Here is a 55,818-nt window from a genome sequence, read left to right as displayed (position 1 = left end):
CGCAAACGGATCAGTGGGATTGCGGCCCTGCACCACATCTTCCATACGCACCTGCACCGAGCCCAGCGCCTGCGGATGGCTGTAAATATAGAACTGGCCTGTGCCGATGGCATCAAACACCTTCTGCGCCACCTCGGTCGCCGTGATCTTGCCTGAGCCCACCGCCTTGTCCGTCATCGCCTGACCAATCTTCTGGCTGGCCGTCAGCGGCTGGGATTCCAGCGTTTGCGGGCGATTGCGCTCGCTATGGCCTATGCCGGTGGCCACAAAAAACGGGCACAGCAGGCTTGCGCTGATCTGATCGGACACCAGAGCCAAGTCCTGATACAGCGTCTCGGTCAGCGACACCACCGCATGCTTGCTGACGTTGTAGATGCCCATATTAGGCGGCGCCAGCAGGCCCGCCATGCTGGCCGTGTTGACGATATGGCCCTCGAAGCTGGGATCGGCCTTGGCGGCTTCCAGCATCATGGGAGTGAACAGGCGTACGCCATGAATCACGCCCCAGACGTTGACGCCCAGCACCCATTGCCAGTCAGCCACGGAGTTTTCCCAGACCAGACCGCCCGCGCCCACACCTGCGTTGTTGAACACAAAGTTCGGGGCACCAAACGTGGCTTTCACTTCAGCGGCCAGCGCCTCCATCTGCGCTGCATCCGAGACATCGACCTTGCGCGCCAGCACCTTGGCACCCGCAGCCTTGAGCTCGGCCTCGGCCTTGTCCAGCGCTTCTTGCTGCACATCGACCAGAACCAGATTCATGCCCTTGCTGGCGCCAATACGCGCGCACTCCAGCCCGAAACCCGAGCCAGCCCCGGTCAAAACCGCCGTCTTTCCCGCGAAATTCGTGATCATTCTTGTCTCCGAATATTTTTTATATGGGGGTAGCGCCTGCAACTGGCGCACTCTAGATCAGAGATGCCAAGCAAGAGCCGCCTCGCGGCGAAGGCATCGTCCCCCTCCCGCGAAGCGAGAGAGGGGGAAGGCGCCAAGCGCCTCAGGGGGTAATCTTTTCCAGCCTCAGGGGGTTAAACCAACTTCACCAGCTGCTTGCCAAAGTTCTTGCCCTTGAGCAGGCCCAGAAATGCGGCGGGTGCAGCTGCCAGACCCTGGGCAATCGTCTCGCGCGGCTTGAGCTTGCCGGCGGCAACCAGACCACCCAGCTCGGTCAGCGCTTCGGCCCAGACTTCCATGTGCTCGCTGACGATAAAGCCTTCAAGCTTGATGCGGTTCACCAGCAGCAGTGCAGGATTGGCCATGGGCAAAGGCTGGCCGTCGTAGCCCGCAATCATTCCGCACAGGGCCACGCGCGCAAAGGCATTGGTGCGCAGCAGCACGGCATCGAAGATGTAGCCGCCCACGTTTTCAAAATAGCCGTCGATACCGTTCGGGCAGGCGTCCTTCAATGCCTTGGCCATGGTCTTGGTGTCAGGGTGCTCGCGGTAATCGATGCAGGCGTCAAAGCCCAGCTCTTCCACGGCATAGCGGCATTTCTCAGCCCCGCCCGCAATACCCACCACGCGGCAGCCACGCGCCTTGGCCAGCGCTGCAAAGGCACTGCCCACGGCACCAGTGGCGGCGCTGACGACAACGGTTTCACCGGCCTTGGGATTGATGATCTTGACCAGACCATACCAAGCCGTCACGCCGGGCATGCCCACAGCGCCCAGGTAGTAGGACAGCGGCACATGGGTGGTATCGACCTTGCGCAGCGCACCGGGCACGCTGGGGTTGACCACCGAATACTCCTGCCAGCCGCCCATGCCCACCACCTTGTCGCCCACCTGAAACTTGGGGTGGCGGCTTTCCACAATCTCGCCCACCGTGCCGCCCTGCATGACTTCACCCAGCGGCTGGGGCTGGGCATAGCTCTTGGAGTCATTCATGCGGCCACGCATATAGGGGTCCAGGCTCAGATAGTGGTGGCGCACCAGCACCTCACCCTCGCCTACTGTGGGCAGCGGCGATTGCACCAGCTTGAAATTGCTCTCCACCGCTTCGCCCTGAGGGCGGTTATCCAGAAGGATTTGCTGATTGACCGTCATGACCTGTCTCCTGTGTGAACTTACGTTGAAATTCAATTTTGATAGCTGCCAGCGCCTGATTCATAAGGCACTTACAGCTCAATTCATATCAAGCCCATATAGAGACAGCGCTACCAGCTCCTGAAACAGGAGCGATATACCTGCACTCAATCCGTGGCCAGCGGACGCAATTCGCCATTCACATCGCCATCCACCTTGGGCTTGCGCTTCATGTATTTGAAGGTGCCCGTGGCATGCACGCAAAGTCGGCCTTGCGCGTCGTAAATACGGCCTTCGGTAAAAGCCATGGTGCCCGTGCGGTGCAGCATCACGCCCTTGCCTACCAGCGGGCCGTTAGCGGCCTGCATGAAGGAAGTCTTCATCTCGATGGTGACAATGCCCTGCTCAAAATCCACGCTGCGCGCGGCCACGGCCATGGTCACATCCAGCAGAGTCATCGACGCGCCGCCATGCGTGACGCCGAAGGAGTTCAGATGCTCGGGGCGCGGTGTGTACTGCAGCTCAGACTCGCCGTTTTCCGCCTTGATAAGGACAAAACCCAGCTCATGCACAAAAGGAATATCAGGACCAAATGACAACACCGCAAGACCTTTCAGGAAAGTGAAGCACCGCAAGCACTACAGCAGGCGGCAGCAAAGCCGTGAATGTAAGCGCGCCAGACTTGGGTAAAAGGCAACGCGGCGCAAAAATACGGCTTCACCTTTCCTCAATCTCAGCCGCCTACCAGCGCGCTCACGCCGCCATCCACCGCCATCCACTGACCGGTGATGTGCTTGCCCGCGTCACTGGCGTACAGCAGGGTCAGGCCCTTCAGATCTTCGTCGTCGCCCAGACGGCGCAGTGGGGCATGGGACTTCATCTCGTCCTCGCCCAACGTCTCAATCAAGATGGCTGCCATCTTGGTCTTGAAGAAACCGGGGCAGATCGCGTTCACGGTGATGCCATGCTCGCCCCACTCGCCCGCCAGCGCACGCGTGAAATTGATCACCGCCCCCTTGGAGGTGTTGTAGGCAATCGTCTTCATGCCCGTGGGGTTGCCGCCCAGCCCGGCTATCGACGCCAGATTGATGATACGGCCGCTCTTGCGCTCCAGCATGGACAGGCGGGCAATCCGCTGGCTCAGCAAAAAGTAGCCGCGCACGTTCAGGTTCATCACCTTGTCCCAGGCCGCTGTCGGGTGGTCTTCCGCAGGCGAGCCCCAGCTGGCACCCGCGTTGTTAATCAGAATGTCTACATGACCCAGGCGCTGCACTGCCTCTTTGGCCAGTCGATCAATATCGGCCTCGTCGGCGCAGTCGGCGGCAATCCAGTCCGCCTCGATGCCTGCGGCCTTGAGTTCGGCAGCGGCCTCCTGCAAGTCATTCGCCTTGCGCGAAGTCAGCAGGACCTTGGCCCCCGCCTCACCCAGCGCATGCGCCATCTGCAAACCCAGCCCGCGCGAGCCACCGGTCACCAGAGCGGTCTTGCCCGAGAGGTCAAAAAGTTGCTGCACCGTACGTGTCATTGCCATGTCTCCTGCTTGTTATCAAGAATCAAAAACTAAGACCAATGCGCTCTATGGCTGCATGGGTGGCTGAATGGATTGTGCGGGCGGCAAAAGCGCGCACTTGTCACCTGCGTGTCGGTGCTGTCCCGCAGGTGGCAACACGCTGCTCAATCCGCAAACAAGGACAGCGTGCCGCCCCAGGCACCGCCTTCAATCTCCAGCATGCGCAGCTTGGTCAAGGCCCCCTGCCCGCCTGAAAAGCCTCCGGGCTTGCCACCCGCCGCCAGCACGCGATGGCAGGGAACAATCGGCGCAAACGGATTGGCCCCCAGCGCCTGCCCCACGGCCCGCGCAGCGCCAGGAGCGCCCAAAGCCGTGGCCACCTCACCATAAGTGGCGGTCTGCCCCGGCTTAAGCGCACGCGTAAAGGCATAGACCCGCGAATGAAACTCAGGCACTGCGAATTCATCAAGCGCAATCTGCTCCAGTGCAGGCAAGGCCGTGAGGCCATTGGCCTGAGCCAGATCTGCCGCGCAAGGCTGGTACACATCGCGCATATCACCCAAGACACCCACAGAGGCATCTTCAGCGGACACATCAACCCAGTCCCTCTCAAGCACGGCGTTTGTTCCTGCCAGCAAGCGCTGCACACCCGACATGGCCTGCAACGCAAACATCGGCACCTCTGATGGGGATGTGAGCGCGCCATAAGACGCTGGCCCGCGCTCAGGCTGCAGCGCATGGCGTTTGTGCAGGCCCAGCAGCATGCGCTCGCGTGTTTCGGCGCAGCTCGCTTCCGGCAATTGCACTGCCGTAATAGCGTGAGCATTCCAGGCCATACCGCACACGCCAATACGCGTGACAAACAAGGCATGGGCAAAGAAAGGCAAGGGAGCGACTTGATCCATGCAGACCAGTCTACGCGGTGCGCATTGACCATCACCCACTGGCAGCAGTGCAAAAATTTTATAGTCACTGGATACAAAAACAGTTGTTTGCTGTATATTTAAACAGCCTAAACACTGTGGATATATGGACATGCAAGAAGCCCACTTCACCGTCTCCCTCTGCGACTACCCAGAACTGCCCGAAGACAAGCGCCAACAAGCCGAAGCTCGCTACGCCCGCGTACTGACACGCCAGCTCGGGGGGGAAGATCAGGTCAACGAGGCGCTTTCTCTGGTTCAAGGGCTGGAGGACACACCACCCGATGAAATCAGCGAAGAAGCCAAACTTATGTTTGGCCGCTGGATGAAAGCCGCCCGTGCCGCCGCAGAAGCCGGTCTGCAAGGTATTGGTGGCACTGAAAGCTGCTTTTTTGATGTGCGGCGTGTTTATCACTGAGCCTGCTTGAGCCGCTCTCTCATCACCCGGCGGTTGAACTTGCCTGCCGCCGTCTTGGCCACTTCCTGCACATAAACCACACGCTGAGGCTTTTTGCAGGAAGCCAGTGGGGCAGTTCCATGCGCGAGCAACTCGCCTTCAAGAAGGGACTCGATGGGCAGTTGCCTGGTAACGCTGCGGCGTACTTCCAACGTCATTGAGCTTTGGCGAGTCTGGATTGAGCAACAGGAATGACTCAGCAACACGCCCAGGCGCGCTGAACTGCATACACTGGCGCCCTTTAGTGATCAATACGCCAAGTCTTATTCCATGCAAGCCCTGCTAGCCGCCATTGCCCAGATGCCCTATTGCACCGATGCCCAGCGCATCTTTCACGGTCGGGGCGGGCTTTATCCGGGCTGCGAACAAATCTCTCTGGATGCGTTCCCGCCCGTCATAGTGCTGACCAGCTTTGCACCCATGGATGAGGCACAACTGGCCGTCATTGGTCAGGCACTTGAGCAGCGCTGGCAGCAAATTGCCCCTGCAGACCAGCCGCTGATCTGGGCCTTCCAGACCCGCGAAAGCGGCGGCAGGGTCGAAACACGTGTCATGAGCGGCGAGCTGCCCGAGCCACATGTGGTGACCGAAAACGGCGCCAAATACCTCATCCATATCTCGCGCGGACAAAACCACGGCCTGTTCCTCGACATGGCCGCTGGCCGCGAATGGGTGCGCCAGCAGGTGCTGGCCCACACCCAGCCAGAGCGCATGAAGGTGCTTAACCTGTTTGCCTACACCTGCGCTTTCTCCGTCGTCGCCAAACTGGCCGGTGCCGGTCAGGTGCTCAATATGGACATGAGCAAGACCGCGCTGGCCACCGGCCAGCACAACCACCAGATCAACGGCGTCAAGGCTGGAGCCAGCTTTGCGGCGCATGACATCTTCAGCAGTTGGGGCAAGATCACCCGTGGCGGCCTGTATGACCTGATTGTGGTGGACCCACCCAGCTACCAAAAAGGCAGCTTTATCGCCACCAAGGACTACGCCCGCCTGATGCGCCGCCTGCCCGATCTGCTGGCACCCGAAGGGCATGTGCTGTTGTGCCTGAACGCCCCCGAGCTAGGAACCGCCTTCCTGCGCGAGCAGATGACCGAAATCGCGCCCGAGCTGAAGTTTGTGGAGCGTCTGGCAAACCCGCCCGTGTTTGCCGACGTGAACGAAGAGTGCAGCCTGAAGGTGTTGGTGTACCGCGCACCAGCACTGGAAACCTCAAGCTAAATTCCCTTGCTGCGATTTTCTGGCATGCGCAGCCAGCTATCCATTTAAAAGACTCTGCAAAAAAGCCACCGCAAGCGATGGCCAAAGGAAGAGAGATGGACGCAGCGAATCAAAACGCTGCGGGCCGCCACTTGAGCAGGCGTTTTTCAAGCCGGGTCAGCAAGAAGTCGGCTGCCAGGGCCACGACTGCCAGCACGATCATGGCGGCGAACACGCCGCTGGCGTTGAATGCGCCCTGTGCCGTGGAAATCAGCAGGCCAATGCCCTCTTTGGCGCCCAGAAACTCGCCCACCACGGCACCAACCAGCGCAAAGCCAAAGCTCACATGCAGACTGGCCAGAATCCAGGACATGGCCGAAGGAATCACCACCGACATCGTCACCTGGCGTGGCGAGGCTCCCAAAATCTGGGCATTGGCAATCATGTATTTGTCGGCTTCCCGCACGCCCTGGAAGGCGTTGGCAAACACCACAAAGAACACCATGACCACGGCCAGCGCCACCTTGGATGCCATGCCCAGACCCAGCGCAATCACGAACACCGAACCCAGCACCACGCGGGGAATGGAGTTGGCGATCTGGATATAGATGCTGAACACATCAGACAGCAGCTTGTTGCGGCCCAGTACGATGCCGCAGATCACGCCGGCCACGGCACCGATCAAGAAGCCGATCACCGTTTCTTCGAGCGTGACCAGCACCTGCTGCCACAGCGGGCCCTGGGAGGTTCCGTCGCGCAGCCACTCCACAATCTGGTTCCAGATCATGCTGGGCATGGAATAGAAAAACGGGTCAATCCACTTCATGCGCGCCGACAGCTCCCAACCGCCCAGCACGATGACCAGCACTGCCAGCCGCAGGGCAATGATCAGGGACTTGCGCCGCTTGAGCGCGGCCTGGGCCACGGTGGATTCCTGGGCCAATGCGGCATCGCTGACCGCGTTGGGCACGGCCAGGGCGGCGTCCAGTGCCGGAGACTTTTCCGGCGTGGTGTTCAAAACCATTGCAGACATGGTGTTCTCCTGAATATCGAATGACGCGCGGTGCTGACTAGGGCGCCGTTACTGAATCACAACCTCTTCGCGCAAGTCATCCCATATGCGCTTGGACAGGTCGATAAAGTGCGGGTCATAGCGCACCTGGCTCATCACCCGGGGGCGCGGCAGGTCGATGTCGTAGACACGCTTGAGTGTGGCCGGCCGGGCCGTGAGCACGAACACGCGGTCGGCCAGGGCAATGGCTTCTTCCAGGTCGTGGGTCACAAACACCACCGAGCCACCGGTGCCCGACCATAGGCGCAGCAGCTCGTCCTGCATCAGCGTGCGGGTCTGCATGTCCAGAGCCGAGAACGGCTCGTCCATGAGCAAAATTTCGGGCTTGTTGATGAAGGTCTGGGCCAGAGCCACCCGTTTGCGCATACCACCCGAGAGCTGGTGCGGGTAGTGGTTGCCAAAGTTGGCCAGGCCTACGCGGTGAATCCATTCATCGGCCAGCGTCATTGCCTGGGCCTTGGGTGTACCACGAAAGATGGGGCCGGCGGCCACATTGTCGCGCACCGATTTCCAGGGAAAGACTGCATCGGCCTGGAACACAAAGCCGATGCGCGGATCAATGCCGTCCACGGGCTTTCCCATCACTCGCACCTGGCCCACGGTGGCTTGCAGCAGGCCGGTGACCAGATTCAGCGTGGTCGATTTGCCACTGCCTGTAGGGCCAACGATGGCAATGAACTCGCCCCTAGCCACGCTCATGGAAAAGTTACGCAGCGCCAGCGTCGCCGTGCCGTCTGGCGAGATAAAGCGCAGCGAGACATCATCAAACTCAATAGCAGCTTGCGCTGATGCAGCATTCGCCAAAGCCTGATTTGGCATGAATTTCTGCTCAATGCCTGCGGTGTTCACGGATAAAGACATGGATGCACTCCTTGCACCCGGTCCGCATATGCGGCGGCCCAGGCATGATTGGGGTCAGAATTCATTTGCCCGTCAGGTAGGCATTGCTATAGGTCTTGCCCAGGTCGATGTGTGCGCTCTTGACCTGGGGCTTATAGGCAGAGAGCACCTTGAGCACGGTCTCCGGTCCGCCAGCAGGCATGGCACCGTCCTTGGTGAACATGGGCAGCGAGGCCTTGAGCGCTTCCACATACAAGGGCTTGTCGGCACCGTAGTAATCCTTGGGCACTAGCTCGGCAATCTGCTCGGCGCTATGGGTCTGGATATAGGCCATGGTCTTGGCAAAGGCGTGGGCCAATTTGGTGGCCTGATCCTTGTGCGAAGCCGCCCATTCATTGCGCACATAGAGGCTGGCAGCGGGGTAGAGACCGCCCAGCGCAGCGCGCGTGCCTTCTTCCGCCCGCAAGTCCACCAGCACCTTGGCTTCGCCGGTCTTGAGCATCTGCGAGACTGTGGGCTCGGTCGTCATGCCAGCCTGAATGCGGTCTTGCTTCATGCCCGCGATAAAGGAGCTGCCCGCTCCCACAGGCAACAGCGAGTAGTCTTTGGAAGCCACACCGGCCCGGTCGGCCAGATAGCGGGTCAGAAACTCGGTGGATGAACCCAGACCCGTCACGCCCAGAGTCTTGCCCTTGGCGTCGGCCATGGTCTTGAAGGTCGGAGCGGCCTTGGCCGAGACCAGCTCCACCTCGCCGGGCACTTTGCCAAATACGGCAATGGCTTCGATCTCCTTGCCCTTGGCTTGCAGATCGATGGTGTGGTCATAAAAGCCCACTACGCCTTGCACGGCACCGGCGATCAGTTGATTCTCCGCGTCCACGCCGGCGGGCTGGGACTGCAGCTCCACCTTCAGGCCTTCGTCCTTGAAGTAGCCCAGGGCCTCGGTCAGCTTGGCCGGCAAGTAAATGATCTTGTTGATGCCGCCCACCATGATGGTGACCGTGTCACTGTCGGCGGCATGGGCAGCGGGCAAGCCGGCGCACAGGGAAAGCGCGGCGGCCGATACCGCCGAGGCCAATATGCTGCGGCGGGAGCAAGCATTCAAAGTCATGGTTCTGTCTCCTGAAAGTGGTGGCATCTGATCGACGAGGTGACAGGCACCGCTTGCGCAGGGCCTTCTCGTCTTCGATGCGTCCACTGTAAAAAACATGCGCTTTCGGTCCGCTTTCGCTGCACTGCAATATTTTTAGGGGTTATCCCGAGGACGCTTTTCCACCATGGCGCCGCGCTGTGCCCAGGCTTTACGCTGGGGGCTTATGAAGATTCTTTTGGTCGAAGACAACCATGAGCTGGCCCAGTCCCTGGCCGAATTGCTGCGTGCCCACAGTTTTGTGGTGGACCTGGCCGAGCGTGGCGACGCTGCCGATCAGTTGCTGCAGCAGTCGCACTATGACCTGCTGCTGCTGGATTTGAATCTGCCCCAGCTCAGCGGCAAGGCACTGCTACGGCGCCTGCGTGAGCGTGGCGACGCCCTGCCCGTCATCGTGCTCACGGCCTCGGATTCGCTGGACCAGAAGGTGATCTGCCTGGAAATCGGCGCCGACGACTACCTCGTCAAACCCGTGGAAGTGCGCGAGCTGCTGGCGCGCATGCAGGCCATTGCACGGCGCCAGAGGCCCGGGCGCGAGAACCTGGTGCGCTGCGGCAATCTGCAACTGGATTTGCGCACGCGCTTGTTTGCCGTGCAGGGCGAAGAGCTGGCCCTGCCCCCGCGCGAGCGCGGCGTTCTGGAAGCGCTGATGCTGGCGCATGGTAGCGCGGTCTCCAAAACCAAGCTGCTGGATGCCGTCTACGGCATGGACGAGGACGCCAGCGAAGACGCGCTGGAGCTGTATGTGCACCGCCTGCGCAAAAAATTGGAGCCCAGCGACGCGACCATCATGACGCTGCGCGGCGTGGGCTATCTGCTCAAGCAAAAGCTGGCGACGAGCGAAGGCGATATATCGTCCACGCACCCAACCTCCTGAATCTTCTCCCATGCTCAACAGTCTGCGTGCCCGCCTTGCTCTGTGGCTGCTGCTGCCCCTGGCCGCACTGGTGGCCGTGTGCGCGTATTTCAGCCATGAACATGCCGAAGAGGTGGCCGACTATGTGCAAGACCATGACCTGCTATCGTCGGCCAAGAACCTGGCAGACCGCCTGATCTGGGAAGGCAGCGATATCCATGCCAGCGTGCCGCCCTCTGCGCTGTCGCTGTTCATGTCACCCCAGCACGACCAAATCTACCTGAGCGTCACCGACGACCAGGGCCAATTGCTGGCCGGCCAGCCGGACTTCCCGCAACCCACGCCATTGAGCCTGGAGGGCAGCGATGCCGCCCAGTGGTATGACGCCAGCTGGCAGGGGCAGGCTATCCGCGCCGTCATCACGCGCCGCGCCATGTTTGATGTGGCGGGCGCTCGCCCCATTACCATCATCGTCGGCAAAACCACGCACAGCCGAGACGCCATGCTGCAAAGCCTGTGGCTGCCTACGCTGGAGTATTTGCTGTGGGCACTGGCCCTGGCCGTACTGGTCAGCGCCACGGCGCTGACGCTGGAGCTGCGCCCCCTGCTGGCCATGACTCAGCAGTTGGCCCAGCGGCAAAACCAGCCCCAAGCCCTGCAAGACCTGGACTTTCACCTCGACGCCCGCCCTCTGCAACAAGAGCTGCGCCCGCTGGCCGAGACCGTCAATCAGTTCGCCCGTACCATCCGCGCCCAGGTGGCTCGCCAGCGCCAGTTCATTTCGGACGCGGCCCACCAGCTGCGCACACCGCTGGCCATTCAGGCCAACACGCTAACACCCGATGCCGCGCAGCTCAGCCAGTTGCCATCGCAGCAGCAAGCCGCCCTGTGGCAACGGCTGCAGCGCAGCAACCAGCAGTTGGTCAATATCACCCACCAGTTGCTGCTGCTGGCCCAGGCCGAACAGGCAGTCGCCTCGCAGCAAGCTGTGAGCGTAGATTTACAGTCCCTATGCCTGCAGGCGCTGGAAAATTTTGCCCCGGCGGCCGAGCATAAATCCATCGACCTGGGCTGGGAGGCGCGACACAGCAGCGATGCTGGTACGGCGCCCTATACCATTACCGCAGCCACCCATTTGCTGCCAGAACTGATAGCCAATCTGCTGGACAACGCGATTCGCTACACGCCCGACCAAGGCCGGGTCACGCTGGGGCTGCGGGCATCGGAGGCGAACGTGGCTTTGTTTGTGGAAGACAATGGCCCTGGCATCCCTGCACAAAGCCGGGACCAAGTGTTCGAGCGTTTTTACCGCATTGCCACCGATACCCAAGGAACGGGCCTTGGCCTCGCCATCGTGCAGGAAGTGGCGCGCAGCTGCCAGGCGACCATTTCGCTGGAGTCTGGCCAGCCAATGCCCAGCGAGGAAGGCCGGCCGGGGCTGCGCATTACAGTGGCCTTTCACACGCGCCCCGCAGCAACTTGAGCAACGCATCGGTACCTTCCGAGGACTCCAGCCCAATACCGAAGAACCCCTAGACACGCACCCAATGTGCTGCTCAGCACAAATGAGCTTTGTGCCCGGCATGCGCTTGTAAACCCCATCACAGGTGTATTCTGAAGAACACCTGATCGAATTACCCTATGACATTCAAATGCACTCCTTCGCGGCATTTGGAGTTCTCTTTCCATTGCAATGACATCTCACATAGACCTCATGCGTCAAGCCGTTGACCTGGCGCATGAAAATCGCTTGAACGGTGGCCGTCCCTTCGGCGCCATCCTTGCCAAAGACGGGCAGATCATTGCCCAGGGCGTCAACAACATCGTTGCCAGCAATGATCCCAGCACCCATGCGGAGATGGAAGCCATTCGCGCGGGCACGCAAAAGCGCGCCAATCCCAGCCTCGCAGGCCTCTCCATCTACGCCAGTGGTCACCCCTGCCCCATGTGCTTGGCGGCGCTGGTCATGAATGGTGCCGAGCAGGTGTTTTATGCCTTCGACAACAACGATGCAGCGCCTTACGGCGTGTCCAGCGAAGGCACTTATCAGCGCCTGCGCCTGTCGCTGACACCACCGCCCTTGCCCATCATCCGTATTGACACAGGAATCAGCCCAGAGCAGCTGTACGGCGATGCCGCCTGGCCCTGCGCCTGAAACAGGCTGATGCCCCGCAGCGGGCAAGACATGGATGCACTGCGCAGCGGCTACAAGCACGCAGTGCCTCGGCATACAAACGAATACAACAAGCCAGCAAGCCCTTTGATCGCAGCCTTGTCACTTCACAAGCGCAGCGGCCGGGCCGGAATTTTCATGACTGCATCGTCCTCATATCCTCAACGCGTCTCGCCACTGCTGTGGCTGACCGTGGTGGTGCTCATCACCATCAATCTGCGTCCATTTCTCTCGGCTCCCGGCCCGCTGGGCCCAGTCATACAGAACGCCACAGGCATGGATTTGCGTGCCTTCTCCTGGCTCACGCTGCTGCCCATGGTGCTGATGGGGCTGGGCGGCTGGCTTGCGCCCACGGCCCTGCAGCGGCTGGGGGCGCGCCAAGCCATCGTCAGCGCGCTGGTGCTGATTGCTCTGGGCTGCGCGCTACGTATCGCCGGCGCCAGCAGCATGGTGCTGATTGCCACAGCAGGCCTGTGTGGCGCGGGCGTGGCATTGGTGCAAAGCATTTTGCCGGGTCTGATCAAGCGTCAGTCGCCGCATAACGTGCCCTTCATGATGGGCCTGTACTCCGCAGCACTGATGGGCGGCGGTGCCTTTGGAGCGCAGCTCTCGCCGCTGGCCATTCAATGGGGCATGAGCTGGCAAGCCTCACTGGCCATGTGGGCCGTTCCCGTGGTCATCGCCCTGCCGCTGGCCTTTTATGCGCTGGGCCGCATCGGCTTGCCCCTGCCTGCGACGGCTGCAAAACATAGCCAACCCGTCTCCAACGACACCGCATGGCTTATGCGTCGCCGCCGCACCTGGCTGCTGGTGCTGAGCTTTGGCCTGATGAATGGCGGCTATGCCTCCACCGTTGCGTGGCTGGCACCCTTTTATCAAACCCATGGCTGGACGGCTACGCAAAGCGGCTCACTGGTGGCTATTCTTTCAGTGGCTCAGGCCGCATCCGCCCTGACCATGCCCGCGCTGGCGGCGCGCAGCGCAGACCGCCGCCTCTGGATCATCGTGGCCCTGCTGCTGCAAGCCGTCGGCTTTACGCTGATGGCGTTGTGGCCTACGGCAGCCCCCACGCTCAGCATTGTGATTCTGGGCATTGGTCTGGGCGGCTGCTTCTCGCTCTACATGCTGGTGGCGCTGGACCATCTGCCATCTCCCACCCAGGCAGGCGCTCTCAATGCGCTGATGCAGGGCGGCGGCTTTATTCTGGCGGCACTTGCCCCATGGATCGTGGCGCAACTGCAGCAGCTCAGCGGCAGCTGGACGGTGGGCTGGCTTTATCACGCCGGCATTGCCGCCCTGGTGTGCCTGATGGTGGCGCAGTTCAACCCCAAGCACTATGCGCGGGAGATGCGCCAGCCTTGATGGCGGCTGCAGCGGCGACTCACTTAGTCTTCAGCAAAAAAGCATTAAGCCGAGTAGCTGCTTGCGCTCAAAGCCCCGTCTTTACGGGGTTTTTTGCTATTCAATCTAAGTAAAGAGTGCACCGTGGTTTTAGCAAATACGTAACAATGAGCCCAGCAGTCGGTGTACTGCCTATGGTCTTTCATTCGCCACAAGCAAGGCTTGGGCCTATTAAACCGCCGTGTAACCGGACGGCGGTGGCTTTTTGAACGGAACACTTCAATGACGCAATCTTTCGCTCGCCGCAGGGCGCTGCGCGGCTTGGCCGTGGCAGCTATGGCCGCTTCTTCTCTGGCAACTTTCAGCGCCCACGCCGACACCCCCGCCGTGCTCCGCGTCTCGGCCATCCCCGATGAAGCCCCCACCGAGCTGCAGCGCAAGTTCAAGCCCCTGGGCGAGTACCTCTCGCAAGCCACCGGCATGAAGGTGGTGTTCACCCCCGTCTCCGACTACGCCGCCGTGGTCGAATCTCTGGCCACCAAGAAGCTGGATCTGGCATGGCTGGGCGGCTTCACCTATGTGCAGGCCAAGATCCGCACCAACGGCACGGCCATCCCTATCGTGCAGCGTGCGGAAGATGCGGTCTTCACCAGCAAGTTCATCACGGCAGACCCTGCCATCAAGACCTTAGCTGACCTCAAGGGCAAGACCTTCGCCTTTGGCGCACCATCTTCCACCTCGGGCAGCCTGATGCCCCGCTTCTTCCTGCAGCAAGACGGCCTGAACCCTGAAAAAGACTTCAAGACCGTGGCCTACTCCGGCGCGCACGATGCGACCGTAGCCTTCGTGGCCGCAGGCAAGGCCGATGCCGGCGTGCTGAACACCTCCGTGTGGGACAAGCTGGTCGAGTCCAAAAAGGTCGACACCAGCAAGGTCCGCGTGTTTGCCACCACCCCCACCTACTTTGACTACAACTGGACGGTGCGCGGTGATCTGGACCCCGCCATCATCAAGAAGCTGAAAGACGCCTTCCTGGCGCTGGACCCTTCCAAGCCCGAGCACAAGGCCATCATGGACCTGCAGCGCGCATCCAAGTTCGTGGCGACCGAGTCCAAGAACTACGACGGTATTGAAGCCGCCGGCAAGTCGGCAGGTCTGCTGAAGTAAAAAACTTCAGGCCTTTTTGACTGCCAGCGCTTATAAATAAAGCGCTGGCAGCTACTATTTTTAGAGTATTCGTCTCATGAGCTTCATGCTGGACGACGTGGGCCTGACCCACGGCAACGGCTTTGTTGCCCTGTCCCATATTCATTTGTCTGCCACGCAGGGCGAAAGCATTGCGCTCATCGGCCCCTCGGGCGCGGGCAAAACATCGCTGCTCAACACCCTTGGCACCAGCCACCTGCCCACAGCAGGCCGCATGCAGGTGCTGGGCCATGTCGCGTCCGCCCATTCATCGGTCAGCGCCCTGAAAGCGCTGCGCAGCCGCATCGGCACCGTGCACCAAAGCGCGCCCATCCCCATGCGCCAGCGCGTGGTGACCGCCGTGCTGGCAGGCAAGCTGGGGCAATGGCCGCTGTGGAAGGCGCTGGCATCGCTTGCCTACCCGCAAGACCTGCCCGGCGCACGCGATGCGCTAGCCCGCGTGCAGCTGGAAGACAAACTCTTTGCCCGCTGCGACCAGCTCTCCGGCGGGCAGCTGCAGCGCGTGGGCATTGCCCGCGTGCTCTACCAGCAGGCCGAGCTGATTCTGGCGGACGAACCGGTCTCCGCCCTCGACCCCGCCTTGTCCCAGGCCACCGTGCAACTGCTGGTGCAAGAAGCCGCCGCTCGCAATGCCACGCTGGTGGCCAGCCTTCACGCCGTCGATCTGGCACTGGGCCACTTTGCTCGCATCGTCGGCATACGCGATGGGCGTGTGGCCTTTGACCTGCCCGCCGCCCAGGTCACCGACACGCTGCTGCAAGCCCTGTACGCCAATGCCGATGGCAGTGCTGTGGCCCTGCCCACACTGCACAATCTGCCGGCGGCCCCCAGCATTGAACCGGGCGCCGCTACTCCCGTTCAGGTGATCGCATGCCGGTAAGCGCTGTGCCGACTCGGGTTGCACAGACTTCGATGCGCGACCCCGCTGCACGTGGCCGCCTGACTTGGCTGGTCGTCGCGCTGATCGTGCTGTGGCCCATGCTGCAGACCTCGGGCTTTTCGCTGGAACCCTTTTTTGACGCCAACAATCTCAAGGTGATTGGCGGCTTTCTCGCAGGCTTTCTGCCACCCGAAACAGGCAGCGAGTTCCTCGGCTATCTGGGCCAGGCCACGCTGGAGACCCTGGCCATTGCCACGGCAGGCATGGTGTTGGCCTTTGTCATTGCCGTGCCCATGTCCTATCTATCGAGTGGCGCAGCGCGTGAGCGGGTCACACTCAACCCCATTGCCCGTGGCGTGCTCACCATCTTGCGGGGCATACCGGAGCTGGTCTGGGCGCTGGTCTTTGTGCGCGTGTTTGGCCTCGGCCCCGCTGCTGGCGTGCTGGCGCTAGGACTGACCTATGGCGGCATGCTGGCCAAGGTTTATGCCGAAATTCTGGAATCCACCGACCCCGCCCCTGCCCGCGCCCTGCGTGCCAGCGGCACAGGGCGCTTGCAAGCCCTGCTCTATGGCTTGCTGCCGCAGGCGGCCAAAGAATTAACGTCCTACACCGTGTACCGCTGGGAATGCGCGATTCGCGCCTCGGTGGTCATGGGCTTTGTGGGCGCAGGCGGTCTGGGCCAGCTCATGGACCAGGCCATGAAGATGCTCAACGGCGGCGAGGCGGCCAGCATCCTGCTGGCCTTCATGGTGCTGGTAGCCGCTGCCGATCTGCTGTCGTGGTGGCTGCGCCGTGCGCTGGATACGGCACCTGCCGCCCGCGCCCTGCCCTTTGGCTGGCGCACTTCAGCATTTTTGATAGCAGCTTTCGCAGGCCTGCTGAGCAGTCTGCGCCTGCTGGATATGGATTTACCGGCCTTGTTCACGCAAGACGCCGCCAACAGCATGGGCGAGTTTGTGCGCGGCTTCTTCCCGCCGGACCTGAGCCAGCCCTGGCTGCTGAAAGTGCTGAAAGGCGTGTGGGAGACGCTAGCGATTTCCATCATCGGCACGCTGCTGGCCGCCGTGGCCGGCCTGCTGCTGTCCCTGCCGCGCTGGCGTGCGCCATGGAATGCGGTGCTGAACGTGCTGCGCTCCGTGCCTGAACTGGTCTGGGCCACCATCACCGCGCTGGCCGTGGGTCTGGGGCCGTTTGCCGGTGCGCTGGCCCTCGCCCTGCACACCACCGGCGTGCTGGGACGGCTATATGCAGAGTCGCTGCAAAATGCCCCCGCAGCGCCCGCCCATGCGCTGCGCCTGTCCGGCAGCAGCCGCTTGCTGGCGTTTTGCTACGGCACTTTCCCCGGCGCGGCACCGCAGTTGCTGGCCTACACGCTATACCGCTGGGAGATGAATATCCGCATGGCCGCCATTCTGGGCTTTGTGGGTGCTGGAGGGCTAGGTCAGTTGCTGTACTTTGAGCTGTCTTTATTCCACTACGCGCAAGCCAGCACAGTGATTATTGCTATGCTTTTATTGAGCATTGCCGTGGACTGGAGCAGCGCAGCACTGCGCCGGGCCATGCGCTAAGACGCACCAGCACGAGCCTTGATACTACGAAAAATACTCTGAGCACCTTGGGTGTGCTCAGTACTTCAGTCAGACACCCAAGGGCAGATCAGCACGCTTCAGCGTACGCAGCACAAAGCTGGACTGGCTATGGCGTATGCCTTTGATCTTGTAGAGCTTCTCGCGCAGCAGGCGCTCGTAGTCTCGCGTGTCTTTAACGACAATGCGCAGCAGATAGTCGTAATCACCCGAGACCAAGTGCGCCTCCACTACTTCGGGAATGGTGGCCAGCACCTCGCCAAATTTCTCCAGCGTGTTGTCGGAGTGGCTGTCGAGCGTGACCATGACCAGCACCGAATCAGCCAGCCCCAGCGCCTGCGGGTTCAACCGCACCGTGTAGCCCTCGATCACGCCAGCCTCTTCCATCTTTTTAATGCGTGTCCAGCAAGGTGATGCGCTCAGGCCCACCGCCGCCCCAATTTCTTGCAAACTGGCGCGTGCGTTGGCTTGCAGCTCAGCAAGAATCTTTTTATCCAACGTATCCATAACCTTGAATTTACTGCCAATCAGTATTTAGCAGAAGAATTTTTTGTAGCAAAGCCATATTTGCAGAAATTGAAGCAACCTTTTCTGCAGTGCAACATGCAAACTGGAACCCATGGAAGCACGTTGATCGACGCAGCAAACCCATTCAACATACCGCGCTGTCTACCATCAGCCCCCGGTTGGTTGATCTGCTAACCGCATACACAACAGGCCGCCCCACTTAAGCACAGTGGCGCGGCCTGTTGATTTTTCAGAGACTTACTTGCGAATGACCTGACTCGCTTCACACCAGCGGTGATGCCCACGCTTTTGCCACTGTCCGAAGCCCGCTTTTCATAGTGTGCATAGGCCAGCCATCCAAAAAACGAGCTCCCTTGACCTTTAAACTGCTCACATGAATCGACGAAGTTTGGTGCTATCCGCCCTGGCCCTAGGGTTTGCTCAAGGAGCAATAGCTGGTCCGCAGTTTCAAGAAATGACCGAATGGTCTCGGTTTTTTACAGATGCCGATGCACAAGGAAGCATCGTCGTTCTCGATGCCCGAGGTAAATCTGAAACGACCCACGTCTACAACGTATCTCGTGCGCATCAACGTTACTCGCCAGCCTCTACCTTCAAGATTCCGCACAGTCTATTCGCGCTTGATGCAGGGCTGCTGCGTGACGAATTTCAGCTCATTCCGTGGGATGGCGTGAAGCGATCTGCTGCGGCGTGGAACGCGGACCAAAATCTGCGCTCCGCGATGAGGAATTCCACGGTCTGGGTATATGAACGCTTCGCCAAGGAACTCGGCGATGAACGTGAGACCGCCTATATGCACAAGATCGGATATGGCAATGCGGTCGCCACGGGCGACAAGCCATTCTGGGTTGAAGGCGACCTCGCCATCTCATCCTTCGAGCAGATTGCTTTCCTGCAGCGGCTTTACCGCAATCAACTACCTTTTCAGGTTGAACACCAGAGGCTTGTGAAGGACGTGATGGTCAATGAAGCGGGCCCTGACTGGATACTCCGTGCCAAAACGGGCTGGACCGGGAAAATCGGCTGGTGGGTTGGCTGGGTCGAGTGGCCCAGCGGCCCCGTCTTCTTCGCCTTGAACATCGACACTCCGAACAGGCTCGACGACCTTGCCAAGCGTCAGAGCATCACACGCGGCGTTCTGCGCTCCATTAACGCGCTATCTACTGCGCCATAAAGCGATTGGCATCTCTTGTAAATAGTCCGCTCCTAGCTGAGAGCCACCAGTAGCTTCCACTGGTTCAGGTTGCTGGAATCGCTGAGTAAATTCAACGGGATACGAACATATCGGCGAGAGGCCTCAACAAAAGCGCGGCTGCTCAGTTTGGACTTGACCCCAGCACTCACAGCGCTCGCCCATGATCTTTTCCTCTGTTTAAGGAGTTCATTGGCGCAAAATTGGCACCGAGTCACAAAGTGACCCGCCAACCATGCATCAATGAGATGGGCCATGAAATGCAAAAAACAAAAACCCTCTTAGATCAATGATCCAAGAGGGTTGCATGTTTGGTGGGTGATACAAGGTTCGAACTTGTGACCCCTGCCGTGTGAAGGCAGTGCTCTACCGCTGAGCTAATCACCCGAGAGCGTTATTCTCTCACGCTTCGGCGCTCACATTTTCAAAGCTGCGCCAAGTTGTCTTGCCGCCGCTGGATTTGTCCAGTTGCTTGAGCACATCGTCGTGCGCCTGCTGCTCCTGTTCATTGGCGCGCAGCACGGGTAGTTTGAAAGTGCTGAGGTCCACCATAGGCATGACGATAGCGCCTGCAGCGGGGGAATCAGCTGGCTCATCACTCATCAGCAGGGCTTCTTGCCCACGCGTGAGGTTGATATAGACATCCGCCAGTAACTCCGAGTCCAGCAAGGCGCCGTGCAACGTGCGGTTGGAGTTGTCAACGCCCAGCCGGTCGCACAAGGAGTCCAGCGAGTTGCGCTTGCCTGGATACATCTCCTTGGCCATGACCAAGGTGTCGATGACACTGCCGATGCATTGCTTGATGGGAGGGCGCTTGGCGAGCTTGAGTTCGTTGTTCAGAAACCCCAAGTCAAACGGCGCATTGTGAATGATGACTTCGGCCCCTTGCAGGTAGTCCCAGATTTCATCAATCTTGTCGGCAAAACGCGGCTTGTCTTTCAGGAACTCTGTCGTGATGCCGTGCACACGCAAGGCATCAGGATGGCTGTCGCGGCCGGCATTGAAGTACAAGTGCAGATTGTTGCCGGTGAGCTTGCGGTTGACCATTTCCACACAGCCAAGCTCAATCAGGCGGTCGCCGTCGATGGCAGACAGACCCGTGGTTTCCGTATCCAGAAAAATTTGGCGCGACATTCGTTTTCTCTCTGTTACCTGCGACCCGCGACGCTGACATCGCCTTCATTGCCAAACAACTGGCACCGTCCCAACTCAGAGCTGCCGAGCAAGGGCCGCCCCGCAGCGATGGCAGCATCCCCCCGCCCGCGAAGCGAGAGAGGGGGAAGGCGCAAAGCGCCTCAGGGGGGTTAATGGTTCTCTTTGGCGTGATTGATGGAGTATTTAGGAATCTCCACCGTCACACCCTCACGCGACAAAATGGCCTGGCAAGACAGGCGCGACTGAGGCTGCAGACCCCAGGCACGATCCAGCAAGTCTTCCTCTTCTTCTTCCGCTTCATTCAGCGAGTTGAAGCCTTCCTTGATGATGACGTGACAGGTCGTGCAGGCGCAGCTCATATCACAGGCGTGCTCGATATTGACGCCGTTGTCCAGCATGGCTTCGCAGATCGATGTGCCAACGGGTGCGTCGATTTCTTTGCCTTCGGGGCAGTACTCGGCATGGGGAAGAATTTTGATGATGGGCATATTGTTCTGCTTATGAATTAAATAGAGTTCAAATCTTTGCCTGCCAGCGCCTTCTGGATGCTGCGGTTCATGCGCTCAGCGGCAAACGCCTCTGTGCCCTTGGCCAAGGCCTGTGTCGCAGCTTCCACCACCGCAGGGTCTTCGCTGGAGACGGCGGCATGCAAGGCAGCCATCAGCGCATCAATATGCTCGCGCTCTGCGCTGCTGAGCACATCGCCATCGGCAGCCAGTGCACTGTTGGTTGCCAGAATCATGCGATCGGCATCCACACGGGCTTCCACCAGTGCGCGGGCCTTCATGTCTTGCTGGGCGGTGGCGAAACCATCTTGCAGCATCTGGGCAATCTGATCGTCAGACAGACCATAGGATGGCTTGACGTTGATGTGCGCCTCCACGCCGCTGAGTTGCTCTTTGGCGCTAACGGCAAGCAGACCATCGGCATCGACCGTAAAGGTCACGCGAATGCGCGCTGCACCGGCGGCCATGGGGGGAATGCCGCGCAGCTCAAAGCGCGCCAGGCTACGGCAGTCTGCCACCAGGTCACGCTCGCCCTGCACTACGTGGATAGCCAGAGCGGTCTGGCCGTCTTTGTACGTGGTGAAGTCCTGCGCACGTGCGCTGGGAATGGTTTCGTTGCGTGTGATGATGCGCTCGACCAGGCCGCCCATGGTCTCCACACCCAGCGAGAGCGGAATCACATCCAGCAGCAGCAAATCACCCGCAGTGCTGTTGCCCGCCAGCTGGTTGGCCTGAATGGCAGCACCCAGCGCCACTACTTCATCGGGGTTGAGGTTAGTCAGTGGCTCGCTGCCAAAGAAGTCGGCCACGGCCTGACGGATCTGCGGCATGCGAGTGGAGCCACCGACCATCACCACGCCCTGCACTTCGTCGCGGCTCAGTTCGGCATCCTTGAGCGCACGACGCACGGCAGACAGGCTCTTAGTTGTTAAGTGAGCAGTCAGCGCAATGAATTCATCACGTTTGACATCAAAAGTGACTGAACCCGACGACAGATCAGCGGTAAACGCTACGATTTCTGCATCCGTCAAGGCCTGCTTGCAATGGCGCGCGGCAATGCGCCAGATGGTTTTGTCTGCGGCGCTTTGCAGCTGCGTGCCGGTCTTCTCTGCTACCCATGCAGCCAAGGCGTCGTCATAGTCATCGCCACCCAGTGCCGAGTCACCGCCAGTGGCAATGACTTCAAACACGCCTTGCGACAGTCGCAGCACGGAAATATCAAAGGTGCCGCCACCCAGGTCGTACACAGCGTAGACGCCCTCTGCGGCATTGTCCAGACCGTAGGCAATGGCAGCCGCCGTGGGCTCGTTAATCAAGCGCAGCAGGTTGATGCCAGCCAGTTTGGCCGCATCTTTTGTGGCCTGACGCTGGGCATCGTCAAAGTACGCAGGCACGGTGATGACAGCGCCGTAGAGCTCGTCATCAAACGTGTCTTCAGCACGAAAACGCAAGGTAGCCAGAATCTCGGCACTGATTTCGATGGGCGTCTTGGCACCATCCACCGTCTCTATGGAAATAACGCTGCCGTCGCCATCCGTCTTGAAGTGGTAGGGCAGGTTTTCAGGCGATTCGATATCGGCCAGACTGCGGCCCATGAAGCGCTTGGCAGAACTGATCGTGTTGGCGGCATCCACAGCCTGCGCGGCTTTGGCGTCAAAACCGATCTGGCGGCGGCCCATGTCCATGTAGCGCACCACGGATGGCAACAGCACGCGGCCCTGATCGTCAGGCAAGCACTCGGCCACGCCATTGCGCACGGAAGCGACCAGAGAATGCGTGGTGCCAAGGTCAATACCTACGGCAATGCGTCGCTGATGAGGGTCGGGGGATTGGCCGGGCTCGGAAATCTGCAAAAGCGCCATGAAATTCTTCTTTTGAAATGTCAGAGGCCAGCGGGGCTGGCCTTTTCAAGATGGATACGTCCTCTGGACAATGCCGCGAACGGTGCTCTGGGTCTTATTGTCCCAGTTGCTCGCGGCGGCGCTCCACATCCTGCGCAAATCGCGCAACAAACATGAGGGCTCTTACCTGTTGCACAGCTGCGGCGGGGTCATTCACCTCATCCAGCAAACGGCCGCATTCAGCCAGCATCTGCTTTTTGGCGCTCAGCACTTCGTCATCCAGCGCATCAAGCGCCGCCTCAGAAGAAGCGTCGTCCAAAGACTCGCGCCACTCCATCTGCTGCATCAGAAATGCGGTGGGCATGGCGGTGTTGTCTTCAGCCCGCACAGGCGCGCCCAGCAACTCGCACAAGTACGCTGCGCGCTTGAGCGGGTCTTTCAGGCGTTGATAGGCCTCATTGATGCGCACAGACCACTGCATGGCCACGCGCTGCGCGGCTGCGCCCTGCGCAGCAAAGCGGTCGGGATGCGCTTCGCGCTGAAGTTCTTTCCAGCGTGCATCAATCTGGCTGCGCTCTTGGGCAAACTTGCGCGGCAGACCAAACAATTCAAAGTCGTCAGATTGCAGATTCATGGCATTAAAAAACCGCCTTCAGCAGGACTGAGGCGGCTTCCTTTACTTAAAACCAGGGAGCTGGCCAAGGCCAGAGACACCAAGCAAAGCCGCCTTGCGGCGAAGGTGTCGTCCCCTCAGGGGAAGCCGCAAAGCGGCTCAGGGGGAGTTTAAATTCTAAAACTCTCGCCACAACCACAACGATCACGCTCGTTGGGGTTACCGAACTTAAAGCCTTCGTTCAGGCCTTCACGCACAAAGTCGAGCACAGTGCCATCGATATAAGCCAGGCTCTTGGGATCCACCAGCACCTTGATGCCGTGGTCTTCAAACACCACGTCATCGGGCAGTATCTCGTCGACATACTCCAGCTTGTAAGCCAAGCCGGAGCAGCCTGTGGTCTTGACGCCCAGACGAACGCCAACACCCTTACCGCGACGTGAGAGGTAGCGATTCACATGACGGGCGGCCGCCTCGGTCATTGAAATAGCCATGGCCTCAAGCTTCCGTCGTGGTGCGCTTTGCGCGGTAGTCGTTCACCGCAGCCTTGATGGCGTCTTCAGCCAGAATGGAGCAGTGAACCTTGACAGGTGGCAATGCCAATTCTTCAGCGATCTGGCTGTTCTTCAAGGCCGCAGCCTCGTCCAGCGTCTTGCCCTTAACCCATTCTGTCACCAGAGAAGACGAAGCAATGGCAGAGCCACAGCCATAGGTCTTGAAACGTGCATCCTCAATCACGCCAGTGGCGGGGTTGACCTTGATCTGCAGTTTCATCACGTCGCCGCAAGCGGGCGCGCCCACCATGCCCGTGCCCACGGAGTCATCGCTCTTGTCGAACGAACCTACGTTGCGGGGGTTTTCATAGTGATCAACAACTTTTTCGGAGTAAGCCATGGTGTCTACCTCTTGAACTCTTTGTAATCTGTACTTAGTGTGCAGCCCATTGAATAGTGCTGAGGTCGATGCCGTCTTTGTACATCTCCCACAGAGGGCTCAGCTCGCGCAGCTTCAATACGTTTTCACGAATTGTCTTGATCGCGTAGTCAATTTCTTCTTCAGTCGTGAAGCGACCAAAAGTCATGCGCAGCGAGCTGTGAGCTAGCTCGTCGCTACGGCCCAGGGCACGCAGCACATAGCTGGGCTCCAGGCTGGCAGACGTGCAGGCAGAGCCGGAGGAAACAGCCAGACCCTTGATACCCATGATCAACGACTCGCCTTCGACGTAGTTGAAGCTCATGTTCAGGTAGTGAGGGACGCCATTTTCCATGTCGCCGTTCACAAAGACTTGTTCCAGATCCTTGAGGCCGTCGAGCAGGCGCTGACGCAGACCATGTGCGTGATCCATGTCCTTGGCCATGTCTTCCTTGGCGATGCGGAAAGCTTCGCCCATGCCTACGATCTGGTGCGTAGCCAGCGTGCCCGAACGCATGCCGCGCTCGTGACCACCGCCGTGCATTTGCGCTTCGAGGCGCACTCGAGGCTTGCGGCGCACGTACAGAGCACCGATACCTTTGGGGCCATAAGTCTTGTGCGAAGCCAGGCTCATCAGATCGATAGGCATGGTCTGCATGTCCAGAACCATCTTGCCGGAGGCCTGAGCGGCATCCACGTGGAAGATGATTCCCTTTTCACGGCACAGAGCACCGATGGCGTTCAGATCCTGAACCACACCGATTTCATTGTTCACTGCCATCACGCTGGCGAGGATGGTGTCAGGGCGAATTGCAGCCTTGAATACGTCCAGATCCAGCAGACCATTCTCATTGACGTCCAGATAAGAAACTTCAAAGCCCTGACGCTCCAGCTCACGCATGGTGTCCAGCACAGCCTTGTGCTCGGTCTTCACCGTGATCAGGTGCTTGCCCTTGCCTTGGTAAAAGTGTGCTGCACCCTTGATCGCCAGATTGTCGGACTCTGTCGCACCGCTGGTCCACACGATCTCGCGGGGGTCAGCATTGATCAGCTCGGCCACTTGCTTGCGGGCATTCTCGATAGCTTCTTCAGCTTCCCAGCCCCAGGCATGGCTACGCGAGGCAGCATTACCGAAATGCTCACGCAACCAAGGAATCATCGCGTCTACCACGCGGGGGTCCATGGGAGTCGTTGCGCCGTAATCGAGATAAATGGGAAAGTGCGGGGTCATGTCCATGACTGGCTCGTCTTGTTTTTGGCTGACAAATCGTGAGGAAATCGATGCACCCAAAGGTGCCGCCCGAGCGAGAGAACATGCCGCACAGCCATGCATGCCTCTCCGCCCTGACAATCGGAATCAAGGTTCATGCCGATCAAGTTACCGCACAAGCCAAGCTTGTGCGGCACCAGATCAGGATTTAGCGAAGGCGTTACCCAGCGCAAACACCGAGTTAGGTGCATTCACGCGGATAGGCTTGACCACAGGAGCAGTGGAGATTGCACGGCGCACCACAGGCTTATCCTCAATCTGGATGCCCTTGGCCAGTTGCTCATCCACCAGCTTTTGCAGCGTGACGGAATCAAGGAACTCCACCATGCGCTGGTTCAGTGCTGCCCACAGTTCATGGGTCATGCAGCGACCTGCTTCGCCCAGACAGTTTTCTTTGCCGCCGCATTGTGTGGCATCAATCGGCTCATCCACCGAAACGATGATGTCAGCCACTGTGATGTCTGTTGCCTTGCGGGCCAAGGTGTAGCCGCCGCCGGGGCCACGGGTGGACTCCACCAGCTCGTGACGACGCAGCTTGCCGAACAACTGTTCCAGATAGGACAGCGAAATCTGCTGACGCTGGCTGATGGCTGCCAGCGTGACAGGGCCGTTGTTCTGGCGCAGGGCCAGGTCGATCATCGCGGTGACCGCAAAGCGGCCTTTGGTCGTAAGACGCATATGAGCTCCTTCAGTCAGGATTGTTAGTTACAGAAACGCCCGCTTGGCCACAGCTACCTAGACGAGCACAGTCTCCGCCCTTACTCCGTCCTGCAATTAGGTTCAGAGCCCTTCTGTGAGGGAAGTTTGTTGTTGAGTGTTTGACCGGAGTATATCACATTCCCCATCAATTTTGTCGGGTAACAGCGTGCACTCACGTAATAACCCTGACAAAACCGAAGGTTCCGTCCTACGGAGTTGCACCAAACAGCTGTTGTTTAAGCAGTGATAACTGATCGCGCACCCGGGCCGCCTGTTCAAACTCCAGATTCTTGGCATGCTCCAGCATCTGTTTCTCCAAGCGTTTGATTTCTTTGGCGATATCTTTTTCAGACATATCCTCGACACGAGCCTTTTGCAGGGCTTGATCCTGCAAACGCTCAGCCTCTTTACCACTTTTTTCACTGTACACGCCATCAATCAGGTCTTTTACCCTCTTGACAATCTGCTTTGGCACAATTCCATTCGCCTCATTGAAAAGCCTCTGCTTTTCCCTGCGCCGCTCCGTCTCGCCCATGGCCTTTTTCATTGATTCCGTAATGCGGTCGCCATACAAAATCGCCTTGCCATTCACGTTACGCGCCGCACGGCCTATGGTTTGAATCAGGCTGCGCTCGGCCCGCAAAAAGCCTTCTTTGTCAGCGTCCAGAATCGCAACCAGTGATACTTCGGGAATATCTAACCCTTCGCGCAGCAGGTTGATGCCAACCAGCACATCAAAAGCGCCCAGACGCAGATCGCGGATGATTTCCACACGCTCCACCGTATCCACATCGGAGTGCAGATAGCGCACTTTGACACCGTTGTCCGTCAGATATTCCGTAAGCTGCTCGGCCATGCGCTTGGTCAATGTGGTGATGAGCACGCGCTCTTCTTTTTCTACACGCAGGCGAATTTCCTGCAGCACATCGTCCACCTGATGAGTGGCGGGGCGCACCTCGATCAGCGGATCCAGCAAGCCCGTAGGGCGCACCACCTGCTCTACCACTTGACCGGCATGGGTCTTTTCATAATCAGCCGGCGTGGCAGACACGAACACCACCTGGCGCATGCGCTGTTCAAACTCTTCAAACTTGAGCGGGCGGTTATCCAGCGCCGAAGGCAAACGAAAGCCATATTCCACCAATGTGGTCTTGCGCGCCCGGTCGCCGTTGTACATGGCGTTGAGCTGACCAATCATCTGGTGGCTCTCATCCAGAAACATGATGGAGTCGCGCGGCATGTAGTCCGTCAGCGTGCTGGGCGGATCACCGGGGTTGGATGCGGAGAGATGGCGGGTGTAGTTTTCAATACCCTTGCAATGCCCTACTTCGCTGAGCATTTCCAGATCAAACCTGGTGCGCTGCTCAAGCCGCTGCGCTTCGACCAGCTTGCCCATGCCCACCAGTTGCTTCAAGCGCTCAGACAGCTCTTCTTTGATGGTTTCCACCGCTGCCAACACCTTGTCGCGGGGCGTGACGTAATGGCTGCTGGGGTAGACGGTAAAGCGCGGAATGCTCTGGCGCACGCGGCCCGTCAGCGGGTCAAAAAGCTGAAGGCTTTCGACCTCATCGTCAAAAAGCTCAATGCGCACGGCCAGCTCCGAATGCTCGGCCGGGAAGACATCAATCGTGTCGCCACGCACCCGAAAAGTACCGCGTGAGAAATCCTGATCGTTGCGCTGATATTGCATGCGAATCAGCTGCGCAATCGCATCGCGCTGGTTCAGCGTGTCGCCTGTGCGCAGCGTCATGATCATGCGGTGGTAGCTCTCGGGCTCACCAATACCGTAAATGGCCGAGACCGTGGCCACGATGATCACATCGCGCCGTTCCATAATGCTCTTGGTACAAGACAGACGCATCTGCTCGATGTGCTCATTGATCGCGCTGTCCTTTTCAATGAATAGATCGCGCTGGGGCACATAGGCTTCGGGCTGGTAGTAGTCGTAGTAGCTAACAAAGTACTCGACCGCATTTTTTGGGAAAAACTCTCTGAACTCAGAGTACAGCTGCGCCGCCAGCGTTTTGTTCGGCGCAAACACAATGGCCGGGCGGCCCAACCGCGCAATCACATTGGCCATGGTGAAAGTCTTGCCCGAGCCCGTCACACCCAGCAGCGTCTGGTAAGTTTCGCCGTCATTGACGCCTTCCACCAGTTGCTCAATCGCCGTCGGTTGATCTCCCGCAGGCGGATAAGGCTGGAACAACTCGAACGGCGAGTCTGGATATTGCACAAAACGGCCTTGTGGCTCAGCAGTCATATTTTCTTCTTGCATGATGTCATGTCCATGACGCATAGGGTTAGCGCGGAGTAGAATGGCAGACCAACCCTCAAGCCTAACCTAGGCTGGTGCGTTTTTTCGAGGTTCGCGCGTGTCGCACTCGTCAACACGCTACCGCAGGCAATAGCTGGGGGTGACCTGACTTATTTCCATCCCTCAAGGATTTTTTCATGTCTCTGTTTACCGCCGTCGAAATGGCCCCCCGCGACCCCATCCTGGGTCTGAACGAGCAATTCAATGCTGACACCAACCCCAGCAAAGTGAACCTGGGCGTGGGCGTGTATTTTGACGATAACGGCAAGCTGCCTTTGCTGCAGTGCGTGCAGGCCGCTGAAAAGGCCATGATGGAAAAGCCCAGCGCCCGCGGCTACCTGCCCATCGACGGTATCGCTGCTTATGACAACGGCGTCAAGGCGCTGGTGTTCGGTGCTGAGTCCGACGTGGTCAAGTCCGGTCGCGTGGCCACAGTGCAAGCCATCGGCGGCACTGGCGGCCTGAAGATTGGCGCTGACTTCCTCAAGAAGCTCAACCCCAACGCCAAGGTTCTGATCTCCAACCCCAGCTGGGAAAACCACAAGGCCATCTTCACCAACGCTGGTTTTGAAGTCGGCACCTATGCTTACTACGATGCAGCCACCCGCTCCATCGACTTCGCCGGCATGCTGGCCGACCTGAACGCTGCCCCTGCTGGCACCGTGGTCGTGCTGCACGCCTGCTGCCACAACCCAACCGGCTATGACATCACTGCCGCTCAGTGGGATAAAGTGATTGCAGTCGTCAAGGCAAAGGGTCTGGTTCCCTTCCTGGACATGGCCTACCAAGGCTTTGGCCACGGTATCGCCGAAGACGGCGCCGTGATCGGCAAGTTCGTGGCCGCTGGTCTGGACATCTTTGTGTCCACCTCCTTCTCCAAAAGCTTCAGCCTGTATGGCGAGCGCGTGGGCGCCCTGTCCGTGGTCGCTGCTGACAAGGACGAAGCCGCTCGCGTGCTGTCGCAACTGAAGATCGTCATCCGTACCAACTACTCCAACCCACCTACACACGGTGGCGCTGTGGTGGCTGCAGTTCTGAACAACCCCGAGCTGCACGCTCTGTGGGAAAAGGAACTGGGCGAGATGCGCGTGCGCATCAAGGCCATGCGCAAGAAGCTGGTCGACGGCCTGAAAGCTGCCGGCGTGCAGCAAGACATGTCCTTCATCACCACCCAGATCGGCATGTTCTCGTACTCCGGCCTGTCCAAGGAACAGATGGTGCGCCTGCGCTCCGAGTTCGGCGTGTACGGCACCGACACCGGCCGCATGTGCGTGGCTGCGCTGAACAGCAAGAACATCGACTATGTCTGCAAGGCCATTGCCGCTGTGATCTAAAGTCACACCCCGGGGCTGCTTCGGCAGCCCTGAAAAACAAAGAGCAACGGATTTTTAACCCGTTGCTCTTTTTTTGTGCCCTGCTCAATGTTCAGACTATTTATTTTGATAGCTGCTTACGCCTTATTAGCCTTAATTCCAAGCCATTAAGACCAAAAAACCTTATAGATTCATGCGCTAACAGCTATCAAATCCTGAGCATCAGGTATTCAAACCCCAGATCGCAGAGCGCATGGACAGTGCTGCGTACTGGTAAGAATCGTTAAAGACACGCGGCACCTCTCCCTCCTGCACTGCACCAGCGGCATAGAGCAAGGGCAGATAGTGGTCATGCGTGGGGTGGGCCAGTCGTGCCTGCGGGCCCCAGTCCAGAAACGTACTCAAGTCCGCCAAATTACCGCTGTCAAAGCGCTGCTGCACCTCGGTGTCGAACTGAACTGTCCAGTCGTACGCCTGATTGTCCGCCGCACCGCGCTGCATGGCGCGCAGGTTGTGCACCACATTGCCACTGCCCACAATCAACACGCCGCGCTCGCGCAGCGCGCGCAGCTGGCGACCCATCTCGAAGTGCTTATCAGGCGGCAGGCCATAGGGCAGGCTCAGTTGCATCACCGGAATCTTCGCCTCGGGGAACATGGGCAGCAACACCGACCAGGTGCCATGGTCAAAGCCCCATTTGTGATCGACCAGCAAGGCCGATCCATCGAGCGGCGAATGCAGCTCGGCCGCCAGCTGCTTGGCCACCTCGGGTGCACCGGGGGCTGGATATTGCTGGTCAAACAGCTCTTGCGGAAAGCCGCCAAAGTCATGAATGGTGCGCGGCTGAGCCATGCCGGTCAGCGACCAGTCGGACTCCGTCAGCCAATGGGCCGAGACGCAAAGAATCAGTTGCGGCGCAATGCCCTTGGCACCCAGCTCCTGGCCCAGCGCCTTCCAGCTCTGACGCCAGTGCGTGTCCTCAATCACATTCATGGGGCTGCCGTGACCGATGAACATCACCGGCATGCGGGGCGAAGGTTTGAGTTGCTGCAGCAAATGCTCTGGCAGCACCGAAGAAGAAACAGAATTCATGGAATAGGCCTTCCAGCTCCCAACAGTCACCACCGCAGTGGCAGCGCTCAGGAAAAAAAGCGTACGTCTACGCATCACAGTCAATCGATCGCGCCCAATACCAGCGCTTTTTTACAGATAGGACAAGCTTGCCACAGCGCAAAAGCCTTTTACAGCGCCAATTCCGAAACAGACTGTCCTGAAAGTGCCAGCGCTTGAGCCGCGCATGCACTACAACAGCACAAGAGGCGCAAACACCATCCAGCAAATCGCAGACTTTTGGCTAAAACGAGGCGTAAAGCCGCAAGCCGTGAAAGCCGTATGCCAAGGCGAAATAACGACGCATCAAGGGCGGTGTTAGCGAGTCAAAACAAAAGGAAATCAGCAAGCCATGCCCACTGCCGCCATTCAGCCCCTGCAAGGGGTTCGCATTCTCAGCCTCGCCCTGAATCTGCCAGGTCCCGCCGCCCTGTGGCGCTGCGCCGATATGGGGGCTGACTGCAGAAAGCTAGAGCCACTGGCTCCCGGCGGCGGTGGCGCCGACCCCATGGGCCTGTATTGCCCCAGCGCCTATGCGCAAATGCATGAGCGCGTTCAGACCCAGCAGGCCGACCTCAAAACCGAAGCAGGCCAGCAGACGCTGCATGCGCTACTGGCAGAAACCGATGTGTTGCTGACCTCATTTCGCCCCTCCGCCTTGACCAAGCTGGGTCTGGGCTGGGAGGCCTTGCAGCAGCGCTACCCCAAACTATCGCTGGTACGCGTAGTCGGCAGCGCAGGCGAGCTGGCAGATGTGCCCGGCCATGACCTCACCTATCAGGCCGAAGCCGGGTTGGTGCACAGCACCCATTTGCCACCCAGCCTGTTTGCCGACATGGCAGGCGCACTCATGGCCAGCGAAGCCGTACTCAAAGCCATGCTGATCAGCAGCCGCAGCGGACATGGCGTTTTTCAGGAGATTGGCCTGGCGCAGGCTGCGCAATGGCTGTCTCTGCCGTGGCACTGGGGGCTGACCCAGCCCGACGGCGACGTGGGCGGTGCTCATGCGGGCTACCAGATTTATCCCTGCGCGGACGGCATTGTGGCCGTGGCCGCGCTGGAGCCGCACTTTGCCCAGCGCCTGTGCGAAGCCGCAGGCCTGCCCTTCAGCCACCCCACCGATATGCGCAAACCTGAAACCCATGTGGGCGTGGCGCAGTTTCTAGCCGCCCTCAGCAGCGTGCAACTCACGCAACTGGCACAAAAAAACGATATTCCTTTATTCGCCATCCATCGAAATAATTAAAAGATCAGAGCATTCCAAATATAGAAGCGTGATTCACGGCTTGCGCTCTCGATCGAACCTGCAGTTTTCGATAAATATTTTTGACATGGGTGTTTACTGTCAGAGCACTTATATTGAGTCGTTTTCCAACTTCTGCGCTGGTATGCCCACTTGCAACCATGCGCAGAATATCTTTTTCACGGTCTGATAATCGCTCTGCAATTTTGGGCTTTTCGCCCATGCGCCCGCGCATTTCCGATATTTTGGTATCAAAATTTTTGATTAATCTTTTGGCCACATGCGGCGCAAAGGCAGCGCCGCCATTGGCGACTTGCAGAACAGATTGCGCCGAATTGCCAAACCAGGAATGCTTGACCAAATAGCCAGATGCACCCAGCTCCAGCGCCTTGATCACATTCTCATCCTGATCCATCGATGTAATCACAATGCTTTGGCAGCTTGCTCTGTGCAGCTGCAAATAGCTGAGCAATTGAAAGCCGGATCCATCTGCCAGATTGACATCCACCAGAAGCACATCGAACTCCAGCCCACGGCACAGCCGCTTACCTTCCTTGAGCCCCTGTGCCTCGCCCACGATCTGGATGCGCTCGTCCTGACACAACTCCTGATGCAGCACTTTCAAAAAGTGGGAGTCTGCATCCACGATGGCGGTGCGCACGGGCCGACTGCGCTGCCCCACCAGGAATGAGGGCCAGATTGATGGGGGATTTTGAAAGACATCAAAAATCTCGCGCCCTCCCTCACCACATTCATCACTTTTACTTTTAGCAGCAACAAAGTTTGCTCCTAATTTAAATAAATCCATGATCACGCCCTTCGAGAAAAGCAGAAATCGAATGTAAACAATAGTCTTCGATGCAGTGACAGTACGAGATAGATAGAAAAAATGAATTGCAAATTACAAATATTGCAAAGATTACAACTAGTAGCTACCACTTAAAAAAGTGGCCAAGATTTCATTTTGAAACACGCTGCTCTTGTAGGCACTTCAGAAATTGAGGGTTCCTGCTTGCTACTGGTTGGGTAGCTGCTGAAGGTGATATCGAAGATGGAACTTCGGCCAGAAACTGGAATTGAGCAAACACAAGCAAGTAGCCAGAGGGTTGGTGGCAATGCCAGTGGTGCTCTGTCTCTAGCCGTCACGGCTAGAGGTACTTTCAAACTTGCAGGGGAGCCTTCTCATGAAATCGATTGCAATCTTTGCTCTTAGTCTTGTAGCAACCGCAGCCATGGCTGCGAGCTCTTATGGCACGGCCACCATCAACATTACGGGTAGCTCTACGCAAACCGCCAGTGTCAATGGCAGCCGAGTCGAAAACACGGCGCAATCCAAGGCCTACGCCAATCAAAACATCGCCTCCAACAAAGGCTCCATCACTGTCAGCGGTAATTCGACCCAAACGTCGATCGTTGACAATGCTGTGGTCACCAACAAGGCCCAATCGGCTGGAGACGTTGCAGTACAGAACCTGGCTTCGAATGTCGGGACCGTGAGTATTGATAAGAGCATCCATTTCACGGGCACCTCCAATCAAACGGCCAATGTCGTGGGTGCAACGCTGAAGAACGAGGCCAACAGCAGCAGCAACAGCTGCTCTGGACCAGATTGCCGGGATGGAGCGCTTGCCTATCAGAATGCGGCAAGCAATATGGGTGAAGTGAGCATCAGCGGTATCAGCACCCAAGTTGTTGGCATCAGCGGCTCGGGAACGACAGTCAGCAACACCGCCAAGGGCGCCAACACTGTAGCAGTGCAGAACATGTCATCCAACTACGGCAAGGTGAACATCTCTGGCAACTCGAGCCAGACCACATCCATCTACGGCGCGTCGATTGTGGCGAATCTGGCCAACGGTGCTTTTGCACATGCCTATCAAAACATCGCGTCGAACGACTCCTGCGATCCTCCCCCAGTGGTCTGCGTAGGCCCGGCCTGCGGCCCATACGCAATGCGCTAAGCAAGCGAACTCAGCCGGCCCAGCCATGGGCTGGCTGAACATGCATCCGTACTTGCGCACGCGATACGGCCATCCACCGCGACTGCCTGGAGGCTTGTCATGACTTCCTCTATCCGAATTCTTTGCACCTTCATGGCGGCTCTGCTGACCACGCATATCAGCGCCTGGGCTGCTCCGGGCGAAGACCCGGTCGCAATTACCGGACGCGTCAATTATCTGCAGCTCCCTCTTGCGCCCGTCACACGCTCTACCAGCGTTCAGTATCTCCAGCAGATGCCCGATGATGCCGCCGCCAAAATCAGCCGCTATACCGCCAAGGCCTATAGCAACAACCTCGGTGAGATCAAAACAGAAAAAGATGTTGTGCAGTCCGTGCAGACCAAGGGCATGCAGACCAATTGCTATCAGTCCATTGGAAGCGTTGTCGCGCCTAAAGGCATGGGAAATAACGAGCAAGTCGTGGTGCTGCGTGGCGATGTCATCAATATCTGCAATTGAATAAGAAGTGGTAGCCAGCGCTGCGTCACGACTCATTCAGGGCTGAATGAATCTCACAAAACAGATCCACTCCATAAAAGCAAATTCAAGAGGTCATCATGGAACGCACTGAAGTGGGGACAGTGACATTCAAAGCCGGGCAAGGCCTGCAGAAAGGCCGCATCACCCAACTCTGGTATTGGCTGGGCTCGGCGCTGATACTGGCCAATACGGGCTGCGGCCAACTAGATGCCCGCCGCCATATTGACGCTCACGAAATGGCAACCACGGTAAACCGGCCTGTGGTTCGCCCGGTTCGCTCCATCTCCAGCTTCTCCGAATCGCTCAGCTGCATGGATCACATGCTGCGAGCGGCTGAGCTGCCTACGACCTTGATCAGTAGCAAACAATTCCCGGACTTCTCGGGCAAGGTGCCGGTCGCCGTCAAGGACATGGTGGTGACATCGCTTTCGCAGATGTCGCACCTGAGCAATGCCTTCCGATATGTGGATTACGAAGTAGACATCGCCCGTCAGGACACTGTTCAGAACCTGACCACGATTTTGCTCAACAACAACCAGATGCAGCTGCAGCGCCCTGCCCTGTACGTCTCTGGCGCTATCGCGTTTGTGGATCAGAACGTGATCAGTCAGCGCAGAACCGCCGGGATTTCTGGCGACCGCGTGGATCTTGGACACAGCAAAAGCAACACCGCCACCGTCGTCGCACTCGAAGCCCATCTGGGAGATTTTCGTACCCGCACCATCATCCCGGGGCTGGATTCCGCCAATGAGGTGGTGATCGGCGGCGCTGGCGACGGGCTTGATCTCGCAGGCCGCATCGGAAGCTACGGCGTACGGTTCAATGTAGGGCGCGACTATGCCATGGGAACCGGAGGCGCTTTGCGCACTCTGGTCGATCTGGCCATGATCGAACTGGTGGGGAAATGGGCTCGCGTACCCTACTGGCAATGTCTGATGCTCGATCAGACCAACCCCAGTTTTCAGCGCCAGATGCGCGACTGGTTTGATGCAAGCGGCCCCGAGGGCCAGTTGCGCCTGGTGCGCTCCTCCTTGATCAGCCGCGGCTATCTGCCCAACAGCCAGGAAAACCTGAACGCCAATGCGCCAGCCCTGCGCGAAGCCCTTGCCCAATTTCAAGCGGACAAAGGTGTGATCGTCAGCGGCACCATCACTTTTCCCACCTACGAAGCCGCGCTGCGTAACTTTGTAGGTCTCGATCAAGAGGGAACGCTGACGCGCATCGGCTGGAACAATGACAGCATGCAGACCAGCACGGCATCTCGCTCACCTTGGCCGTCCTGGAACATCAACCTGCAGCTGGAAAACCCCCAGCCCGCTGGCGCCCGCCCGGCCTTCACCGAAGGCGAGCAAATCTTCCTGTCAGCCACGGTTTCAAAGGCATCGCACCTTTATTGCTACTACGTTGACAGCGCCGGCACCGTCACACGTCTGCTGCCCAATGCTCTGCAGACCAGCACGCTGCTATCGGCAGACCAAGCCGTGCGCATTCCAGACTGGATGAGCCCCAGCCCCGGCTTCATTCTGGATGCAGGCAAGCCAGGTAGCGAAAACGTGATCTGCATCGCGACGGCCCATGACGCCATGCCAAGACTGTCTGCGGACATGCAGGGCCCGGCACTCACGGTGATGAAGGATGTGCGCGGTACCCAGGGTGTTCTGGATCGATTCCAGCAAGCGCTGGGCAGCGAGGGACATGTCGTGCAAAACATCAACTGGAACGTGATCGCCCGCAAGACCCCGCCCGCTGAAGCCGCCGAAAAAGGAGCGAAGTAATGCCCCGGCAGCAGCCTGAGCTCTGTGGCCTCGCGGCAGTCAGCCAAGGGCTTGCGCTGTTGATCCTGGTCTTGGTCTGTGCCGAGGCGGCAGAGGCTCGCACCCGCTCTGCGGAGGCTGCCCACTGGGGCGCTCTGCGACCTCAACCAGTTCCCATCGCCAGCACCCCATTGCCTGCGCAGAGCATCCCACCCCTCACCACCGATAGCCCTCGCATTGAGGCACCGGCCACGCCTCTGACACCCGGCATCAGCGCCCCTCCACTCCCCTCTCCGGGCGAAACACTTATGCCCAAGGCCGCAGCAGGCATGCTGCTGAACCGAGAAATTGAGCAGCTGCAAAAAACAGCCTCGCCTGCCAGCGGCTACGGCAGCAGCAGCGCCAGTGCGCAGGCCGCGTGGCTGCTGGGCCTGATATATCTGCATGGCACAGGCGTGCGCATCGACCAGCCACTCGCTTTGCAGTGGTTTGAACGCGCGGCGCGCAAAGGGCGCGAGCCTTGGGCTTTTGCCGGTCTTGCCTGGTGCGCCATTGATGGCTGCGGCACCGCCGCCAACCCGGCAACCGCCACTCAATCAATCAGTCACTTGCGGGCCGCGCACCCTGCGCGTGCAGATTTTTTGGCCTGGCTTCAGGCCACACGCCTCAAGCCCTTGCAGCTCAACACGGCATCGGCAGGTGCCAGCCCCGCCACGCCCGAGCGGCAGCTGCTGGAGCGTGCTGCTGCCGCTGGTGACGTTCAGGCCAATATCGAGCTGGGGATTCAAGCATTCGCCAGCAAGCAAACCTCACAGGCTGTGACCTACTTTCGCCGGGTGGCTGCGCGCTCTTCCGTGGCCGCAGAAAACCTGCGCATTGTCCAGTCGCGAGGTCAAGCCTCTGAAGCAGCCGCACCCTCGGCTCAGCCGGGATCGGCACAGTTCGCACTCGATATGGCCCGTATGTACCACCGCGGGCAAGGCGTGCCCGCCAACTATGCGGAAGCTTTGCGCTTTTACCGTCTGGCTGAGCAACGTGGCAGCTCGGAGGCCCACAAAATGATTGAACTCATTTTCTCCAGACCCATGCCCAACGGCAGCTTTGACCCGGGCTGGATGCAGCAACTCGCCAGGGTTGACCTCAGCCACGCCACTCCGCAGATTGCCAGCAGTGTCACGGCATTACAGCTTCAGCGTGAGCCGACTCCGTTGTTCGACCTTCTGCCTGCCGTCTGGCAAAAAAGGCAGCAAGCGATTGCGCCGTAACGCCCGCTGTTGCCTTGACCACCTAAAAAGCTGAAACCGGGCGATCAGCCCGGACGCTTTTCAAACGCATACTTTTCAGTATCCACCTCGCCCTGGCCTTGCAGCGCATAGCGGTCACAGGCAATGGCTTCAGGCTTGAAAATGTCATCCAGCTCGGCCAGCAACTCAGCGCTCAGCTTCACGCTGCCGCCACGCACATCTTCGTGCAGATGGTCCACCTTGGTGGTGCCGGGCAACGCGATCACATGCTCGCCCTGCGCCAGCACCCAGGCAATGGCCAGCTCGGCCAGCGTGCAATCGGCTTTTTCAGCCACCGCCTGCATAGGGGCCAGCAGGCGCAGGTTCCGCGCATAGGCATCTGCCGTAAAACGCGGCATGGTGGCGCGGATATCGCCTTTGACAAGATCATCCACTTGCTGCAACTTGCCGCTCAAAAAGGCGCGCCCCATGGGGCTGAAGGCCACATAGGCAATGCCCAGCTCTTTGCAGGCGGCCAGCGTGCCCAGTTCTGCATTCCGCGACCACAGCGAATATTCGCTTTGCAGGGCCGCAATCGGATGTTCCTTATGGGCGCGACGCAAAGCTTCGACACCGACTTCGGACAGACCCAGTGCGCGAATTTTTCCCTCGTCCTTCAGGCGCGCCATCTCGCCCACGGATTCCTCGATGGGCACGTTCTTGTCCCAGCGGTGCAGGTAGTAAAGGTCGATCACGTCCGTGCCCAGGCGTTGCAGGCTGTCTTCGCAGTTCTGGCGCAGGGTTTTGGGGCGACCGTCAATCACGCGGCGCATGACGCCATCGTCGCCACGCACGCCGGCCATGCCGCCTTTGCTGGCCAGAGTGATGCGCTGGCGGTGAGGCTTGAGCACGGGGCCGACCAGCGATTCGCTGGCACCAAAGCCATAAAGCGCAGCGGTGTCGAACATCGTCACGCCCGCATCAAGGGCCGCGTGCAGCACGGAGTGAGACTGCTCGCTGGAGACTGGGCTGCCATACGCGTGGCAGAAATTCATGCAGCCCAGCGCGACGTTCGCCACGCTGAATGGGCCTAGTGCTCGGTTTTGCACGGAGACTCCTTAGAATTTACAAAATTAAAGCATTTATAGCCGATAGCCCAATGGGATAAAGCGCTGGCAGCTATCAACATGGAAGCAAAAAAGGCCGGAGCGAGCCCCGGCCTTTGTCTGCATCAATCCATCACCCGAACTTACTCGGCGTTCAGTTGCTGCTCCAGGTCATGCAAAACCTTGTAGCAGTTGAACACTTGCTGCACGCTGGAGTTGGGCTCGCGGCCTTCGCGGATGGCAGCGAAGAATTCGCGGTCCTGCAGCTCGATACCGTTCATGGACACATCGACGTTGGAGACATCAATCTTCTCTTCCTTGCCGGTGTACAGGTCGTCGTAACGGGCCAGGTAGGTGCCGGTATCGCCGATGTAGCGGAAGAAGGTTCCCAGAGGGCCATCGTTGTTGAACGACAGGCTCAAGGTGCAGATGGCACCGTTGGCGGCCTTGAGCTGAATGCTCATGTCCATGGCAATGCCCAGATCCTTGTGGATGGGGCCTTGCACGGCATTGGCCTTGACGATGGGGCTGCCCGCTTGATACGCAAACAGGTCCACGGTGTGGGCAGCGTGGTGCCACAGCAGGTGGTCGGTCCAGCTACGGGCCTGGCCCAGCGCATTCATGTTGGTGCGGCGGAAGAAGTAGGTTTGCACATCCATTTGCTGGATGTTGAACTCACCGGCTTCAATCTTCTTGTGCACCCACTGGTGGCTGGGGTTGAAGCGGCGGGTGTGGCCCACCATGGCGACCAGACCGGTCTGCTTTTGCAGCTCGGCCACTTCCTGCGCATCCTTCAGGGCGTCAGCCAGAGGAATTTCAACTTGCACATGCTTGCCGGCCTTCAGGCAGGCAATGGACTGCTCGGCGTGCATCTGCGTGGGCGTGCACAGAATGACGGCATCGACTTCAGGCAGCGCCAGCGCATCAGCCAGGTCGGTGCAGACATGCTTAATGCCGTACTTGTCGGCCACTTCCTGGGTTTGATCCAGACGACGACCGACCAGCGAGACAACTTCCACGCCGTCGATGTTCTTGATGCCGTCCAGGTGCTTGATGCCGAAGGCACCCGCGCCAGCCAGCGCGACTTTGATGGTCTTGCTCATTATTGATTCTCCAAGATGAGGTGACCCACAGCCGTATTGGATGCGGGCACATGGTAGAAGCGGTGTGCCACTTTAGGCAGGGGCGCAGGGCCATCCACGTCGGACATGGCGCCGCGCGCAATCAGCCACATCACCAGCTCGATGCCTTCGGAGCCGGCTTCGCGTACGTAGTCAATGTGAGGCTTCTTGGCCAAACCGTGTGGGTTCTCGATCAACAGGTCGAGGAAATTGTTGTCCCATTCCTGATTGATCAGACCGGCGCGTGCGCCTTGCAGCTGGTGGCTCATGCCGCCCGTGCCCCAGATGTGGACATTGATGTCCTGGTCGTAGCTCTCGATGGCCTTGCGGATGGCGCGGCCGATGTTGAAGCAGCGCTGGCCCGATGGCACGGGGTACTGCACCACGTTTACGGCAAAGGGAATCACGGGGCAAGGCCAGGAACCGGTCTTGGGGTCCTGCTCGCCGCACATCAGCGACAGAGGCACGGTCAGGCCGTGGTCCACCGCGATGTTGTTGACGATGGTCAGGTCAAAGTCCTGCTGAATGACCGACTGCGCGATGTGCGCGGCCAACTCGGGGTGACCCTTGACGACGGGCACAGGGCGTGGACCCCAGCCTTCATCGGCGGGCTGGTATTCAGCCGAGGTGCCAATGGCAAAGGTCGGGATGATGTCCGAGCTGAAAGCCGTGGCGTGGTCGTTGTAGACCAGGAAAATCACGTCGGGCTTGTTGTCCTTCATCCACTGGCGGGAGAAGTCATAGCCCTTGAACAGAGGCGCCCAGTAGGCTTCCTGCGTCTTGCCCATGTCCATGGCTGCACCAATGGCAGGCACGTGCGAGGTGAAAACAGATGCGGTAATGCGTGCCATGTCTTAGTTGCTTTCCTTGTTCGCTGTACCTGTGCCACCGGCGCTGCCCTGAGGCTGGCGGTGGGCCTGTGCATCGCCCTCTTCGCCCACATAGCGGTTGCCCTCAACCGAGCGGCCGCCAGCGACCATCATTGCGCGGTACTCGTCTTCGGTCATGCCGGTCATGGAGCCCGCCATCTGCTGGAAGCTCTTGCCATCGGTGGAGCCGATCTTGGCCAGAAAGTAGATGTTGCCACCGGTGCGCATGCACCAGTTCAGATCGCGGGCCAGCACGGCCTGCTTTTGCTCCTCAGACATGGCCCATTCGTCCAAATAAGCGCGCTCATTGGCACGGAAGCGATCACGGTTTTCCGGCTTCATCAGCGACATGCAAAACTGGTTGAGCCAGTAGCCCCGACGCGCTTGCTCGGCATCAAAAATGATGGTGCCGGGCACGTCCAGATAGGGTTTTTCCAATGCCATAAATTTTCCTCGTTTACGGATGCCGGAGCCCATGCGACAAGGCTCCGGGCTGTGTCCGGGTGTATGTTTCGCCGGAACTCCGTCAGACCTCTTCGGGCCAGTACAGACGCATGGGGTTGTCCACCAGCAGCTTTTGCTGCAGCTCGGCGGTCGGTGCGATGTGGGGGATGAAGTCCACCAGCAAGCCGTCATCGGGCATATGGTCCTTCAAATTGGGGTGCGGCCAGTCGGTGCCCCACAGCACGCGATCGGGGAATTCTTCCACCACGCGACGGGCAAACGGCACCACATCCTGATAAGCGTTCTGCTCACCATCCAGGGCCTTGGGACCGGAGACGGATAAACGCTCGGGGCAGGACACTTTGCTCCACACATTCTTGTGCTCGCGCATGAACTTGAGGAACAGAGCGAACTCTTCGCTGTCCACGCCCTTGGCCACATCGGGGCGACCCATATGGTCCACCACCACGGTGGTGGGCAGCGCGGTGAAAAAGTCCCACAGCTCGGGCAGATCCACGGCTTCAAAGTAGATGACCACATGCCAGCCCAGCTTGTTAATGCGGGCGGCAATCTCCATCAGTTCGTCCTTGGGCGTGAAATCGACCAGGCGCTTGACGAAGTTAAAGCGCACACCGCGCACACCGGCGTCATGCAGCTCTTGCAGCTCGGCATCCGAAATGCTGCGCTTGATCGTGGCCACACCACGGGCCATGCCGCCCGAAGCCTTGCAGGCATCGACCATGGCGCGATTGTCCGCACCGTGGCAAGTGGCCTGCACCACCACGTTGCGGGCAAAGCCCAGGTGGTCACGCAGTGCAAACAGCTGCGCCTTGCTAGCGTCGCAGGGCGTGTACTTGCGCTCGGGCGCAAAGGGGAATTCATGGCCGGGGCCAAAGACATGGCAATGCGCATCCACAGCGCCCGCAGGCAGCTTGAAGCGGGGCTTGCTGGGGTTGGCATACCAGTCCATCCAGCCGGGGGTCTTTTCAAATTGGCTCATGTCAGTCCAGTCGTTATCGTCAAAGAGGGATCAGATCACCATCAAATCCTTGCCCACCACGGCATCGCCCTTGAAGTGCTTGCGCACGCCTTCGAGCAGCATCTCATCAGTGATGCTGGGGTCGTCGCCCGGCACGATGTGCGAGAGCACCAGCTTCTTGACGCCTGCAGCGGCGGCAATACGGCCCACGTCGTCGGTCGTAGTGTGGCTGGCCAGCAGATGCTCCTTGAGCGAGGCCGCATTGGGCACGCGCTTGACCATGGCATCCACGCCGGGCACATAAATCACCTCGTGCACCAGCACGTCGGCGCCCTTGGCCAGCTCGGCCACGGCCGGGCAATAGGTCGTGTCGCCAGAGAAAACGACGGAGCGATCCTTGGTGTCAAAGCGCAGCGCAAACGAATCGGTGATCGGCGGGTGAATATTGCGCACCGCCGTAACCTTGACCTTGTCGTTTTCCAGAATCACGCCGGGCTTGGAGAACTCATGCGTCAGCACCATCTTGCGCAGGTCAGGCTTGCCTTCGTCACCCATGCGGATGTCGATGTCGAACTTCATGGACTCCATGAAGGCCTTGGTCATCGTGTCCAGCGTGGGTGGGCCCCAGACATCGACCTTGTTGCGCAAACCGGCAGCCCAGGCCGAGTACAGCATAGGGCCGTACTCCAGGTTGTGGTCCGAGTGCATGTGGGTGATGAACACCTTGCTCAGACGCGGCAGGGCAATACCGGCCTTGACCAATTGTGCGGCCACGCCGTAGGCGCAATCGACAACAAAGGGCTCGCCATCGATCAGCAGCACGCTGGCCGGGTTGGAGCGCTCACCGCCCACGCGCGGGCCACCTTTGGTGCCCAGCAAGATGAGTTGTGTGCCCTTCTGACCGGCAGCAGCCTTGACAGCCTGTGCCAGGGCATTGCTGGAAACGCCCAGACCCAGTGCACCGGCACCAGCCAGACTGGCAGCGGCGGCCAGGCATTGGCGACGCGAGACGTTCACCGACTGATCGGCGTTGGAGGAAGAAGAGGAAGAGGATTTGATGGAAGAGAACATACGGCGGCTCCTGTTGTAGTGATTTTTGGGTGCGTTTGTTCTGATTAGTCGATGTACTTGAGACCCGCAGCCGCCAAGGGCTCGCGCATCTTGTACATGTCAAGGCCCAGAATGCCCGAGGCCAGCTTGGCGCGCTTTTCGCCTTCAAAGCTTTCGCGTTTCTGGGCGGCTTCCAGCACTTGTGCGGCACGGGCAGCGGGTACGCAGACCACGCCATCGTCGTCGGCCACGATCACGTCACCGGGCGTGACCAGCATGCCGGCGCAGACGATGGGGATATTGACCGAGCCCAGGGTTGCCTTGATGGTTCCCTTGGAGGAAATCGCTTTGCTCCACACGGGGAAATCCATCTCTTGCAGCGTCTTCACATCACGCACGCCGGCGTCGATGATCAGCGCGCGCGCGCCACGGGCCTGAAAGCTGGTGGCCAGCAGATCGCCGAAGTAGCCGTCGGTGCACTCGGCGGTGACGGCAGCGACGACGATGTCGCCGGGCTGAATCTGCTCGGCAGCGACATGCATCATCCAGTTGTCGCCGGGCTGCAGCAGCACGGTGATGGCAGTACCAGACACTTGCTTGCCCGCGAAGATGGGGCGCATATAGGGCTTGAGCAGGCCGACGCGGCCCATGGCTTCGTGCACGGTGGCAGAGCCCAGAGCGGCCAGACCATCGGCAGCCGCGCGATCAGCGCGCTGGATATTGCGGTAAACGACGCCGAGTTCGTACATGAAATACCTCTTTGCTTAGACGTTATTGAATCAAAAAAGAGAGCTGCTAGCGCTTGCGTTGCATCAAATCCAAAATAATTTAACGCTCGAAGGCTTATCGAGTAAGCGCTAGCCGCTCCTCTTTTTAAGAATTACAGACCCTTGGCCTTCAGTGCCGAATCCAGACGCGAGAACACGCGGCGCGCATTGCCTTCGTAGACGGCGTGCTTTTCGTCAGCCGTCAGGTTCTGCGTGGCTTCGATGTAGCGCTTGGTGTCGTCGTAGTAATGGCCGGTCTGCGGGTCGATGCCGCGCACGGCGCCAATCATCTCGCTGGCAAACAGAATGTTCTTGGTCGGAATCACTTCGGTCAGCAGGTTGATGCCAGGCTGGTGGTAGACGCAGGTGTCGAAGTAGATGTTGTTGAGCAGATGCTCTTCCAGCAGCGGCTTCTTCATCTCTTGCGCCAGACCGCGGAAACGGCCCCAGTGGTAAGGCACAGCGCCGCCGCCATGGGGGATCAGGAACTTCAGTGCGGGGAAGTCCTTGAAGATATCGCTGGTCAGGCACTGCATGAAGGCGGTGGTGTCCGCATTCAGATAGTGCGAGCCGGTGGTGTGGAAGCAGCTGTTGCAGCTGGTCGACACGTGGATCATCGCGGGGATGTCGTACTCCACCATCTTTTCGTAGATGGGGTACCAGCTCTTGTCGGACAGCGGGGGAGAAGTCCAGTGGCCGCCAGACGGGTCGGGGTTCAGGTTGATGCCGACGTTGCCGTACTGCTCAACGCACTTGACCAGCTCGGGGATGCAGGTCGCGGGGTCCACGCCAGGCGACTGGGGCAGCATGGCTGCGGGAATGAAATGCTCGGGGAACAACTCGCTGACACGGAAGCACAGCTCGTTGCAGATAGCAGCCCAAGTGCTCGATGTCTGGAAGTCACCGATGTGGTGCGCCATAAAGGAAGCACGGGGGCTGAAGATGGTCACGTCCGAGCCGCGTTCCTTCATCAGGCGCAGCTGGTTGGTTTCGATGGTCTCGCGGATTTCGTCGTCGCTGATCTTCAGGGAAGCCACCGAAGGGGCCTGGCTTGGGTCCTTGAGGCCGGCGATCTGCAGATCACGCCATGCGCCTAAAGCGGCGGGGGCTGTGGTGTAGTGACCGTGTACGTCAATGATCATCTTTAAGCTCCGTTAAAAATAATGCGTCAATAAACAAAAGGATTGAAACGGGACTCAGTGGGCGCCGCCCAGACCCACCATGGACTTGCTAGGCGCGCCGCCGGCATAACGGTTCTTGACCAGCAAAGCCAGAGCAGCAATCACGCCGGGAATGGCCACGACCATGAAGACCTGCGGCAGCTCCAGATGGCGACGCGACAGCTCGGCCACCAGGAAGGAGCCAGCAATACCACCAAAGCGGCCAATACCCAGCATCCACGACACGCCACTGGCGCGGCATTCGGTGGGGTAGTACTCCGCGGCCAATGCCTGCATGGAGGACTGTGCAGCATTCATCAGCAGACCGGCCACAAAGACCGAAGCCACCAGCATGCCCACACCACCACCCAGCACCTGACCGATAAAGGCTACACCCAGGCTCGTCAAAAAGTAGCCTGCCGCAATGATCAGATTGGCATTCCAGCGGTCCATCAGCAAACCGACAAAAATCGCGCCCACACCGCCGAGCTGGAACAGCGCAGCAATCACGGCTGCCTGGCCAGCAGGCACGCCCGCTTCTTTGAACAGCACAGGCATCCAGTTGACCAGGCCATACACAATGACCAGACCCATGAAGTACGTCACCCACAGCGACAGCGTACCCACCAGATACTTCTGCGAGAACACCAGACGCAGACCCTGAGGGCCTTTCTGCACTTGCGCAGCGCGCTGGGCGTTATCGTCCAGCACAAAGCTCGTAGCGTTGCATGTGCTGGCGGCAATGCGCACCATGATCTTGCGCACGCGATCGGCCGAGTAGTTCTTGAGCACCATGAAGCGCACCGACTCAGGCAGCATCACCACCATGATGAAGGCCAGAATCAAGGGCACCACACCGCCCACAATCAGCAGGCTGCGCCAGCCGAAATGCGGAATCATCCACGCGGCGATAAAGCCACCCAGAGCCGAGCCAATGGGAAAGCCACAAAACATGCAGTTGGTGATGAAGGAGCGCTTTTTATCAGGGCAGTACTCGTTCATCAGCGTGATGGCGTTGGGCATGGCCGCGCCAAGTCCCAGGCCGGTGATAAAGCGCCAGATGGTCAGCCCCTGCAGGTCATGCACCAGACCGGAGGTAATGGATGCACCGCCCATCACTACCGCAGCAATGATCAGCACCGTCTTGCGACCGATGCGGTCAGCCAGCGGGCCTGCGGACAGCGCGCCAAACGCCAGACCAAACAAGGCTGCACTCAGCACCGGGCCCAGATGGGATTTATCGAGGCTCCACTCGTTGAGCAGCGAGGGAGCAATAAAGCCGATGGCGGCGGTATCAAAGCCATCGAGCAAAACGATCAAAAAGCACAGGGCGAAAATCACCCATTGATAGCCCGAAAACGGACTCTCGTTCAGCACAGTCTGTACGTTGACGACCTTGGGGTCAGTGTTCTGCTTGGTTGTTTGCGAAGTCATATTGGTATCTCAGTTGCCTCTCTTTGTCGCCTCTATCTCCGGTCTCATTCCGGTCTCGCGGCTGGCGCCAAAGCCTTGCGGCTCCTGTACGTCTGTCACGAAAGGGCTATGGCTGCCCTTTTCCTGATTCAGGTCAGCACCAGGTCTTTGTCTGAAGCTGCCCTGATCATTTCTTTCATTCACGCAGGCTCCATGCCTTGGCGGCGCTTGGCCGCTGCCGCTTCGGGCGAAGCCATGAAGGCCAGCAGGCGCTGCACCGCATCGACATTGGCCGATCCAGTCACCACGCCTGCGGAAAAAACCGTGTCAATCGCAATCGCTGAAGGCAAAGTGCCCACAATCTGAATGCCTGCCACATGAATCAGCTCGCTCAGTTGCTGAAAGCCCAGCGCCACTTCCCCCGAAGCGACCAGCGAGCCCACAGGCACACCGGGGCGGGCCTGAACAATGCGGGGTTTGATTTCATCGGCAATGCCCCAGCGCTCAAACAGTTTTTGCAGCGCAACGCCGCTAGGGCCGGTGGAGTAACCAATGCTGGGCGCAGCCAGCACGGCTGCGCGCACAGCGTCTTCCGTGCTGATATCGGGCAACTGCGCTGCGGCAGGCACGGCCACGGCGGTACTGGAGAGCACCAGATCCACCTTGCTACCGGGCAGCACACGGCCAGCCGCCTGCAACTTGTCGATAGCACCCGAGGCCAGAAACACCGCGTCAAAAGCTTCATCGCCGCTTTGCACGCGCTGCGCGGCATCAACACCGCCCACAGACTCGATCTGTACCGGCTCACCGCCCTGCGCCTGCCATGCTGCCGACAGGTCTGCCAGAACCTGGCGTGTTGCCATGGACGAAATGCCGTTAAGAGCTGCGCTCATGCCTGATGCCTCCTGGGGTGTCTTTGCATGGTTGCCCTGCCAGCGCTCGGCACGACTTGTGCGCTATCGAGGCCAGTCTCGCTGCGTGCATCTCGCGCCCCTGTCACAGGGAGATCGCCTGCATCTGCGGCAGCAACCATCCAGTCAAATGAATAGGACTATTGTCGGCAAGCTTTCCCTTCCCCACCAGCCAGACACCAGGCTAGCAGCTATGCCTAAACAACATAGCAAAGTACTCGCTTATTCTTGAAATTAATACCTATAAAAACACATAAAAATCCATAAATAAAAAAGGCTTGATGCTATTTTTTTAATAGCATCAAGCCTTAACAGATGTGCATAAGCAACAGATAAATTAGTGGTTAACCCCTAATCAGTCATCATGGTGTCCGTGCCCGCGCCCATGACCACGTCCCCGGTCATCGTGATCATGCCGGTCCCAGTCGCGCCGGTCATCCCGGCCATAGCGGCGCTCATCTCGTCGCTCCTCACGGTGCCAGCGACGTTCATCCCGGCGGTGGTCATTCCAGTCCCTGTCATGGTGATGATGAGGAGCTTCCGCACGCCAGCGCGGTGGCGCGCTGCGCAGGAAGTACACAGGTCGGCCGCAGGCCTGGTACTGGTAACAATAACGACGCCAGTTACGCGAATGATCGGGCGGCACCCACATATACATAGGCTGCGCCTGCGGCATCACCGCGCCCTGGCTGCCCCACATGGGCTGCGCATACACAAGCGGCGGCGGTGCAGCATTGCCAATATTGACCTGCCCATAAACACCGGGTGCCAACTGCCCGGAGATAGTGCTGCTGATATAGGCCTGCGCCTGAGCAGCGCCCGCAGCGCAAACCAGCGCCACAGCCGCCAGAGCGCGGATGAGTGAAGTGCGATTGAACATGTGTCTCCCAACGTTATACAGATCGCCAGAGCGAAGCTTCATCGCGCCTCAACTCGGAAACGCTTGCACAGTCAACGCATGACGCACCGGTTTGGCTGACCTGCGCGAGGTTTCAAGCGTAATGAGCCGTAATTCATGCAGGCGAGACCCCATGCACGCGCGCCCCACTCATTTAATCGTTTGGCTGTGCAAGCCCTTCTTGAGGATCAAATCCACCACCGGCTGCTCACGCTTGTTGGCGCGCTTGCAATGATCTAGCTGAAACCAGTCTGTGACCTTGATCACCAGACGAGCCCAGCGCTTGTGGTCACGCTCGCGCCATGCATGCGATGAAACGCTCTCCCAGGCATAGCCATTGAGAACAGTGGCATTCACAAAATGATCCAGCGCTCGCACCCCTGCACGCCCTCTGTCCACTCGCCCAAACAAGCCAACCCACCACAAAATCAGGTAGCCCAGCACGGCCAGCGGCACCACTGCACACATCAGCAAAAAACCCGCAAGACGCTCCTTCATGCAGCTGCTCTCCTGCGCAGCTTGATGCGAACACCGTTTTCGGAGCGAATCGTCAGCCGCCCGACCGGCTGCGGTACATGCCCATCGACCGGAAGGATCTCATAGCGTTGCAGCAGACAGCTCAGAATCAGCACTGCCTCTTGCAAGGCAAACGCGGCCCCAAGGCAAACGCGCGGCCCCATGCTAAAAGGCATATAGGCATGCTTGATGGCCTCTTTGTCTTCTTCACGATCAAAGCGATCAGGGTCAAACGCATCGGGGTTCTTCCACCATTTGCGGTGGCGCTGCAGCAGCCATGGGGCCACCACCACCGTGCTTCTCTCCTTCAACTGCTTGCCTCGGATGGGGCAGGACTTCTCGTTCTCACGGGCGAAAAATCCCACAGGTGGAAATAGACGCAAGGTTTCCCGAAAAATATTCCAGACCTGCGAAAAGCTTTTCATATCTGCCTGCTGCGGCAAACGATCGCCGGCTACTTCCGCCACCTGCGCGTAGGCACGCTGCTGTATGTCCGGAGATTGCGCCAGCAGATAGCTGGCCCAGGTCAGCGCACTGGCGGAGGTTTCATGGCCGGCCAGGAAAAGCATGGCGACCTGGTTGACCAGCTCTTCTTCGTTGAAAGGCTCGCCCGTGCTCGGATCCTTGGCCTGCATGAAGGCCGCCAGAATATCTTCCTGCTCCTCCGCCTCACCTTTCAAATGTGCCTCATATCGCGGCTTGATCATGGCTTGCAGCAAGCCGCGAATCTCCTTGGACGCTTTGTTGCTCTGCCAGCGATACCAAGGCATGGTCAGCCAGCGAGCACCAAACAATGCTGGCAGCATGAGCTTGGGGGCAAGAGCCTGGTAGCGGGCAAACGCCTCAAAAATGCGGTGCGCATCAGGGCCCTGCATGGGCGTGGAAAAAATCGTGCGAAAGATGATGTCCGCAGTGACATGGGTCATCTCTATCTCAATATCGTAGGGCTGCGCCTCGTCGACAGCATCCAGACGCTCCAGCATGGATTGCGCCGCACCCAGCATGCGCGGAAAAGCGACGTTCACCCGCGCCTGGGCAAACGCGGGGTTCATCATCGTGCGCTGGCGCTGCCATTGCTCTCCATTGGTCGTAAAAATGCTCTCACCCAGCAAGGGCTCAAGCGACTCATGTAACAAATGGCTCTTGGGAAATTGCTGCGCCTCGCTCTGCATCACTCGCTTGACCTCTTTGATGTCATTGAGCATGTAGAGATCCACGCCTGGCAAGTGCACCTCACCCATTTGCATGGTGTAGCTTCGCTCGAACAAAGCATCCATCCAGGAACGCCGCGCATGCCAGAACATGCGCAACTTCGATGCCTTCTCAGGATGTGGTTTGGGATAGGCAGGACAGAAACGACTCATCGCACTAATTTCTTTTCTATGTAATCGCGCAGCGAACCCGGGCAGGTGAGCAGCTCAAAATAATCGTAGGCACCGGCAATTTCACCGGCCATCAAATACTGGAAATGCATGCGCATCTTGTTTCTGCGCAACCACCGGTAAGTCTCAGGCAAAAATAGTTTGTGAAAGCGTGGCGAGCACATGGCCTGGGGGTTCAAGCCCCACTGCCCTACTTTCTTGCCCACTCCTGAGGCAGCTGATTCAGGCCCAGAGGATTCGCGGGCGAACTTAACACCATCTTCCCGCAGTGAAAGCCCCACCACATCACACATGCCAAAGCAAACGCTGTCGCTGGGCGAGGAAATATCTGCCCAATAGACCTGCCGATCCTGCGCAACATCCCGCAAGCTGCGACGGAAGTCACCTGCTCCGGGAAAAAGACCAAAAAGCGGAATGCAGTTACCCAGAGTCAGCAGATTCACCTCTCCTTGTGAGCCTGGACCACTGGAGTGGGTAGATGATTGGGCTGCCGCCAATTTAGTCCGCAGTGCCGCAGTCAATTTCACGGCCTGCACACTACCCACGCTAAAGCCCACAATCACCACCTCCCGCCACCGCGCCTGCTGCACGCCTTGTGCCAGTTCTTGAGCCATTGCATCAATGCGCTCATCAAGCACAGGAGATTTTTTGAGGGATGATGAATGGGCAAAATTCAAAATTCTCAAAAGCCAGCTCACATGGATATAGCGGTCCAGAGCCAACCCGCCCCACAAGGCCAGTCCCAAAAAACACAGGCAAACAGACACTGCACCCGAGGCACTTTCCGTCTTGCTGGAAAAGAACACCCCAATCCCTAATCCCAGCACAATCACCAGCAATGCATACGCCAGCGGATACATCAAAGTCCACAAGGTATACCGTGCTTGCAGACGAATAGGAGTCAGCCACTTTTTCGATTTAAAAATGGCAACATAGGTATAAATTGCCTGAAAAAAAACAGACCATCGTTTTTCAGTCCAGTTTTTTTGGACTTCATCATGCCAATCAAAAAAAATAAAATCTGAACTGGATTTTTTTAGCGATGATGAACTTTCAATAAGCCATTGAGAATGTCTCCCCGCCATACCTTCAGTCTCCGAGATTTTATTTCTTTGTCCAACCTTATAAAATATTTTCTCCAAAAATCCGTGCTGTTTCTCAGACTCTGATCGCATCAACTGATGGTAATACCGCGCTCCGCGGGGATCGAAACCTCCAATAAAAACCACCAATCGATTTAATTCATCTGCGGTTGCAGAAAACTTATTCTCAATACTTGAATTCATTGAAATTATTAAAAAAGTTCAAATATCGATTTTCATAACACATCTTCAAGACTCTTGCTTGGAAGCGTTGAGCTCGGCTTTAGACGCAAAGACGCTTCTGCGTCCAAATGAGCCATATCTTCAGGCCACTGCAGTGGGTCCACTGAAGACCCTCCACCCCATAACCGCTGTGCCATTTGACCATCCAGTGCGACACCACACTTCCAGGAAACATCTGGAAGTTTTCTATAGAAGCTCCCATTAATCTGGGTCAACTCAATCAGAGCCTTGCGAAACCGAGAAAGCATAGCGGGATCGGGATTTGACTTGTTAGCATAAAACCAAAAATCTCTCATGCGTCCCTGAAAAGTCAACCCGTCAATATCATACAGAGCGTTACCACAAACCCGGACTGGTGCTCCATGACTCAATGCGGACAACCCAGTTGTACTGTTGACGAGGACTACCCCTTTAGCATCTTTCAACAAAGTAGGTAAATGCTGATCATGAATGTATAAGACGCGGCCTTGCAACCCATGTCTTTTGGCAAGAAGATTGATGATGTTTGAGTAATCTCTATGCCCTCTATCCATTGGGTGATGCTTGAAGACAATAATATCTTCAAAAATAGATTCACCATCTTCCGGGACGCCATCTATTCTCTCTGTACGCAGTGCTCTTGAAAATGAATGAAGCACATGATTGATGAAATCTGTCACAAATTCATAATCAGAATGCACCAGTATTTGAGCGTCGTTGTAAACCTGCAAAGGCGCTAGAAAAAATTTTTTCCGCTTTGCACCGTGCAAAAGGCTTTCCACGCCTTTCTCAGAACGCCTATACCAGAATTTTCTCAAATAACTCAACCACCACCAAGGTGAATCCCTCACCGTCATTTTTCTGTGATGCAATGCGTTATTCCAGAATAACTGTCCCAGCCAGGCAATAAAAAAATAAATCATGCCCCACATGGCTGCATGCCAATAGGAGCTACCCACTTTCTTCACTTCTTTCGAGACATGAAGAAGTTCAGAATTATTGAGTACATCAATAGGAGGTTTGCTACGTTGCCTTAACCAAAATGCCAGCTTTTCGTCAAAATTTGAATGCCCATTGACGCCCAATGGTTCGAAAGTAATATGATCAGGCCTTAAATAGCCTTCTTCGAACACACCCAAGGCACAGCCATATCGCTCTGTCAAGGAACGAACGCAAGCATGCACCGGTCGGCAATCTCCAAACAAAATAACCGCATCAATTTGATGCCTGACAATAAACTGCTCTAGTATTTCTGGCCACTGAGACAGTTCTCCACGAAATGAATGTGTCCTTGACGGATAAAAGATCCAGTCACCCGCATTGAAATTGAACTTGAAAACGATTGCTCCTACCGCGCGCAAGTCCTTGGCCAGATTCCAGAAAAATGGCCCTACTGGCCCTTGCAATAAAAGTACACGCTTGGATGCAAATCCATTTTTTTTATTCATGTGGAAAAATTTAATGGCTGCTTAGCAGCTCTACATTTTCAGAATGGCTCACAAGCCAACTCATTCGATGGATAAAAATAATTCGACCCCGATCTATTGATGCTCCCTGCCACTCCATACACAAAAATAATCAATAAAATCAAGTCATTGATCTAATTAATAAAAACACAAAAGCCAGCCTCGCATCTTAAGCGCGTATGAGCCACTATTTATGCGAGAGCCAGGCAACAGCAAGAAAGAAACATATCGATACACAGCGAGTCAACGGGCAAGCGTCCAGGAACGAAGCAAAACATGGCATTTACGCAATTGCCGCCTCAACCATCCAAGCCTCAAAGTGATCAAACCACCGTTCTTCTCAAGCGAAGAACGCTGCTCCAACAAGCGCTTCAGCACCGCCTCACAGGTGGTATACCCTTTCAACACGGGGTCCCAGTACAGCGGATAGTGGAGCAATGCTCCGGCAACTAGCTCATTCAATGAAAGCAAGCGATTTCGGCGAGGAACAGGCAATAAATCCGTTGTCAGGCCCCAACCTGCATAAAAGGGTCGGCCATGCACAACGACCTGCTTGTTGCGCAGCAACGCATCAAAGCCAGTCAATGAGGTCATCGTCACCACAACATCACAAGCGTCGATACAACTCACCACCGACGCACCTTGCTCTATGTGGTTCGCATACGTCAGGGCAGCCGCAGAATCCAAACGTCCTTTGCGATTGCCACTGCTCACATCCGGATGGGGCTTAAAAACAATGAACGCCTGAGGAAAAGCTTCGCGCGCAGCTTGCAGCAAGCCCAAATTGGTGCAAACGCCATTCGTGTCGCAACCAAACCGAATGGAAGCATCGTCCTCGACCTGACCTGGCACCAAAATGACTTTGCGCCCATCCACAGGCCAGCGAACAGCATGATTTGGTTCCAAGTTGTACTTGGTAATGCCGTGTTCAACGATAAAGTTACGGACGTTTTGCGCACGCTGCAGATCCTGCTCATTGAAATTTTGTGTATTGAGCAAATCCTCCAGCTCAGAAGGTCGAGCGGGATCAAAGTAAATGCCCTTGGCATCTAGCACAAAGGACTGCGGCGGGATCAAATCTGAGCCCAAACCTACAGAGCGGACAAAGCCATCCTCCATATGCAACAGGCGCACGCCAGCTGAAAGCGCCAGCTCCTGCAGGCCCGTTGGCGGCACACGTCCCCAGCAAACCAGGCAATCTTGATCCAAAGGTTTCAATGCAGCTGCAGCTTTGGCATCTTTGACGAAGGCAACCTTGTCAGTATGTAAAGAAAGCATGGACTTGACATTGGCTGCTTTCCATCGACGAAAGCCCACCACAATCATTCGACCGGGAAAACGCTTGGCAATCGCTCTCTGACGCTCCAGCCAATGAATTACATCCATGGCATTACCGCGCTGTCTGGTTTCAGGATTGAGGTATCGGCTGTAATGCATATACCCAGCGGCAAAAAGCTCGTCTACAGAGCGCATGCGCCCAGCCCGGCGCAGCATGGCCGGATGCTGTGGCTGCATATCATCCGTCACGCCCCAACCGGCATACCAAGGTACCCCAAAACATGTCACTGGTTTGCCAGCTAGCAAAGCCTCAAAGCCCATGGTGGAACTGACCACATATACCTTGTCCATCTGAGCTATCAGGCTCATCGGGTTGACCGCATCGCGCAGCACCACTATTCGGGCATCGGGTTGCACACCCGTCAGGTAGCCCCCCTTGCGGCCCGAAGTCACCTCAGGATGCGTCTTGACATAAACCGTGGCCTGCGGATTTTCTTCCAGCGCAGCTGTCAGCATGGCTTCAAACGTAGCGGCATCTGCCCCACCCTTTGCCACACTCATATCTCCAACCGTCTGATCGACCACCAGCACACGCTGAACATCACCAGCACGCAACAATCCTTTGGGCAACTCTGAGGCATGGTTGTATTTGCTCAGCTCAGCGCAAAGAAGCGTCTTTCGGGCTTGAAAAACCAGCGCAGCATCCGGAGTCAGCACATCGGCATCGCTGCACAGCAGACGCTCCAGTGCACTGGGTCTGGTGCAGTCGTAATAAATGCCTGCGTCATCGACCACCAGCGACAGAGGTGGGAAATGCTCACCTGTGCCGAAGGAACGCAGAAACCCATCCTCCAACGCCACATAAGGCAGCCCATGCTTGCCTGCATACGCCATGGCTCTGCGTGCACTGGGACGCATGCCCCAACCTGCTACGGCATCCACATCAGAACGGAGCCGGCAAGACAAGCGCAACACATCAGCACCAGCCAGCCGATCAAGGAAAGGGATTCTGCCGATACCCTTAGAGAGAATCCCAAGCCGCATATCAGACTGCCGGAGAAGACTCGCCCTTCAGACCATAGATCTGAAGCACGCCTGTGACCTGATTTGCGTCATTTTTCACAACCAGAGCGCCCACCTCTTTTTCCCTCATGAAGATCTCGGCTTCCGCAAAACGAACCTCTTCATTAATCGTCAGAGGATTCGGGGACATCATCTGCTGCGCACTCAAGCGATTCACATCATCCTGAGCACCGAACGCCCTACGCAAGTCGCCATCGGTGATGATGCCTCGCAGCGCTTCGCCATCCATCACCAACGTCAGCCCCATACGCCCATAGGTGATAGAAGTCACCACATCGCGGAAAGAAGCATCGGGTGAACACACAGGCAATGGCACTTTTTGCATAACGTCGCACACGCGCGTCAACAAACGGCGCCCCAGGCTACCCCCAGGATGAAAACGCGCAAAATCCTCGGCCTGGAAATCACGCTTCACTGTCAAGGCTACGGCCAAGGCATCACCCATAGCCAGCGTATTGGTGGTGGAGCTGGTAGGAGCCAGATTGTTTTTGCAAGCTTCACGCTCTACTCCCACATCAAGCACTGCATGCGAATGTCGTGCCAGCGTGGACTCCATCTTGCCAGTCAGTGCAATGATCCTGTTCTTCTGATGCTGCAGGAACGGCAAAATGCGCAATACCTCTTCCGTCTCCCCCGAATTGGAAATTAGCAGAGCCACATCAATGGGCTTGATCATGCCCAGGTCACCATGAAACGC

At 58.1% G+C, this 55,818-nt stretch carries 54 protein-coding genes and 1 tRNA gene (2 of these 55 cut by a window edge); 16 read left to right on the top strand and 39 right to left on the bottom strand.

Annotated features, from left to right (window positions below; translation table 11 throughout):
* From CLU84_RS07885 to CLU84_RS07865, 5 genes are all read right to left on the bottom strand, one after another.
* A protein-coding gene (locus CLU84_RS07885; protein WP_099736720.1) for an SDR family oxidoreductase crosses the window boundary here: on the bottom strand, window positions 1–855 show its 5' portion. It extends 51 nt beyond the left edge of the window; only the first 855 of its 906 coding nucleotides appear in the window; it begins with the start codon at window positions 853–855; the stop codon falls past the left edge of the window.
* A 173-nt stretch (window positions 856–1,028) separates the two neighbouring features.
* Complete coding sequence (locus CLU84_RS07880) at window positions 1,029–2,045, bottom strand: NADP-dependent oxidoreductase (RefSeq protein ID WP_099736719.1); 1,017 nt, start codon at window positions 2,043–2,045, stop codon at window positions 1,029–1,031.
* 146 nt (window positions 2,046–2,191) lie between these two features.
* Window positions 2,192–2,626 carry a PaaI family thioesterase gene (locus tag CLU84_RS07875; RefSeq protein WP_099736718.1) on the bottom strand — a complete coding sequence of 145 codons (435 nt, stop codon included), beginning with the start codon at window positions 2,624–2,626 and terminating at the stop codon, window positions 2,192–2,194.
* A gap of 131 nt (window positions 2,627–2,757) precedes the next feature.
* On the bottom strand, window positions 2,758–3,549 hold the full coding sequence (locus CLU84_RS07870; RefSeq protein ID WP_099736717.1) for an SDR family oxidoreductase: 792 nt from the start codon (window positions 3,547–3,549) through the stop codon (window positions 2,758–2,760).
* A 149-nt stretch (window positions 3,550–3,698) separates the two neighbouring features.
* Window positions 3,699–4,439, bottom strand: a complete 741-nt coding sequence (locus CLU84_RS07865) for an MGMT family protein (protein WP_099736716.1) — start codon at window positions 4,437–4,439, stop codon at window positions 3,699–3,701.
* Window positions 4,440–4,569: 130 nt separating this feature from the next.
* On the opposite strand from CLU84_RS07865, the gene CLU84_RS07860 reads away from it, so the two are divergent.
* Entirely contained in the window at window positions 4,570–4,875 is a 306-nt protein-coding gene (locus CLU84_RS07860) for a hypothetical protein (RefSeq protein ID WP_099737932.1), read from the top strand.
* On the opposite strand, the gene CLU84_RS07855 is transcribed toward CLU84_RS07860, so the two are convergent.
* On the bottom strand, window positions 4,869–5,072 hold the full coding sequence (locus tag CLU84_RS07855; protein WP_099736715.1) for a hypothetical protein: 204 nt from the start codon (window positions 5,070–5,072) through the stop codon (window positions 4,869–4,871). The two genes, CLU84_RS07860 and CLU84_RS07855, sit on opposite strands and share 7 nt — an antisense overlap.
* Before the next feature lie 112 nt (window positions 5,073–5,184).
* Between CLU84_RS07855 and CLU84_RS07850 the strand changes: the two genes are divergently transcribed.
* The gene (locus CLU84_RS07850; RefSeq protein WP_099736714.1) at window positions 5,185–6,135 is read left to right on the top strand and encodes a class I SAM-dependent methyltransferase; all 951 of its coding nucleotides are present in this window, start codon (window positions 5,185–5,187) and stop codon (window positions 6,133–6,135) included.
* Between the two features lie 109 nt (window positions 6,136–6,244).
* Here CLU84_RS07850 and CLU84_RS07845 read toward each other — a convergent pair whose 3' ends face one another.
* From CLU84_RS07845 to CLU84_RS07835, 3 genes are all read right to left on the bottom strand, one after another.
* Window positions 6,245–7,147 carry an ABC transporter permease gene (locus CLU84_RS07845; protein ID WP_369826816.1) on the bottom strand — a complete coding sequence of 301 codons (903 nt, stop codon included), beginning with the start codon at window positions 7,145–7,147 and terminating at the stop codon, window positions 6,245–6,247.
* A gap of 48 nt (window positions 7,148–7,195) precedes the next feature.
* Window positions 7,196–8,005, bottom strand: a complete 810-nt coding sequence (locus tag CLU84_RS07840; protein ID WP_099737930.1) for an ABC transporter ATP-binding protein — start codon at window positions 8,003–8,005, stop codon at window positions 7,196–7,198.
* A gap of 103 nt (window positions 8,006–8,108) precedes the next feature.
* Window positions 8,109–9,137, bottom strand: coding sequence for an ABC transporter substrate-binding protein (locus CLU84_RS07835; RefSeq protein ID WP_099736713.1), 1,029 nt, complete (start codon window positions 9,135–9,137; stop codon window positions 8,109–8,111).
* A gap of 205 nt (window positions 9,138–9,342) precedes the next feature.
* Between CLU84_RS07835 and CLU84_RS07830 the strand changes: the two genes are divergently transcribed.
* From CLU84_RS07830 to phnE, 7 genes are all read left to right on the top strand, one after another.
* Window positions 9,343–10,053, top strand: a complete 711-nt coding sequence (locus CLU84_RS07830) for a response regulator transcription factor (protein WP_099736712.1) — start codon at window positions 9,343–9,345, stop codon at window positions 10,051–10,053.
* Window positions 10,054–10,063: 10 nt separating this feature from the next.
* On the top strand, window positions 10,064–11,515 hold the full coding sequence (locus tag CLU84_RS07825; protein WP_099736711.1) for a sensor histidine kinase: 1,452 nt from the start codon (window positions 10,064–10,066) through the stop codon (window positions 11,513–11,515).
* 210 nt (window positions 11,516–11,725) lie between these two features.
* Window positions 11,726–12,187, top strand: a complete 462-nt coding sequence (locus tag CLU84_RS07820) for a nucleoside deaminase (RefSeq protein ID WP_099736710.1) — start codon at window positions 11,726–11,728, stop codon at window positions 12,185–12,187.
* A 156-nt stretch (window positions 12,188–12,343) separates the two neighbouring features.
* Complete coding sequence (locus CLU84_RS07815) at window positions 12,344–13,567, top strand: cyanate transporter (RefSeq protein ID WP_099737929.1); 1,224 nt, start codon at window positions 12,344–12,346, stop codon at window positions 13,565–13,567.
* A 261-nt stretch (window positions 13,568–13,828) separates the two neighbouring features.
* A complete protein-coding gene (locus CLU84_RS07810; protein WP_099736709.1) occupies window positions 13,829–14,713 on the top strand; it encodes a putative selenate ABC transporter substrate-binding protein in 885 nt (294 codons plus the stop codon).
* A 76-nt stretch (window positions 14,714–14,789) separates the two neighbouring features.
* Window positions 14,790–15,632, top strand: a complete 843-nt coding sequence (locus CLU84_RS07805; protein ID WP_099736708.1) for a phosphonate ABC transporter ATP-binding protein — start codon at window positions 14,790–14,792, stop codon at window positions 15,630–15,632.
* Window positions 15,623–17,203: a phosphonate ABC transporter, permease protein PhnE gene (phnE, locus tag CLU84_RS07800; RefSeq protein WP_099736707.1), complete on the top strand. Its 1,581-nt coding sequence runs from the start codon at window positions 15,623–15,625 to the stop codon at window positions 17,201–17,203. The genes CLU84_RS07805 and phnE overlap by 10 nt, the downstream gene beginning before the upstream one ends.
* A gap of 69 nt (window positions 17,204–17,272) precedes the next feature.
* On the opposite strand, the gene CLU84_RS07795 is transcribed toward phnE, so the two are convergent.
* Complete coding sequence (locus CLU84_RS07795; protein WP_099736706.1) at window positions 17,273–17,728, bottom strand: Lrp/AsnC family transcriptional regulator; 456 nt, start codon at window positions 17,726–17,728, stop codon at window positions 17,273–17,275.
* A 394-nt stretch (window positions 17,729–18,122) separates the two neighbouring features.
* Here CLU84_RS07795 and blaOXA point away from each other — a divergent pair, with 394 nt between their 5' ends.
* The gene (blaOXA, locus tag CLU84_RS07790; protein WP_099736705.1) at window positions 18,123–18,923 is read left to right on the top strand and encodes a class D beta-lactamase; all 801 of its coding nucleotides are present in this window, start codon (window positions 18,123–18,125) and stop codon (window positions 18,921–18,923) included.
* Window positions 18,924–19,253: 330 nt separating this feature from the next.
* Here the strand turns inward: blaOXA and CLU84_RS07785 are convergent.
* The 10 genes from CLU84_RS07785 to uvrB form a co-directional block, all read right to left on the bottom strand.
* Window positions 19,254–19,328: transfer RNA gene (locus tag CLU84_RS07785), tRNA-Val, on the bottom strand.
* A 15-nt stretch (window positions 19,329–19,343) separates the two neighbouring features.
* Window positions 19,344–20,075 (bottom strand): DNA polymerase III subunit epsilon, encoded by a 732-nt coding sequence (gene dnaQ / locus CLU84_RS07780; protein WP_099736704.1) that lies wholly within the window; start codon window positions 20,073–20,075, stop codon window positions 19,344–19,346.
* Window positions 20,076–20,245: 170 nt separating this feature from the next.
* Entirely contained in the window at window positions 20,246–20,584 is a 339-nt protein-coding gene (fdx, locus tag CLU84_RS07775) for an ISC system 2Fe-2S type ferredoxin (RefSeq protein ID WP_099736703.1), read from the bottom strand.
* 17 nt (window positions 20,585–20,601) lie between these two features.
* Window positions 20,602–22,464, bottom strand: a complete 1,863-nt coding sequence (gene hscA / locus CLU84_RS07770; protein ID WP_099736702.1) for a Fe-S protein assembly chaperone HscA — start codon at window positions 22,462–22,464, stop codon at window positions 20,602–20,604.
* A gap of 94 nt (window positions 22,465–22,558) precedes the next feature.
* Entirely contained in the window at window positions 22,559–23,077 is a 519-nt protein-coding gene (hscB, locus tag CLU84_RS07765; protein ID WP_099736701.1) for a Fe-S protein assembly co-chaperone HscB, read from the bottom strand.
* A gap of 149 nt (window positions 23,078–23,226) precedes the next feature.
* Window positions 23,227–23,550, bottom strand: a complete 324-nt coding sequence (gene iscA / locus CLU84_RS07760; RefSeq protein ID WP_099736700.1) for an iron-sulfur cluster assembly protein IscA — start codon at window positions 23,548–23,550, stop codon at window positions 23,227–23,229.
* Window positions 23,551–23,554: 4 nt separating this feature from the next.
* Entirely contained in the window at window positions 23,555–23,950 is a 396-nt protein-coding gene (iscU, locus tag CLU84_RS07755; RefSeq protein WP_099736699.1) for a Fe-S cluster assembly scaffold IscU, read from the bottom strand.
* A gap of 34 nt (window positions 23,951–23,984) precedes the next feature.
* Window positions 23,985–25,205 (bottom strand): IscS subfamily cysteine desulfurase, encoded by a 1,221-nt coding sequence (locus CLU84_RS07750; RefSeq protein WP_099736698.1) that lies wholly within the window; start codon window positions 25,203–25,205, stop codon window positions 23,985–23,987.
* Window positions 25,206–25,379: 174 nt separating this feature from the next.
* Window positions 25,380–25,916 carry a Fe-S cluster assembly transcriptional regulator IscR gene (iscR, locus tag CLU84_RS07745; RefSeq protein ID WP_003054211.1) on the bottom strand — a complete coding sequence of 179 codons (537 nt, stop codon included), beginning with the start codon at window positions 25,914–25,916 and terminating at the stop codon, window positions 25,380–25,382.
* Window positions 25,917–26,145: 229 nt separating this feature from the next.
* Window positions 26,146–28,212: an excinuclease ABC subunit UvrB gene (gene uvrB / locus CLU84_RS07740; protein ID WP_099737928.1), complete on the bottom strand. Its 2,067-nt coding sequence runs from the start codon at window positions 28,210–28,212 to the stop codon at window positions 26,146–26,148.
* Between the two features lie 176 nt (window positions 28,213–28,388).
* Here uvrB and CLU84_RS07735 point away from each other — a divergent pair, with 176 nt between their 5' ends.
* Entirely contained in the window at window positions 28,389–29,585 is a 1,197-nt protein-coding gene (locus CLU84_RS07735) for an amino acid aminotransferase (RefSeq protein WP_099736697.1), read from the top strand.
* A 201-nt stretch (window positions 29,586–29,786) separates the two neighbouring features.
* On the opposite strand, the gene ygiD is transcribed toward CLU84_RS07735, so the two are convergent.
* Window positions 29,787–30,656, bottom strand: a complete 870-nt coding sequence (ygiD, locus tag CLU84_RS07730; protein ID WP_233209960.1) for a 4,5-DOPA dioxygenase extradiol — start codon at window positions 30,654–30,656, stop codon at window positions 29,787–29,789.
* 370 nt (window positions 30,657–31,026) lie between these two features.
* Between ygiD and CLU84_RS07725 the strand changes: the two genes are divergently transcribed.
* Window positions 31,027–31,920, top strand: a complete 894-nt coding sequence (locus tag CLU84_RS07725) for a CaiB/BaiF CoA-transferase family protein (protein ID WP_099736695.1) — start codon at window positions 31,027–31,029, stop codon at window positions 31,918–31,920.
* A 4-nt stretch (window positions 31,921–31,924) separates the two neighbouring features.
* Here CLU84_RS07725 and CLU84_RS07720 read toward each other — a convergent pair whose 3' ends face one another.
* Window positions 31,925–32,725 carry a response regulator transcription factor gene (locus CLU84_RS07720; protein WP_099736694.1) on the bottom strand — a complete coding sequence of 267 codons (801 nt, stop codon included), beginning with the start codon at window positions 32,723–32,725 and terminating at the stop codon, window positions 31,925–31,927.
* A 424-nt stretch (window positions 32,726–33,149) separates the two neighbouring features.
* Between CLU84_RS07720 and CLU84_RS07715 the strand changes: the two genes are divergently transcribed.
* From CLU84_RS07715 to CLU84_RS07700, 4 genes are all read left to right on the top strand, one after another.
* On the top strand, window positions 33,150–33,878 hold the full coding sequence (locus CLU84_RS07715; protein WP_144445423.1) for a hypothetical protein: 729 nt from the start codon (window positions 33,150–33,152) through the stop codon (window positions 33,876–33,878).
* Between the two features lie 99 nt (window positions 33,879–33,977).
* On the top strand, window positions 33,978–34,376 hold the full coding sequence (locus CLU84_RS07710; RefSeq protein WP_144445422.1) for a hypothetical protein: 399 nt from the start codon (window positions 33,978–33,980) through the stop codon (window positions 34,374–34,376).
* A gap of 98 nt (window positions 34,377–34,474) precedes the next feature.
* Complete coding sequence (locus CLU84_RS07705; RefSeq protein WP_233209959.1) at window positions 34,475–36,172, top strand: DUF4384 domain-containing protein; 1,698 nt, start codon at window positions 34,475–34,477, stop codon at window positions 36,170–36,172.
* Window positions 36,172–37,416 (top strand): tetratricopeptide repeat protein, encoded by a 1,245-nt coding sequence (locus tag CLU84_RS07700; RefSeq protein WP_099736691.1) that lies wholly within the window; start codon window positions 36,172–36,174, stop codon window positions 37,414–37,416. Before CLU84_RS07705 ends, CLU84_RS07700 begins: the two co-directional genes overlap by 1 nt.
* A gap of 44 nt (window positions 37,417–37,460) precedes the next feature.
* Here the strand turns inward: CLU84_RS07700 and CLU84_RS07695 are convergent, their stop codons facing one another.
* The 17 genes from CLU84_RS07695 to CLU84_RS07615 form a co-directional block, all read right to left on the bottom strand.
* Window positions 37,461–38,483 (bottom strand): aldo/keto reductase, encoded by a 1,023-nt coding sequence (locus tag CLU84_RS07695; RefSeq protein WP_099736690.1) that lies wholly within the window; start codon window positions 38,481–38,483, stop codon window positions 37,461–37,463.
* 140 nt (window positions 38,484–38,623) lie between these two features.
* Window positions 38,624–39,583 (bottom strand): Gfo/Idh/MocA family oxidoreductase, encoded by a 960-nt coding sequence (locus CLU84_RS07690; protein WP_099736689.1) that lies wholly within the window; start codon window positions 39,581–39,583, stop codon window positions 38,624–38,626.
* Complete coding sequence (locus tag CLU84_RS07685; RefSeq protein WP_099736688.1) at window positions 39,583–40,452, bottom strand: class III extradiol dioxygenase subunit beta; 870 nt, start codon at window positions 40,450–40,452, stop codon at window positions 39,583–39,585. The genes CLU84_RS07690 and CLU84_RS07685 overlap by 1 nt, the downstream gene beginning before the upstream one ends.
* Window positions 40,453–40,455: 3 nt before the next feature.
* Complete coding sequence (gene ligA / locus CLU84_RS07680) at window positions 40,456–40,914, bottom strand: protocatechuate 4,5-dioxygenase subunit alpha (RefSeq protein WP_099736687.1); 459 nt, start codon at window positions 40,912–40,914, stop codon at window positions 40,456–40,458.
* A gap of 82 nt (window positions 40,915–40,996) precedes the next feature.
* Window positions 40,997–41,914, bottom strand: a complete 918-nt coding sequence (locus tag CLU84_RS07675; RefSeq protein WP_099736686.1) for an amidohydrolase family protein — start codon at window positions 41,912–41,914, stop codon at window positions 40,997–40,999.
* 30 nt (window positions 41,915–41,944) lie between these two features.
* Window positions 41,945–42,964 (bottom strand): MBL fold metallo-hydrolase, encoded by a 1,020-nt coding sequence (locus CLU84_RS07670; RefSeq protein ID WP_099736685.1) that lies wholly within the window; start codon window positions 42,962–42,964, stop codon window positions 41,945–41,947.
* Between the two features lie 44 nt (window positions 42,965–43,008).
* A complete protein-coding gene (gene ligK / locus CLU84_RS07665) occupies window positions 43,009–43,692 on the bottom strand; it encodes a 4-carboxy-4-hydroxy-2-oxoadipate aldolase/oxaloacetate decarboxylase (protein WP_099736684.1) in 684 nt (227 codons plus the stop codon).
* 131 nt (window positions 43,693–43,823) lie between these two features.
* Window positions 43,824–44,852: an amidohydrolase family protein gene (locus tag CLU84_RS07660; protein WP_099736683.1), complete on the bottom strand. Its 1,029-nt coding sequence runs from the start codon at window positions 44,850–44,852 to the stop codon at window positions 43,824–43,826.
* A gap of 54 nt (window positions 44,853–44,906) precedes the next feature.
* Complete coding sequence (locus tag CLU84_RS07655; protein ID WP_099736682.1) at window positions 44,907–46,304, bottom strand: MFS transporter; 1,398 nt, start codon at window positions 46,302–46,304, stop codon at window positions 44,907–44,909.
* 179 nt (window positions 46,305–46,483) lie between these two features.
* On the bottom strand, window positions 46,484–47,176 hold the full coding sequence (locus CLU84_RS07650) for a substrate-binding domain-containing protein (RefSeq protein ID WP_099736681.1): 693 nt from the start codon (window positions 47,174–47,176) through the stop codon (window positions 46,484–46,486).
* Between the two features lie 373 nt (window positions 47,177–47,549).
* Window positions 47,550–48,074, bottom strand: a complete 525-nt coding sequence (locus CLU84_RS07645; RefSeq protein WP_099736680.1) for a hypothetical protein — start codon at window positions 48,072–48,074, stop codon at window positions 47,550–47,552.
* Window positions 48,075–48,242: 168 nt separating this feature from the next.
* Entirely contained in the window at window positions 48,243–48,590 is a 348-nt protein-coding gene (locus CLU84_RS07640) for a hypothetical protein (protein ID WP_099736679.1), read from the bottom strand.
* Window positions 48,587–49,972, bottom strand: a complete 1,386-nt coding sequence (locus CLU84_RS07635; protein WP_099736678.1) for a cytochrome P450 — start codon at window positions 49,970–49,972, stop codon at window positions 48,587–48,589. Before CLU84_RS07635 ends, CLU84_RS07640 begins: the two co-directional genes overlap by 4 nt.
* Window positions 49,969–51,276, bottom strand: a complete 1,308-nt coding sequence (locus CLU84_RS07630) for a hypothetical protein (protein WP_233209958.1) — start codon at window positions 51,274–51,276, stop codon at window positions 49,969–49,971. Before CLU84_RS07630 ends, CLU84_RS07635 begins: the two co-directional genes overlap by 4 nt.
* Window positions 51,277–51,308: 32 nt before the next feature.
* Complete coding sequence (locus CLU84_RS07625; RefSeq protein ID WP_099736677.1) at window positions 51,309–52,742, bottom strand: capsule biosynthesis protein; 1,434 nt, start codon at window positions 52,740–52,742, stop codon at window positions 51,309–51,311.
* A 261-nt stretch (window positions 52,743–53,003) separates the two neighbouring features.
* Window positions 53,004–55,082: a capsular polysaccharide biosynthesis protein gene (locus CLU84_RS07620; protein WP_099736676.1), complete on the bottom strand. Its 2,079-nt coding sequence runs from the start codon at window positions 55,080–55,082 to the stop codon at window positions 53,004–53,006.
* A 1-nt stretch (window position 55,083) separates the two neighbouring features.
* Window positions 55,084–55,818, bottom strand: partial view of an SIS domain-containing protein gene (locus CLU84_RS07615; protein WP_233209956.1) — the 3' portion only. The gene runs 258 nt beyond the window's last position; 735 of the gene's 993 nt are visible here — the last part of the coding sequence; the start codon falls outside the window, past its right edge; it ends in the stop codon at window positions 55,084–55,086.

This window comes from Comamonas sp. 26 (genome assembly GCF_002754475.1).
GTDB lineage: Bacteria > Pseudomonadota > Gammaproteobacteria > Burkholderiales > Burkholderiaceae_C > Comamonas.
This window is presented reverse-complemented; position numbering and strand designations above follow the sequence as displayed.

Excerpts from the sequence above, each read along its gene's own strand:
- CLU84_RS07650 (WP_099736681.1), bottom strand. The coding sequence starts at position 47,176 with ATGAGCGCAGCTCTTAACGGCATTTCGTCCATGGCAACACGCCAGGTT.
- CLU84_RS07870 (WP_099736717.1), bottom strand. The coding sequence starts at position 3,549 with ATGACACGTACGGTGCAGCAACTTTTTGACCTCTCGGGCAAGACCGCT.
- iscU (WP_099736699.1), bottom strand. The coding sequence starts at position 23,950 with ATGGCTTACTCCGAAAAAGTTGTTGATCACTATGAAAACCCCCGCAAC.
- CLU84_RS07720 (WP_099736694.1), bottom strand. The coding sequence starts at position 32,725 with ATGGATTTATTTAAATTAGGAGCAAACTTTGTTGCTGCTAAAAGTAAA.
- CLU84_RS07840 (WP_099737930.1), bottom strand. The coding sequence starts at position 8,005 with ATGCCAAATCAGGCTTTGGCGAATGCTGCATCAGCGCAAGCTGCTATT.
- CLU84_RS07725 (WP_099736695.1), top strand. The coding sequence starts at position 31,027 with ATGCCCACTGCCGCCATTCAGCCCCTGCAAGGGGTTCGCATTCTCAGC.
- uvrB (WP_099737928.1), bottom strand. The coding sequence starts at position 28,212 with ATGCAAGAAGAAAATATGACTGCTGAGCCACAAGGCCGTTTTGTGCAA.
- dnaQ (WP_099736704.1), bottom strand. The coding sequence starts at position 20,075 with ATGTCGCGCCAAATTTTTCTGGATACGGAAACCACGGGTCTGTCTGCC.
- CLU84_RS07750 (WP_099736698.1), bottom strand. The coding sequence starts at position 25,205 with ATGGACATGACCCCGCACTTTCCCATTTATCTCGATTACGGCGCAACG.
- phnE (WP_099736707.1), top strand. The coding sequence starts at position 15,623 with ATGCCGGTAAGCGCTGTGCCGACTCGGGTTGCACAGACTTCGATGCGC.
- iscA (WP_099736700.1), bottom strand. The coding sequence starts at position 23,550 with ATGGCTATTTCAATGACCGAGGCGGCCGCCCGTCATGTGAATCGCTAC.
- CLU84_RS07690 (WP_099736689.1), bottom strand. The coding sequence starts at position 39,583 with ATGAGCAAGACCATCAAAGTCGCGCTGGCTGGCGCGGGTGCCTTCGGC.
- CLU84_RS07865 (WP_099736716.1), bottom strand. The coding sequence starts at position 4,439 with ATGGATCAAGTCGCTCCCTTGCCTTTCTTTGCCCATGCCTTGTTTGTC.
- CLU84_RS07635 (WP_099736678.1), bottom strand. The coding sequence starts at position 49,972 with ATGAGTCGTTTCTGTCCTGCCTATCCCAAACCACATCCTGAGAAGGCA.
- CLU84_RS07645 (WP_099736680.1), bottom strand. The coding sequence starts at position 48,074 with ATGTTCAATCGCACTTCACTCATCCGCGCTCTGGCGGCTGTGGCGCTG.
- CLU84_RS07710 (WP_144445422.1), top strand. The coding sequence starts at position 33,978 with ATGACTTCCTCTATCCGAATTCTTTGCACCTTCATGGCGGCTCTGCTG.
- CLU84_RS07620 (WP_099736676.1), bottom strand. The coding sequence starts at position 55,082 with ATGCGGCTTGGGATTCTCTCTAAGGGTATCGGCAGAATCCCTTTCCTT.
- CLU84_RS07860 (WP_099737932.1), top strand. The coding sequence starts at position 4,570 with ATGCAAGAAGCCCACTTCACCGTCTCCCTCTGCGACTACCCAGAACTG.
- CLU84_RS07715 (WP_144445423.1), top strand. The coding sequence starts at position 33,150 with ATGGCTGCGAGCTCTTATGGCACGGCCACCATCAACATTACGGGTAGC.
- CLU84_RS07735 (WP_099736697.1), top strand. The coding sequence starts at position 28,389 with ATGTCTCTGTTTACCGCCGTCGAAATGGCCCCCCGCGACCCCATCCTG.
- CLU84_RS07630 (WP_233209958.1), bottom strand. The coding sequence starts at position 51,276 with ATGAATTCAAGTATTGAGAATAAGTTTTCTGCAACCGCAGATGAATTA.
- CLU84_RS07880 (WP_099736719.1), bottom strand. The coding sequence starts at position 2,045 with ATGACGGTCAATCAGCAAATCCTTCTGGATAACCGCCCTCAGGGCGAA.
- CLU84_RS07820 (WP_099736710.1), top strand. The coding sequence starts at position 11,726 with ATGACATCTCACATAGACCTCATGCGTCAAGCCGTTGACCTGGCGCAT.
- CLU84_RS07660 (WP_099736683.1), bottom strand. The coding sequence starts at position 44,852 with ATGATCATTGACGTACACGGTCACTACACCACAGCCCCCGCCGCTTTA.
- CLU84_RS07685 (WP_099736688.1), bottom strand. The coding sequence starts at position 40,452 with ATGGCACGCATTACCGCATCTGTTTTCACCTCGCACGTGCCTGCCATT.
- CLU84_RS07805 (WP_099736708.1), top strand. The coding sequence starts at position 14,790 with ATGAGCTTCATGCTGGACGACGTGGGCCTGACCCACGGCAACGGCTTT.
- iscR (WP_003054211.1), bottom strand. The coding sequence starts at position 25,916 with ATGCGTCTTACGACCAAAGGCCGCTTTGCGGTCACCGCGATGATCGAC.
- ligK (WP_099736684.1), bottom strand. The coding sequence starts at position 43,692 with ATGTACGAACTCGGCGTCGTTTACCGCAATATCCAGCGCGCTGATCGC.
- CLU84_RS07795 (WP_099736706.1), bottom strand. The coding sequence starts at position 17,728 with ATGGATACGTTGGATAAAAAGATTCTTGCTGAGCTGCAAGCCAACGCA.
- hscB (WP_099736701.1), bottom strand. The coding sequence starts at position 23,077 with ATGAATCTGCAATCTGACGACTTTGAATTGTTTGGTCTGCCGCGCAAG.
- CLU84_RS07835 (WP_099736713.1), bottom strand. The coding sequence starts at position 9,137 with ATGACTTTGAATGCTTGCTCCCGCCGCAGCATATTGGCCTCGGCGGTA.
- CLU84_RS07675 (WP_099736686.1), bottom strand. The coding sequence starts at position 41,914 with ATGAGCCAATTTGAAAAGACCCCCGGCTGGATGGACTGGTATGCCAAC.
- CLU84_RS07815 (WP_099737929.1), top strand. The coding sequence starts at position 12,344 with ATGACTGCATCGTCCTCATATCCTCAACGCGTCTCGCCACTGCTGTGG.
- CLU84_RS07655 (WP_099736682.1), bottom strand. The coding sequence starts at position 46,304 with ATGACTTCGCAAACAACCAAGCAGAACACTGACCCCAAGGTCGTCAAC.
- CLU84_RS07625 (WP_099736677.1), bottom strand. The coding sequence starts at position 52,742 with ATGAATAAAAAAAATGGATTTGCATCCAAGCGTGTACTTTTATTGCAA.
- CLU84_RS07825 (WP_099736711.1), top strand. The coding sequence starts at position 10,064 with ATGCTCAACAGTCTGCGTGCCCGCCTTGCTCTGTGGCTGCTGCTGCCC.
- CLU84_RS07810 (WP_099736709.1), top strand. The coding sequence starts at position 13,829 with ATGACGCAATCTTTCGCTCGCCGCAGGGCGCTGCGCGGCTTGGCCGTG.
- CLU84_RS07855 (WP_099736715.1), bottom strand. The coding sequence starts at position 5,072 with ATGACGTTGGAAGTACGCCGCAGCGTTACCAGGCAACTGCCCATCGAG.
- CLU84_RS07700 (WP_099736691.1), top strand. The coding sequence starts at position 36,172 with ATGCCCCGGCAGCAGCCTGAGCTCTGTGGCCTCGCGGCAGTCAGCCAA.
- CLU84_RS07705 (WP_233209959.1), top strand. The coding sequence starts at position 34,475 with ATGGAACGCACTGAAGTGGGGACAGTGACATTCAAAGCCGGGCAAGGC.
- CLU84_RS07670 (WP_099736685.1), bottom strand. The coding sequence starts at position 42,964 with ATGTTCTCTTCCATCAAATCCTCTTCCTCTTCTTCCTCCAACGCCGAT.
- fdx (WP_099736703.1), bottom strand. The coding sequence starts at position 20,584 with ATGCCCATCATCAAAATTCTTCCCCATGCCGAGTACTGCCCCGAAGGC.
- hscA (WP_099736702.1), bottom strand. The coding sequence starts at position 22,464 with ATGGCGCTTTTGCAGATTTCCGAGCCCGGCCAATCCCCCGACCCTCAT.
- CLU84_RS07850 (WP_099736714.1), top strand. The coding sequence starts at position 5,185 with ATGCAAGCCCTGCTAGCCGCCATTGCCCAGATGCCCTATTGCACCGAT.
- ligA (WP_099736687.1), bottom strand. The coding sequence starts at position 40,914 with ATGGCATTGGAAAAACCCTATCTGGACGTGCCCGGCACCATCATTTTT.
- ygiD (WP_233209960.1), bottom strand. The coding sequence starts at position 30,656 with ATGAATTCTGTTTCTTCTTCGGTGCTGCCAGAGCATTTGCTGCAGCAA.
- CLU84_RS07640 (WP_099736679.1), bottom strand. The coding sequence starts at position 48,590 with ATGAAGGAGCGTCTTGCGGGTTTTTTGCTGATGTGTGCAGTGGTGCCG.
- blaOXA (WP_099736705.1), top strand. The coding sequence starts at position 18,123 with ATGAATCGACGAAGTTTGGTGCTATCCGCCCTGGCCCTAGGGTTTGCT.
- CLU84_RS07845 (WP_369826816.1), bottom strand. The coding sequence starts at position 7,147 with ATGTCTGCAATGGTTTTGAACACCACGCCGGAAAAGTCTCCGGCACTG.
- CLU84_RS07830 (WP_099736712.1), top strand. The coding sequence starts at position 9,343 with ATGAAGATTCTTTTGGTCGAAGACAACCATGAGCTGGCCCAGTCCCTG.